This window comes from Pseudomonas sp. Xaverov 83 (assembly GCF_019352905.1).
Lineage (GTDB): Bacteria > Pseudomonadota > Gammaproteobacteria > Pseudomonadales > Pseudomonadaceae > Aquipseudomonas > Aquipseudomonas yamanorum.
In genome coordinates this window covers 422,336-478,626 of the sequence record NZ_JAAAFU010000075.1, presented here as the reverse complement: position 1 = coordinate 478,626, position 56,291 = coordinate 422,336, and the positions used below count along the sequence as shown (strand labels likewise).

The 56,291-nt window shown below is 61.2% G+C and carries 54 protein-coding genes and 1 other RNA gene (1 of these 55 cut by a window edge); 25 read left to right on the top strand and 30 right to left on the bottom strand.

The window, feature by feature from the left end; all coding sequences use genetic code 11:
* The 7 genes from K0H47_RS23455 to K0H47_RS23425 all read right to left on the bottom strand — a co-directional run.
* On the bottom strand, positions 1-1,498 hold the 5' portion of the coding sequence (locus K0H47_RS23455; RefSeq protein WP_063026389.1) for an iron ABC transporter permease. Its footprint begins 119 nt before the window's first position; 1,498 of the gene's 1,617 nt are visible here — the first part of the coding sequence; it begins with the start codon at positions 1,496-1,498; its stop codon lies off the left edge, out of view.
* A gap of 197 nt (positions 1,499-1,695) precedes the next feature.
* Positions 1,696-2,700, bottom strand: a complete 1,005-nt coding sequence (locus K0H47_RS23450) for an extracellular solute-binding protein (protein WP_177025634.1) — start codon at positions 2,698-2,700, stop codon at positions 1,696-1,698.
* A 96-nt stretch (positions 2,701-2,796) separates the two neighbouring features.
* Positions 2,797-4,014, bottom strand: a complete 1,218-nt coding sequence (locus K0H47_RS23445) for a 2-octaprenyl-3-methyl-6-methoxy-1,4-benzoquinol hydroxylase (protein WP_177025655.1) — start codon at positions 4,012-4,014, stop codon at positions 2,797-2,799.
* 9 nt (positions 4,015-4,023) lie between these two features.
* A complete protein-coding gene (locus K0H47_RS23440; protein WP_063026385.1) occupies positions 4,024-4,509 on the bottom strand; it encodes a DUF4442 domain-containing protein in 486 nt (161 codons plus the stop codon).
* A complete protein-coding gene (gene ubiH / locus K0H47_RS23435) occupies positions 4,502-5,689 on the bottom strand; it encodes a 2-octaprenyl-6-methoxyphenyl hydroxylase (protein ID WP_219273729.1) in 1,188 nt (395 codons plus the stop codon). Before ubiH ends, K0H47_RS23440 begins: the two co-directional genes overlap by 8 nt.
* The gene (gene pepP / locus K0H47_RS23430) at positions 5,686-7,008 is read right to left on the bottom strand and encodes a Xaa-Pro aminopeptidase (RefSeq protein WP_219273728.1); all 1,323 of its coding nucleotides are present in this window, start codon (positions 7,006-7,008) and stop codon (positions 5,686-5,688) included. Before pepP ends, ubiH begins: the two co-directional genes overlap by 4 nt.
* 20 nt (positions 7,009-7,028) lie before the next feature.
* A complete protein-coding gene (locus K0H47_RS23425; RefSeq protein WP_003213952.1) occupies positions 7,029-7,586 on the bottom strand; it encodes a YecA family protein in 558 nt (185 codons plus the stop codon).
* Between the two features lie 138 nt (positions 7,587-7,724).
* On the opposite strand from K0H47_RS23425, the gene K0H47_RS23420 reads away from it, so the two are divergent.
* From K0H47_RS23420 to K0H47_RS23405, 4 genes are all read left to right on the top strand, one after another.
* A complete protein-coding gene (locus tag K0H47_RS23420) occupies positions 7,725-7,934 on the top strand; it encodes a TIGR02449 family protein (protein WP_003213954.1) in 210 nt (69 codons plus the stop codon).
* Positions 7,931-8,248, top strand: coding sequence for a cell division protein ZapA (locus K0H47_RS23415; RefSeq protein WP_003213956.1), 318 nt, complete (start codon positions 7,931-7,933; stop codon positions 8,246-8,248). Before K0H47_RS23420 ends, K0H47_RS23415 begins: the two co-directional genes overlap by 4 nt.
* 30 nt (positions 8,249-8,278) lie before the next feature.
* A non-coding RNA gene (ssrS, locus tag K0H47_RS23410) (6S RNA) lies at positions 8,279-8,457 on the top strand.
* Between the two features lie 56 nt (positions 8,458-8,513).
* Complete coding sequence (locus K0H47_RS23405; RefSeq protein ID WP_218263065.1) at positions 8,514-9,143, top strand: 5-formyltetrahydrofolate cyclo-ligase; 630 nt, start codon at positions 8,514-8,516, stop codon at positions 9,141-9,143.
* Positions 9,144-9,150: 7 nt separating this feature from the next.
* Here K0H47_RS23405 and K0H47_RS23400 read toward each other — a convergent pair whose 3' ends face one another.
* Positions 9,151-9,300: a hypothetical protein gene (locus K0H47_RS23400; protein WP_003213959.1), complete on the bottom strand. Its 150-nt coding sequence runs from the start codon at positions 9,298-9,300 to the stop codon at positions 9,151-9,153.
* A gap of 196 nt (positions 9,301-9,496) precedes the next feature.
* Between K0H47_RS23400 and K0H47_RS23395 the strand changes: the two genes are divergently transcribed.
* The 4 genes from K0H47_RS23395 (at position 9,497) to K0H47_RS23380 (ending at position 14,888) form a co-directional block, all read left to right on the top strand.
* A complete protein-coding gene (locus K0H47_RS23395) occupies positions 9,497-9,946 on the top strand; it encodes an EVE domain-containing protein (RefSeq protein ID WP_063026375.1) in 450 nt (149 codons plus the stop codon).
* A 139-nt stretch (positions 9,947-10,085) separates the two neighbouring features.
* Entirely contained in the window at positions 10,086-11,051 is a 966-nt protein-coding gene (locus tag K0H47_RS23390) for an HlyD family secretion protein (RefSeq protein ID WP_063026373.1), read from the top strand.
* Positions 11,048-13,768, top strand: coding sequence for a ribosome-associated ATPase/putative transporter RbbA (gene rbbA / locus K0H47_RS23385; protein ID WP_219273726.1), 2,721 nt, complete (start codon positions 11,048-11,050; stop codon positions 13,766-13,768). The genes K0H47_RS23390 and rbbA overlap by 4 nt, the downstream gene beginning before the upstream one ends.
* A gap of 1 nt (position 13,769) precedes the next feature.
* Positions 13,770-14,888, top strand: a complete 1,119-nt coding sequence (locus K0H47_RS23380) for an ABC transporter permease (protein ID WP_063026369.1) — start codon at positions 13,770-13,772, stop codon at positions 14,886-14,888.
* A 118-nt stretch (positions 14,889-15,006) separates the two neighbouring features.
* Here K0H47_RS23380 and K0H47_RS23375 read toward each other — a convergent pair whose 3' ends face one another.
* Positions 15,007-15,414, bottom strand: coding sequence for a flagellar basal body-associated protein FliL (locus K0H47_RS23375; RefSeq protein WP_063026367.1), 408 nt, complete (start codon positions 15,412-15,414; stop codon positions 15,007-15,009).
* A 149-nt stretch (positions 15,415-15,563) separates the two neighbouring features.
* Between K0H47_RS23375 and K0H47_RS23370 the strand changes: the two genes are divergently transcribed.
* The 3 genes from K0H47_RS23370 (at position 15,564) to glpT (ending at position 18,764) form a co-directional block, all read left to right on the top strand.
* Positions 15,564-16,541: an NADPH:quinone oxidoreductase family protein gene (locus tag K0H47_RS23370; RefSeq protein WP_063026365.1), complete on the top strand. Its 978-nt coding sequence runs from the start codon at positions 15,564-15,566 to the stop codon at positions 16,539-16,541.
* A 74-nt stretch (positions 16,542-16,615) separates the two neighbouring features.
* On the top strand, positions 16,616-17,230 hold the full coding sequence (locus tag K0H47_RS23365) for a hypothetical protein (RefSeq protein WP_063026363.1): 615 nt from the start codon (positions 16,616-16,618) through the stop codon (positions 17,228-17,230).
* Positions 17,231-17,426: 196 nt separating this feature from the next.
* Positions 17,427-18,764 carry a glycerol-3-phosphate transporter gene (gene glpT / locus K0H47_RS23360; RefSeq protein WP_093203852.1) on the top strand — a complete coding sequence of 446 codons (1,338 nt, stop codon included), beginning with the start codon at positions 17,427-17,429 and terminating at the stop codon, positions 18,762-18,764.
* Here glpT and K0H47_RS23355 read toward each other — a convergent pair.
* Positions 18,761-19,414: a gamma-glutamylcyclotransferase gene (locus tag K0H47_RS23355; RefSeq protein ID WP_219273724.1), complete on the bottom strand. Its 654-nt coding sequence runs from the start codon at positions 19,412-19,414 to the stop codon at positions 18,761-18,763. The two genes, glpT and K0H47_RS23355, sit on opposite strands and share 4 nt — an antisense overlap.
* Positions 19,415-19,454: 40 nt before the next feature.
* Positions 19,455-21,848 (bottom strand): TonB-dependent siderophore receptor, encoded by a 2,394-nt coding sequence (locus tag K0H47_RS23350; RefSeq protein WP_219273723.1) that lies wholly within the window; start codon positions 21,846-21,848, stop codon positions 19,455-19,457.
* Positions 21,849-22,176: 328 nt separating this feature from the next.
* Here K0H47_RS23350 and K0H47_RS23345 point away from each other — a divergent pair, with 328 nt between their 5' ends.
* On the top strand, positions 22,177-22,653 hold the full coding sequence (locus K0H47_RS23345; protein ID WP_257626725.1) for a sn-glycerol-3-phosphate transporter: 477 nt from the start codon (positions 22,177-22,179) through the stop codon (positions 22,651-22,653).
* A gap of 151 nt (positions 22,654-22,804) precedes the next feature.
* Here the strand turns inward: K0H47_RS23345 and K0H47_RS23340 are convergent, their stop codons facing one another.
* The 6 genes from K0H47_RS23340 to K0H47_RS23315 all read right to left on the bottom strand — a co-directional run bounded on the left by K0H47_RS23340 (position 22,805) and on the right by K0H47_RS23315 (position 30,111).
* Positions 22,805-23,773, bottom strand: a complete 969-nt coding sequence (locus K0H47_RS23340) for a CDP-6-deoxy-delta-3,4-glucoseen reductase (protein ID WP_063026353.1) — start codon at positions 23,771-23,773, stop codon at positions 22,805-22,807.
* Positions 23,773-25,239 (bottom strand): 4-hydroxy-3-polyprenylbenzoate decarboxylase, encoded by a 1,467-nt coding sequence (gene ubiD / locus K0H47_RS23335; RefSeq protein ID WP_017476626.1) that lies wholly within the window; start codon positions 25,237-25,239, stop codon positions 23,773-23,775. Before ubiD ends, K0H47_RS23340 begins: the two co-directional genes overlap by 1 nt.
* A gap of 89 nt (positions 25,240-25,328) precedes the next feature.
* Positions 25,329-27,314, bottom strand: a complete 1,986-nt coding sequence (locus K0H47_RS23330; protein ID WP_093203847.1) for an acyltransferase family protein — start codon at positions 27,312-27,314, stop codon at positions 25,329-25,331.
* 156 nt (positions 27,315-27,470) lie between these two features.
* A complete protein-coding gene (rho, locus tag K0H47_RS23325) occupies positions 27,471-28,730 on the bottom strand; it encodes a transcription termination factor Rho (RefSeq protein WP_008438874.1) in 1,260 nt (419 codons plus the stop codon).
* 234 nt (positions 28,731-28,964) lie between these two features.
* Positions 28,965-29,294 carry a thioredoxin TrxA gene (gene trxA / locus K0H47_RS23320; RefSeq protein WP_003213989.1) on the bottom strand — a complete coding sequence of 110 codons (330 nt, stop codon included), beginning with the start codon at positions 29,292-29,294 and terminating at the stop codon, positions 28,965-28,967.
* Positions 29,295-29,415: 121 nt separating this feature from the next.
* A complete protein-coding gene (locus tag K0H47_RS23315; RefSeq protein ID WP_063026349.1) occupies positions 29,416-30,111 on the bottom strand; it encodes a FadR/GntR family transcriptional regulator in 696 nt (231 codons plus the stop codon).
* A 254-nt stretch (positions 30,112-30,365) separates the two neighbouring features.
* On the opposite strand from K0H47_RS23315, the gene K0H47_RS23310 reads away from it, so the two are divergent.
* From K0H47_RS23310 to K0H47_RS23295, 4 genes are read left to right on the top strand one after another with little or no spacing between them, the layout of a single operon-like run.
* A complete protein-coding gene (locus tag K0H47_RS23310) occupies positions 30,366-31,151 on the top strand; it encodes a transporter substrate-binding domain-containing protein (RefSeq protein ID WP_177070907.1) in 786 nt (261 codons plus the stop codon).
* Between the two features lie 21 nt (positions 31,152-31,172).
* Positions 31,173-31,841, top strand: coding sequence for an amino acid ABC transporter permease (locus K0H47_RS23305; protein ID WP_003213995.1), 669 nt, complete (start codon positions 31,173-31,175; stop codon positions 31,839-31,841).
* Entirely contained in the window at positions 31,838-32,488 is a 651-nt protein-coding gene (locus K0H47_RS23300) for an amino acid ABC transporter permease (protein WP_003213996.1), read from the top strand. Before K0H47_RS23305 ends, K0H47_RS23300 begins: the two co-directional genes overlap by 4 nt.
* Positions 32,475-33,212: an amino acid ABC transporter ATP-binding protein gene (locus K0H47_RS23295; RefSeq protein ID WP_063026347.1), complete on the top strand. Its 738-nt coding sequence runs from the start codon at positions 32,475-32,477 to the stop codon at positions 33,210-33,212. The genes K0H47_RS23300 and K0H47_RS23295 overlap by 14 nt, the downstream gene beginning before the upstream one ends.
* Positions 33,213-33,216: 4 nt before the next feature.
* Here K0H47_RS23295 and K0H47_RS23290 read toward each other — a convergent pair whose 3' ends face one another.
* The 4 genes from K0H47_RS23290 to K0H47_RS23275 all read right to left on the bottom strand — a co-directional run bounded on the left by K0H47_RS23290 (position 33,217) and on the right by K0H47_RS23275 (position 37,709).
* Entirely contained in the window at positions 33,217-33,765 is a 549-nt protein-coding gene (locus K0H47_RS23290; RefSeq protein WP_219273721.1) for a hypothetical protein, read from the bottom strand.
* Entirely contained in the window at positions 33,737-36,235 is a 2,499-nt protein-coding gene (locus K0H47_RS23285) for a fimbria/pilus outer membrane usher protein (protein ID WP_257626724.1), read from the bottom strand. The genes K0H47_RS23290 and K0H47_RS23285 overlap by 29 nt, the downstream gene beginning before the upstream one ends.
* Before the next feature lie 6 nt (positions 36,236-36,241).
* The gene (locus K0H47_RS23280; RefSeq protein ID WP_081253072.1) at positions 36,242-36,955 is read right to left on the bottom strand and encodes a fimbria/pilus chaperone family protein; all 714 of its coding nucleotides are present in this window, start codon (positions 36,953-36,955) and stop codon (positions 36,242-36,244) included.
* Between the two features lie 100 nt (positions 36,956-37,055).
* On the bottom strand, positions 37,056-37,709 hold the full coding sequence (locus K0H47_RS23275) for a DUF1120 domain-containing protein (RefSeq protein ID WP_063026340.1): 654 nt from the start codon (positions 37,707-37,709) through the stop codon (positions 37,056-37,058).
* Positions 37,710-38,200: 491 nt separating this feature from the next.
* Here K0H47_RS23275 and ppx point away from each other — a divergent pair, with 491 nt between their 5' ends.
* Positions 38,201-39,703, top strand: a complete 1,503-nt coding sequence (gene ppx / locus K0H47_RS23270; RefSeq protein ID WP_063026338.1) for an exopolyphosphatase — start codon at positions 38,201-38,203, stop codon at positions 39,701-39,703.
* A 186-nt stretch (positions 39,704-39,889) separates the two neighbouring features.
* Here ppx and ppk1 read toward each other — a convergent pair whose 3' ends face one another.
* Together ppk1 and hemB are read right to left on the bottom strand one after the other, a co-directional pair.
* A complete protein-coding gene (gene ppk1, locus K0H47_RS23265) occupies positions 39,890-42,118 on the bottom strand; it encodes a polyphosphate kinase 1 (protein WP_063026336.1) in 2,229 nt (742 codons plus the stop codon).
* An 18-nt stretch (positions 42,119-42,136) separates the two neighbouring features.
* A complete protein-coding gene (gene hemB / locus K0H47_RS23260; protein WP_063026334.1) occupies positions 42,137-43,150 on the bottom strand; it encodes a porphobilinogen synthase in 1,014 nt (337 codons plus the stop codon).
* Positions 43,151-43,379: 229 nt separating this feature from the next.
* On the opposite strand from hemB, the gene K0H47_RS23255 reads away from it, so the two are divergent.
* Positions 43,380-44,018, top strand: coding sequence for a DedA family protein (locus K0H47_RS23255; protein ID WP_003214015.1), 639 nt, complete (start codon positions 43,380-43,382; stop codon positions 44,016-44,018).
* Here K0H47_RS23255 and K0H47_RS23250 read toward each other — a convergent pair.
* Complete coding sequence (locus K0H47_RS23250; RefSeq protein ID WP_063026332.1) at positions 43,999-45,234, bottom strand: sterol desaturase family protein; 1,236 nt, start codon at positions 45,232-45,234, stop codon at positions 43,999-44,001. The genes K0H47_RS23255 and K0H47_RS23250 overlap by 20 nt on opposite strands.
* A 115-nt stretch (positions 45,235-45,349) precedes the next feature.
* Between K0H47_RS23250 and elbB the strand changes: the two genes are divergently transcribed.
* A complete protein-coding gene (gene elbB, locus K0H47_RS23245; RefSeq protein ID WP_017476644.1) occupies positions 45,350-46,015 on the top strand; it encodes an isoprenoid biosynthesis glyoxalase ElbB in 666 nt (221 codons plus the stop codon).
* Here the strand turns inward: elbB and K0H47_RS23240 are convergent.
* Together K0H47_RS23240 and K0H47_RS23235 are read right to left on the bottom strand one after the other, a co-directional pair.
* A complete protein-coding gene (locus tag K0H47_RS23240) occupies positions 46,012-46,464 on the bottom strand; it encodes a YaiI/YqxD family protein (RefSeq protein ID WP_017476645.1) in 453 nt (150 codons plus the stop codon). The two genes, elbB and K0H47_RS23240, sit on opposite strands and share 4 nt — an antisense overlap.
* Positions 46,465-46,466: 2 nt before the next feature.
* The gene (locus tag K0H47_RS23235) at positions 46,467-48,362 is read right to left on the bottom strand and encodes a cytochrome c/FTR1 family iron permease (RefSeq protein ID WP_063026328.1); all 1,896 of its coding nucleotides are present in this window, start codon (positions 48,360-48,362) and stop codon (positions 46,467-46,469) included.
* Positions 48,363-48,364: 2 nt separating this feature from the next.
* Between K0H47_RS23235 and K0H47_RS23230 the strand changes: the two genes are divergently transcribed.
* From K0H47_RS23230 to K0H47_RS23210, 5 genes are all read left to right on the top strand, one after another.
* Positions 48,365-48,577 carry a hypothetical protein gene (locus K0H47_RS23230; RefSeq protein WP_177025648.1) on the top strand — a complete coding sequence of 71 codons (213 nt, stop codon included), beginning with the start codon at positions 48,365-48,367 and terminating at the stop codon, positions 48,575-48,577.
* A gap of 91 nt (positions 48,578-48,668) precedes the next feature.
* The gene (locus K0H47_RS23225) at positions 48,669-50,066 is read left to right on the top strand and encodes a COG3014 family protein (RefSeq protein WP_219273719.1); all 1,398 of its coding nucleotides are present in this window, start codon (positions 48,669-48,671) and stop codon (positions 50,064-50,066) included.
* 10 nt (positions 50,067-50,076) lie between these two features.
* Positions 50,077-50,448, top strand: coding sequence for a YcfL family protein (locus K0H47_RS23220; protein WP_003214024.1), 372 nt, complete (start codon positions 50,077-50,079; stop codon positions 50,446-50,448).
* Positions 50,449-50,483: 35 nt separating this feature from the next.
* A complete protein-coding gene (gene lpoB, locus K0H47_RS23215; RefSeq protein WP_017476649.1) occupies positions 50,484-51,071 on the top strand; it encodes a penicillin-binding protein activator LpoB in 588 nt (195 codons plus the stop codon).
* Between the two features lie 3 nt (positions 51,072-51,074).
* Positions 51,075-51,818, top strand: coding sequence for a hypothetical protein (locus tag K0H47_RS23210; protein WP_063026324.1), 744 nt, complete (start codon positions 51,075-51,077; stop codon positions 51,816-51,818).
* Positions 51,819-51,956: 138 nt separating this feature from the next.
* On the opposite strand, the gene K0H47_RS23205 is transcribed toward K0H47_RS23210, so the two are convergent.
* From K0H47_RS23205 to K0H47_RS23195, 3 genes are all read right to left on the bottom strand, one after another.
* Complete coding sequence (locus K0H47_RS23205) at positions 51,957-52,589, bottom strand: LysE family transporter (protein ID WP_003208844.1); 633 nt, start codon at positions 52,587-52,589, stop codon at positions 51,957-51,959.
* A gap of 203 nt (positions 52,590-52,792) precedes the next feature.
* The gene (locus K0H47_RS23200) at positions 52,793-53,356 is read right to left on the bottom strand and encodes a mechanosensitive ion channel family protein (RefSeq protein ID WP_063026322.1); all 564 of its coding nucleotides are present in this window, start codon (positions 53,354-53,356) and stop codon (positions 52,793-52,795) included.
* Positions 53,356-55,266, bottom strand: a complete 1,911-nt coding sequence (locus K0H47_RS23195; protein ID WP_219273717.1) for an ATP-binding cassette domain-containing protein — start codon at positions 55,264-55,266, stop codon at positions 53,356-53,358. The genes K0H47_RS23200 and K0H47_RS23195 overlap by 1 nt, the downstream gene beginning before the upstream one ends.
* A gap of 50 nt (positions 55,267-55,316) precedes the next feature.
* On the opposite strand from K0H47_RS23195, the gene K0H47_RS23190 reads away from it, so the two are divergent.
* The gene (locus K0H47_RS23190; protein WP_063033882.1) at positions 55,317-55,778 is read left to right on the top strand and encodes a TIGR02444 family protein; all 462 of its coding nucleotides are present in this window, start codon (positions 55,317-55,319) and stop codon (positions 55,776-55,778) included.
* On the opposite strand, the gene K0H47_RS23185 is transcribed toward K0H47_RS23190, so the two are convergent.
* Positions 55,775-56,291, bottom strand: a 517-nt coding sequence (locus tag K0H47_RS23185; protein ID WP_219273715.1) for a hypothetical protein, incomplete at its 5' end; no start/stop codon positions are given. The two genes, K0H47_RS23190 and K0H47_RS23185, sit on opposite strands and share 4 nt — an antisense overlap.

Here is a 56,291-nt window from a genome sequence, read left to right as displayed (position 1 = left end):
AAATCCGCACCGCCAGCGTGTCCCAGCCGAACGGGCGCATCAGCAGGGTCGCCGGCATTTCCTTGAGCACATCGACAAACACCAGCAGCGCCGCGCTCAGGGTGCCCGGCAGCAAAAGCGGCAGATACACTTTGCAAAACAGTCGCGGCCCGCTGACGCCCAGGCTGCGGGCGGCTTCCGGCAAGGACGGTCGGATTCGCGCCAGGCTGTTTTCCAGCGGCCCGTAGGCCACCGCAATGAAGCGCACCAGATACGCCAGCAGTAAGGCCGACAAACTGCCCAGTAACAGCGGTTTGCCGGCCCCCCCCAGCCAGCCTGATACCGGGATCACCAATTCCCGATCCAGGTAGCTGAACGCCAACATGATCGACACCGCCAGCACCGAGCCCGGCAGCGCGTAACCCACGTTGGCCAGGCTGATGCCGGAGCGGATGGCCCGGGTGGGCGCCAAACGATGGGCGAACGCCAGCACCAGGGCCACGCTGACGGTGATCAGGGCCGCCATGCCACCCAGATAGAGGGTATGGACGATCAAGCCGGCGTAGCGCTCGTCCAGATCGAAGCGGCCACGCTGCCAGAACCAGGCCACCAGTTGCAGCATCGGAATCACAAACGCGCAGGCAAACACCAATCCGCACCAACCGCTGGCCGCCGCGGCCTTGAACCCTCGCAGGTGGTACAGCGCCTTGCCGCGAGGCCGCTCATTGCTCGGTCGGCTGGCGCCTCGGGCACGGCGCTCGCCGTACAGCACCAGCATCACCACCAGGAGCAACAGGCTGGCCAGTTGCGCCGCACTGGAGAGGCTGAAAAAGCCATACCAGGTCTTGTAGATGGCGGTGGTAAAGGTGTCGAAGTTGAACACCGAGACGGCGCCAAAATCAGCCAAAGTCTCCATCAACGCCAGGGCCACACCCGCACCGATGGCCGGGCGCGCCATGGGCAAGGCCACACGCCAGAACGCTTGCCACGGCGACTGCCCCAATACCCGCGCCGCCTCCATCAGGCCCTTGCCTTGGGCGAGAAACGCGGTGCGCGCCAGCAGGTAAACGTAGGGGTAGAACACCAGCACCAGCACGATGATCACGCCGCTGGTGGACCGTACGCGAGGCAGGCGCAGCCCCATGCCGAACCAGTCACGCAGCAGGGTTTGCACCGGACCGGAGAAGTCCAGCAAGCCAACGAAGACGAAGGCGAGCACATAGGCGGGAATCGCGAAAGGCAGCATCAACGCCCAGTCCAGCCAACGCCGGCCGGGGAATTCGCAGAGGCTGGTCAGCCAGGCCAGGCTGACGCCCAGCAGCGTGACGCCCACACCGACGCCCAGCACCAGGGTCAAGGTGTTGCCCAGCAGGCGTGGCATCTGGGTTTCCCACAGGTGGGACCAGATTTGATGGTCGATGGTCTGCCACGACAGCAACAGCACGCTCAGCGGCAACAGCACCAGGGCGGCGACGGTGAAGACCGGCAGGTACCAGCGGCGTTGGGCGGGATGGGCCAAAGGTTAATTCTCAGAAAATGAATAGCTTGAAGCCACCGCTAACCAATGTGGGAGCGGGCTTGTGTGGGAGCGGGCTTGCTCGCGAAAGCGGCGTGTCAGTCAACGCACAGGTGACTGATACACCGTCTTCGCGAGCAAGCCCGCTCCCACACAAGCCCGCTCCCACATTCAGATCGGCGGTGCCTTACAAATTGTATCTAGTTCCAGCCAGCCCGATCCATCAAGCGAATAGCCTCAGCCTGACGCTTGCCCGCCACTTCCACCGGCAACGTATCGGCCACAAACTTGCCCCAGGTCGCGACTTCAGCCGACGGCGGCACGGCCGGGTTGGCCGGGAATTCCTGGTTCACATCCGCAAAGATCTTCTGCGCTTCCGGCGTGGTCATCCACTCCACCAGCGCCTTGGCTGCTTCCGGGTGCGGCGCGTGCTTGGTCAGGCCGATGCCCGAGAGATTGACGTGCACCCCACGGTCGCCCTGGTTCGGCCAGAACAGTTTCACCGCCAGGTCCGGCTTCTGCTTGTGCAGGCGGCCGTAGTAGTAGGTGTTGACTATACCGACGTCGCACTGCCCGGCATTGATCGCCTCGAGCACGGCGATGTCATCGGAGAACACGTCGGTGGACAGGTTGTTGACCCAGCCCTTGACGATTTCTTCGGTCTTGGCCGCGCCGTGGGTTTCGATCAGGGTGGCGGTCAGCGACTGGTTGTAGACCTTCTTCGCAGTGCGCAGGCACAGGCGGCCTTCCCATTGCTTGTCGGCCAGGGCTTCGTAGGTGGTCAGGTCGCCCAGCTTTACGCGATCGGTGGAATAGGCGATGGTCCGCGCACGCAGGCTCAAGCCGGTCCAGGCATGGGCCGAAGAGCGGTATTGAAGGGGGATGTTCTTGTCGATCACCGCGGAGGTGAACGGTTGCAGGATGCCCATCTGCTCGGCCTGCCAGAGGTTGCCGGCATCGACGGTGAGCAGCAGGTCGGCGGTGGCGTTTTCACCTTCGGCCTTGATGCGCTGCATCAGCGGCGCTTCCTTGTCGGTGATGAACTTCACCTGCACGCCGGTCTTCTTGGTGTAGGCGTCGAACACCGGTTTGATCAGTTCGTCGATGCGCGAGGAGTAGACCACGACTTCGTCGGCCGCCTGCACGGTGGTGCTGCCGATCAGTGTGAGTGCCAGGGCAGTCAGGAGGCGCTTGGGTGCCAACATGGGTGCGGTCTCTCATTTGCGAAAAGAGGGCAAATGATAAGGACTCACATTTGGTAACGCTCGACGGAGCCGTTACCAAATGTTGCGCAGCCCCTCTCAGGCCTTGGCCAGTTCCGGCAAATCCCCGGACAAGCCCAAGGCCTGACGCACAAACAACGCTTTGGCCTCCGGCATCTGCTCAACCGCCTTCAGTCCGGCATTACGCAGCCAACGCAACGGCAGCTGATCGGCCTGGAACAACCGCTCAAAGCCTTCCATCGCCGCCATCAACGCCAGGTTGTGCGGCATGCGCCGGCGCTCGTAACGGCTGAGCACCTTCGCATCCGCCAGGCGCTCGCCACGCTCGTTGGCCGCCAGCAGTACTTCGGCCAGCACCGCCGCATCGAGGAAGCCCAGGTTCACGCCCTGCCCCGCCAACGGGTGAATGACGTGGGCTGCGTCGCCAATCAATGCCAGGCCTTCGGCCACGTAACGTTTGGCATGGCGCTGACGCAACGGCACGCACACCCGTGGATCAGCGCTTAATACTGTGCCCAAGCGCCCTTCGAAGGCGAGTTCCAGTTCACGGCAGAAGCTTTCATCGTCCAGTGCCATCAAGCGCTCGGACTCACTCGGGGTGGTCGACCAGACGATCGAGCACCAGTCTTCCTGCCCGTCCCGCACCAGCGGCAGGAACGCCAGCGGGCCGTTGTCGGTAAAACGCTGCCACGCCGTGCGCTGATGCGACTGACTGCTGCGCACACTGGTGACGATGGCGTTGTGCAAATAATCCCACTCACGGGTGGCGGTGCCGGTCAGGCGGCGCACGGCCGAGTTGGCACCGTCCGCCGCGACCACCAGCGGCGCGCGCAAGGTGCGGCCATCGGCCAGGGTCAGCAGCCAGTCATCGCCGGAGCGACGCATCTGCTCCAGGCGCGCATTCGCCAGCAGGCCGAGGTCGCAGTCGTGCAGCCGATCGAGCAACGCATCCTGAACCACACGGTTTTCGACGATATGCCCCAGCACCTCGGCATGCACACTGGCTGCCGAGAAGTGGATCTGCCCGGTGCCGCTGCCGTCCCATACCTGCATCTCGCCGTAAGGGCTGGCACGCCGCTCGACGATGCCGTCCCACACGCCAAGGCGCTCGAGGATACGCTGGCTGGCGGCCGACAAAGCGCTGACCCGCGGCTCGAACGCAGCATGAGGGTCGAACGGTTTGACGCTCAGCGGGCTGCCGTCCAGCAGCAGCACCTGCAGGCCACTGCCCTGCAACGCCAGCGCCAGGGCGCTTCCGACCATTCCGGCCCCGACAATCAGCACATCTGCGCGCATGTCCATGCTTTAAGCCTGTCTCGCTTGCGGCTTGCGCCGCACGTAAAGGGTTTTGTCGACCCGCGCCACCAGGGTGCCGGAGCCGTCATGAATCTGCACCTTGAGCTGCGGCAAGTATTTCTCGCCGCCGGCGGTGTGCTGGCGAATCTCGTCCAGCAACCCTTGGTCGATGGAAAATTCGGCAAACACCGGGCCTTTGCCCGGCGAGATGAAATCGATGGCCGCAGCCTTGTCCCAGACAATGTAATCGCGCCCCAGATTCTCCATCAGCATCAGCATGTAGAACGGGTCGACCATCGAATACAGGCTGCCGCCAAACTGCGTGCCGACGTAATTGCGGTTGTACCAGCCCAGGCCCATGCGCACCTTGACCTCGCGAAAATCGCTGCCGATGTGCAACACCCGGACTCCGGCCCCGAGGTACGGCGGGTACAAGGTCATGATCCAGCGCAACAGCCGCGCCTTGCCCAGGCGTTGGGTCAGCCACTCACGCATCGGGACGAGTGCCCAGGCCCATGGCCTGACGCGCGAACCAGCGCTTGGCCGGCGGCAGCAGGTCCAGACCCAACAACCCCATGTTGCGGCCCAGCGCTACCAACGGTTGCGCACTGCCAAACAGACGGGTGACTTGGTCGGAGAAGCCGACGGTGAGTTTCTGGTCCATGCGCTGACGCTCGCGGTACGCCTGCAGTGTCGCCAGGTCGCCAGGGATCGCAGGCCCGGCCAGCAGCGCCTCGGCGAGCGCGTAGGCATCCCGCAGGGACAGGTTGAAGCCCTGACCGGCAATCGGGTGCAGGCTGTGGGCGGCATTACCGAGCACCGCCAGATGGGAGCGCACTTGCTCTTCGGCTTCCACAAGGGTCAGCGGGTACAAGTGACGTGCGCCGACCTGCTTGAGGGTACCCAGGCGGTAACCGAACACGCCCTGCAATTCACTGAGGAAGCTGCGCTCGTCCAGCTCGGCCAGGCGCTTGGCGTCCATGCCGATGCGGGTCCAGACCAGCGCGCAACGGTTGTCCGGCAACGGCAGCAAGGCCATCGGCCCTTCGTCGGTGAACCGCTCGAACGCCTCGCCGTTGTGGGCTTCGCTGGGGGTGATGTTGGCGATCAGCGCACTCTGGTTGTACGGCCGCTTTTTAACGCCGATGCCCAGTTGTTCGCGCAAGCCGGAGCGGCCGCCATCGGCCAGCACCGCGAGGTCGCACTTCAGCACGGTTTCGTCATTGAGGGTCAGGCGGTAGCCATCGGCAAGCGGCTCCATGCGGGTGACTTCCGCCGGGCAGCGCCAACTGACCACCTCCTTGTCCAGGCCTTGCCACAGGCATTGGCCCAGCCAGGCGTTTTCCACCACGTAGCCGAGGGCGGGCACGCCTTCTTCCATCGCCGACAGGCGCGCAGTGGAGAAGCGGCCACGGTCCGACACATGAATCTGCTTGATCGGCTCGGCGCGACGGGAGATTTCCTGCCAGACGCCCAACCGTTGATAAATCTGCCGCGCGCCAAAAGACAGTGCCGAAGAACGCGCGTCATAGCTCGGCTGGTAACTGTCGCCGGGGGCAAACGGCTCGATCAGCACGATCTTCCAGCCACGGGCCTTGGCCCCGGCCTGCAACGCCAACGCGAGGCTGGCGCCCACCAGGCCGCCGCCGATAATCGCCAGATTGACCCGGCTCATCGGGCACCCGCCATCAGCGCTTCGATCTCGGCGACGGACTTGGGCACGCCACCGGTCAGAATTTCACAGCCTTGCTTGGTCACCACCACGTCGTCCTCGATGCGTACGCCAATGCCACGCCATTTCTTCGCCACGCTCTGGTTGTCCGGCGACACGTAAATCCCCGGCTCCACGGTCAGCGCCATGCCGACTTCCAGCACCCGCCACTCACCGCCTACCTTGTATTCGCCCACATCGTGCACATCCATCCCCAGCCAGTGGCCAGCGCGGTGCATGTAGAAGGCTTTATAGGCTTCGCTGGCGATCAGCTCGTCGACGTCACCCTGCAACAATCCCAGCTTCACCAGCCCGGCAGTGATCACTTGCACCGTCGCCTCGTGGGCCTGGTTCCAATGCTTATTCGGGGCGATTTCGGCAAAGGCGGCTTCCTGGGAAGCCAGCACGATTTCGTAAATCGCCTTTTGTTCAGCAGAGAACTTTCCGCTCACCGGCCAGGTACGGGTGATGTCGCTGGCGTAGCAGTCGATCTCGCAACCGGCGTCAATCAGTACCAGATCGCCATCCTTGAGCACCGCGTCATTCTGCTGGTAATGCAGGATGCAGCTGTTGCGCCCCGAGGCGACGATGGAGCCATAGGCCGGCATCTTCGCCCCGCCTTTGCGAAACTCGTAGTCGAGCTCCGCCTCAAGACTGAACTCATACAACCCGGCGCGACTGGCTTGCATTGCCCGCACATGGGCCGCACAGGAAATCCGCGCCGCCTCGCGCATCACCTTCACTTCTGCCGCCGATTTATACAGGCGCATGTCGTGAAGCAGATGATCCAGGGCAACAAATTCATTCGGCGGCTGGGCGCCGAGGTGCGCTTTAGAGCGGATCACGTTGATCCACTCCATCAGGTGCCGGTCGAATTCGGCATTGCTGCCCATGGCCGAATACACCCGGTCGCGGCCTTCGATCAGGCCGGGCAGGATGTCGTCGATATCGGTAATCGGAAATGCGTCATCGGCGCCAAAATCGCGGATCGCACCTTCGGTGCCCGCTCGCAGGCCGTCCCACAGTTCGCGCTCGGCATTGCGTTCGCGGCAGAACAGCACGTACTCGCCGTGCTGGCGGCCTGGCATCAGCACAATGACCGCTTCCGGTTCGGGGAAGCCGCTCAGGTACTGGAAGTCGCTGTCCTGGCGGTAGACGTGCTCGACGTCACGGTTGCGGATGGCCACCGCAGCCGCCGGCAGGATGGCGATGCTGTTGGGTTCCATCTGCGCCATGAGCGCCTTGCGGCGCCGGGTGTATTCCGCTTTGGGGATATGGATCATGGGCAGATGGGCTTCCTTTCTTAGTGCAGCGACGGCTTGGGTGCAGCGGGCTCAGCCGATTTACGGGTCTCGGTGAACAGCAGCAGCGGCGCGACGCGCAGGTATTCCATGACTTCCATGTAGTCGCTTTCGCCGTCTTCGGACTCTTCCAGGGCGTCTTGCACCTGGGAGATGGCGGCCAGGTCTTGCAGCACTTCCTGGGCATCGGTGCTCAGGTCCAGGCCGCCGGCGTTCACGCCGAAACCATGGAGGAAGCCTTGGCACCATTGGCCCAGCGCTGCGGCGCGCTCGGTGAGCGGCGCGTCATCGGTCGGCAGCAGCAACACGACGGTGACGTCATCACCGGTCAGCTCGCCTTTGACCATCTCTTGCAAGCCGATGAGGGCGTTGCGCACGTTCTCGGTGGGCTCGGTTTCCAGCAGCTCGGCGACGTCGGCCAGCCAGTTGTCGGCATCAAAGCCGACACCGGTGCAACTGCGACCCAGCAGCACGCCGTGCAACTCGGCAGGCGAGCAAGGATGACCGCTGGAGCTCAGCAGTTTGGAAAAAGCATCGTACGGGGAATTCTGAATAGGCATGGTGAGCTAGGCGCCAGGCGGCGCAATGTCTAGAATGAAGCGCTGTATCCTAGCATCGGCAGACGTACCAAGACTATCGAGGGCGTCAGATCGTTTATCCAGCAGTTGCCATTCATCAGACAAATCCAGTGGAACCCAATGGAAGACACCGACCTGCAAGCGCTGATGGCCAGACTCGAGCTGCTAATTAACCGGGTCGAGCAACTTAAGAGCCAAAACGGACTCCTATTAGCTCAGGAAAAGACCTGGCGCGAGGAACGCGCTCACCTCATTGAAAAAAACGAAATCGCCCGGCGTAAGGTCGAATCGATGATTTCGCGCCTGAAGGCCCTGGAGCAAGACTCATGAGTTCAAGCAATAGCGTCACCGTGCAGATTCTCGACAAAGAATATTCGATCATCTGCCCACAGGAAGAACGCAGCAACCTGGTGAGCGCTGCCCGCTACCTGGACGGCAAGATGCGTGAAATCCGCAGCAGCGGCAAAGTCATCGGCGCCGATCGCATCGCGGTGATGGCCGCCCTGAACATTACTCACGATTTACTGCATAAGCAGGAACGGCCTGACGTGCAGGCCAGCGGCTCGACGCGCGAGCAGGTGCGCGACCTGCTGGAGCGGGTCGATCTGGTACTTTCTACCGATCCAGAGCCACCCAAGGGCTGATTGCGGCGTCGGTTTCGGGTATACTCGCCCCACTCCCTGGCGTGCTTGCCAGTCGGCGATGTCCCTGAGCCGATTCGCACTACCCTGGAAGTTACACGTTGGGCTGGTGTGCATGTCCGCTAGACGGAAAGCCTTAAAGCCTACTGTTTCTTCCACCTTGAACTTTCGGGTTCAAGGGCTAAGTCGACAGCGGTTCTGTCGGGGAGCCTGATTCCCAAATCCAATGCCAGTCTTAGGACTGGCATTGTTTTATGAGCCGAAAACCATGACCGAACCTGCGCCGCTTTCCCGCCCGCAACTTCGACGCATGCTGCGCAAAGCCCGCCGCGCCCTGACGCCCAGCGAGCAACGCCAGGCCGCCCTGGGCCTGTATCGGCAACTGGCACAGCACCCGCTGTTTCGCCGGGCCAAACACATCTCCTTGTATCTACCGACGGACGGTGAAATCGATCCGCGCCTGCTGCTGCGCGCTGCACAGCGCCGGGGCAAGGCGACCTACCTGCCGGTGCTCAGCGCGTGGCCGCGAACCAAGATGGTGTTCCAGCGCGTACGGCCCGGCGAAAAGCTGAGCCCTAACCGTTTTCGCATCCTTGAGCCACAGGTGAATGTCAGCCGGCAACGCAAGGTCTGGGCACTGGACCTGGTGCTGTTGCCGCTGGTGGGCTTCGATGACATGGGCGGACGGCTGGGCATGGGCGGCGGTTTCTATGACCGCAGCCTGGCCTACATGGCCCGCCGGAAATCCTGGCGCAAGCCGACGCTATTGGGCCTGGCCCATGAATGCCAGAAGGTCGAACGATTGGCGCAGGCAAGCTGGGATGTACCGCTTGAGGGCACAGTCACCGATAAGGATTGGTATATAGCAGAGACGCTACTGGAATCAGCAGCGCCTTGAAGACAGGTCAGCGCTTGAACGGTTGCGGCTGTTGCTGTGCGAGTTCAATCGGTGCGTCAGTCTTGTTCGACCACAAGCTCTGCGCATAGCCGGTGGTCACGACACCAAGACCAAACAAAATGACCAATATCCATAGTAAATCCGGTTTGCGTTTCATCGATTGCCCCCCTTCAGGCATCTTGCACACGATGACAGCAACGTTCCATAAGTAGTCCGTGCCAGCTGCGTCAAGCTCAAAACCCCGGCATTCTGCGTTAACGTGAACCAACACGCAAACCTTGACGTCAACCGACCGTCGGTTTGTCATAAAATTGCCGGACAACTTTCCCAATCGACTTTTGAGGAGCGAAAACATGGCCTATTGGCTGATGAAATCCGAGCCCGATGAACTGTCCATCAAGGGCCTGGAAAAGCTCGGCGAAGCCCGTTGGGACGGGGTGCGCAACTATCAGGCGCGTAACTTCCTGCGCGCGATGGCGGTGGGTGACCAGTTCTTCTTTTATCACTCCAGCTGCCCGGAGCCGGGGATTGCCGGCATCGGTAAAATCATCGAGGCGGCGTACCCGGACCCGACCGCGCTGGAACCTGACAGCCATTACTTTGACGCCAAGGCCAGCCCTGAAAAAAACCCGTGGAGCGCGATCAATGTCGCCCACGTCGAGACCTTCCCGAAAGTCCTGGGGCTGGGCTATCTGAAACAGCAAACCGCCCTCGCCGAGTTGCCCCTGGTGCAAAAAGGCAGCCGCCTTTCGGTGATGCCTGTCACCGCGGAGCAGTGGGCCGCCGTACTCGGCCTGCGCTGAACAGCAGAACCCTGCGGTCACGCCCATGGCGCATGCATCTGTGCGCCAACCGGGTTAGGCTGGCGCTTCATTTGACCCGCATCAAGGGCCTTCGGGCAGGATCGGTCAAACTAGGACGCTAACGCCGCAGGATGCACCCATGTCGACGAACCACCGCACCTCCCATCTTTTCGCCATTCCATTGATTGTCTTGCTGCTGGCCGCCGGCGGCTTTGGCTATTGGCAATCCACCCAGGACCGCCTGCCCGAAGGCTTGAGCATGGGCAATGGCCGGCTGGAATCGACTGAAGTGCAGATCGCCGCCAAGATCCCTGGGCGCCTCGCCGAGGTACGGGTGGACGAAGGCGACAAGGTGCTCAAGGGCCAACTGCTGGCGCGCATGGACACCCGCACCCTGGAAGCCCAGCGCGCCCAGGCCGAAGCCGAAGTGTTGCGGGCCAAAGAGAATTTCGCTGCCGCCCAAGCCAATGTGCAACTGCGCCAGAGCGAACAACTGCTGGCCAGCCAGGAACTCAAGCGCACCCAGGAACTGTACAAACGCGGCTTCGCCAGCGGACAGTTGATCGACCAGCAGCAAGCCCGACAGAACACCGGCAACGCCGCCGTGGTCGCCGCCCAAGCCCAGGTCAACTCGGTAAAGGCCGCCATTGGCGCCGCCCAGGCCCAAGTCGCCCAGCTCACCAGCGAAATTGAAGACAGCAGCCTGCGGGCGCCCATCGATGGCATCATCCAGCTACGCTTGGCCGAACCCGGCGAAGTGCTCGGTGCCGGTGGCCGCGTGTTGCTGCTGATCGACCCCAACGACCAATACATGAACCTGTATCTGCCCGCTTCGGTAACCGGCGCCCTGACCGTCGGCAGTGAGGCGCGGATCGTCCTCGACGCCCTGCCGAAGCAACCGTTGCCGGCGAAAATCAGTTTTGTCGCGGCCAAGTCGCAGTTCACCCCCAAGGAAGTGGAAACCCGCGACGAGCGCCAGAAGCTGGTGTTCCGGGTCAAACTACGCCTGACCCAACCGAGCGCCGTGCCCCAAGCCAAACCGGGCATGCCTGGCGCCGGCTATGTGCGCACCGCTGACCTGGACTGGCCGGCCAACCTGCAATGAGCGGCCTGGCGCTGCACGCCACGGGGATCAACCACCGCTACGGCAAGCAACAGGCGCTGACCGACATCGCCTTCAGCCTGCCCGCCGGCACCCGCTGCGGCCTGATCGGCCCGGACGGCGCCGGCAAGTCGAGCCTGCTGGGTTTGATTGCCGGGGTAAAAAAGCTTCAACAAGGTGAGCTGGAAGTACTCGGCGGCTCCATCGAAGACCGCCGCCATCGCAACAGCCTGTACCCGCGCATCGCCTTCATGCCCCAAGGCCTGGGCGGTAACCTGTACCCCGAGCTGTCCATCAGCGAAAACATCCGGTTCTTCGCCACGCTGTTCGGCCTGTCGAAAGCCGATTGCGACCAGCGCATGCACAACCTGCTGCTGGCCACCGACCTCGCACGCTTCGCCGAGCGACCTGCCGGCAAGCTCTCCGGCGGCATGAAGCAGAAACTCGGCCTGTGCTGTGCGCTGATCCACGACCCGGATTTGTTGATCCTCGACGAACCCACCACCGGGGTCGACCCATTGTCCCGTCGGCGCTTCTGGGAGCTGGTGGAAACCGTACGCAGCGAACGCCCGCAGCTGACACTGCTGGTGGCCACCGCCTACATGGAAGAAGCCGAGCAGTTCGAACACTGCCTGATGCTCGACCGCGGCAAGCTGATCGCCGACGGCCTGAGCAGTGAACTGGCCGCCGCGACACCCAGCGGCAAACTGGACGAAGCCTTCACCCACTTCCAGGGCGACAGCGCCCATAACAACGAACCGCTGGTGATTCCGCCACGGCAAAGCGACAACACCGACATCGCCATCGAAGCCCACGACCTGACCCTGCGCTTCGGCGATTTCACGGCGGTGGACAAAGTCAGCTTCGCGATTGGACGGGGCGAGATCTTTGGTTTCCTCGGCTCCAACGGCTGCGGCAAGACCACCACCATGAAAGTCCTCACCGGCCTGATGCCGGCCACCGAGGGTACCGCGACCCTGCTCGGCAACCCGGTCAACGCCAAGGACCTGGCCACCCGCAAGCGCGTGGGTTTCATGTCGCAAAGCTTCTCGCTGTACGGCGAGCTCAGCGTGCGCCAGAACCTGGTGCTGCATGCGCAGTTGTTCGACCTGCCGAAGGCTGAAAGCGGCCAGCGCATTGATGAGTTGATCGAGCGTTTTGACCTGGGCGACGTTGCCGAGCAGCCTTCCGGCGAGTTGCCCCTGGGTTTGCGCCAGCGCTTGTCCCTGGCGGTGGCGGTGCTGCACCGCCCGGAAGTGCTGATCCTCGATGAGCCGACTTCGGGCGTCGACCCGGCCGCGCGGGATGATTTCTGGCGGTTGTTGATCGAGCTGTCCCGGGAACAGGGCGTGACGATATTCCTGTCCACGCACTTCATGAACGAGGCCCAGCGCTGCGACCGGATCTCGCTGATGCACGCGGGTAAGGTACTGGCCTGCGACACGCCAGATGCGCTGCAACAGCAATTCCACGGCGAGACCCTGGAAGCAGCGTTCGTCACCTGCCTGGAACAGGCCCAAGGTGCGCCCGAAGCAACCCCCGCGCCCACCGAAACCGTCAGCGAACCCATGACGCCGCCCGTCAGCAAACGCGGGTTCAGCCTCGCCCGCCTGTTGGCCGTGGCCAGCCGCGAAGGCAAGGAACTGCTGCGGGACAAAGTGCGCATGGCCTTCGCCCTGCTGGGCGCGATTTTCATGATGGTGATCTTCGGCTACGGCATTTCCCTGGACGTGGAAAAGCTCGCCTTCGCTGTCTACGACCAGGATCAAACGCCGCAAAGCCGCGCCTACCTGGAAGCCTTTCGCAGTTCCCGTTACTTCGCCGAACAGCCGCCGATCACCGATTCCAACGAGCTGCACAAACGCCTGCAACGCTCGGAAATCAAACTGGCGCTGGAGATTCCGCCAGGGTTCGGCCGCGATCTCTACGCCGGCCGCCAGCCCGCCGTGGCCGCCTGGCTCGATGGCGGCATGCCGTTCCGTGCGGAAACCAGCCGCAATTATGTCGAGGCCGTGCACCAAGCCAATCTCCAACAACTGGCCGAACTGAACAGCACACCACTGAATCAGCAAGCCGCCGCCAAACTGGAAACCCGTTTTCGCTACAACCAGGACGTGGTCAGCGTGAACGCCATCGGCCCGGGCGTGATGGCGCTGATCCTCGCGTTTATTCCGGCGATGCTCACGGCCCTGGGGATCGTGCGCGAAAAGGAACTGGGCTCGATCACCAACTTCTACGCCACACCGCTGACCCGCCTGGAATTTCTGCTGGGTAAGCAGGCGCCGTACCTGGCCGTGAGCCTGATCAACCTGGGGCTGCTGGTGGCGATGAACCGCTGGCTGTTCGGCGTGCCGTTCAAAGGCAGCGGTGTGACCCTGGCCTTCGGCGGCCTGTTGTATGTGCTGGCCACCACCAGCATGGGCCTGCTGATTTCCGCATTCACCCGCACCCAGATCGCGGCGATCCTCGGCACCATGATCATCACCAGCCTGCCGACCATCCAGTTCTCCGGGCTGATCGTGCCGCGCTCGTCCCTAGAAGGCGCCGCCGCGTTGATGGGCATGCTGTTCCCGGCGGGCTACTTCCTCGACATTGCCGTGGGTACCTTTACCAAGGCCCTCGACCTGCGCCAGTTGTGGCCGCAGTGCCTGGCGCTGTTCGGGTTCTTCCTGGGGTTCACCGGGCTTAGCCTGATCATGCTCAAGAAGCAGGAGGCCTGAGATGCACAAGTTCGCCCATATCCTGCGCCTCGGCATCAAGGAACTGACCAGCCTGCGCCACGACAGCGTGTTGCTGCTGTTCCTGTTCTACGCCTTCACCGTCGCCATCTATATGCCCGCCGCCGGTTCGGTGATCGGCGTGCACAACGCGAGCGTGGCCTTTGTGGATGAGGATCACAGCGCGCTGTCCCGGCAACTGGCCGAAGCCCTGCAACCGCCGGAGTTCCAGGCCGCGGTACCATTGCCCTACGACCAGTTGGACAAGGTGATGGACAGCGGCCAGTACACCTTCGTGATCAACGTGCCGGCGAACTTCCAGGCCGACCTGTTGGCCGGGCGCCAGCCGGGGGTGCAGGTCAACGTCGATGCCACGGCCATGAGCCAGGCATTCATGGGCGCCGGGTATATCGGGCGGATTTTCCAGCGGGAATTGCTGACCTATGGCGGCCAGGCTGATGCAGCCCAAAAGAGCCCTGCGCTGCTGACCACCCGGGCGCTGTTCAATACCAATCTGGAAGGTGGCTGGTTTCTCGCGGTAATCCAGATCGTCAACAACATCACCATTCTCGCCATCGTGCTGACCGGCACCGCGCTGCTGCGTGAGCGGGAACACGGCACCCTCGACCATCTGCTGGTGCTGCCACTGACGGCGCTGGAAATCATGCTGGCGAAAATCTGGAGCAACATGCTGGTGGTGGTGCTGTGCACATGGCTGTCGCTGGAGGTGGTGGTGAAAGGTTTGCTCGGTGTGCCGCTGGCCGGGTCGCTGACGTTGTTTTTGCTGGTGACGGCGTTGTACCTGTTTGCCAGCACCGCCTTGGGCATCTTCCTCGCCACCCTCGCCCGCTCGACGCCGCAGTTCGGACTGCTGGCGATCCCGGTGATTATTCCGATGCTGTTGTTGTCCGGCGGCAGCACGCCACTGGACAGCATGCCGCAGTGGTTGCAATGGGTGATGCAGGGCTCGCCGTCGACGCACTTCGTGAGTTTGAGTGCGGCGATTCTGTTCCGGGATGCCGGCGTGAGTGTGGTGTGGCCGGACTTGTTGGCGCTGACGGGGATCGGGTTGTTGTTCTTTGCGGTGGCGTTGGCGCGGTTCAGGAAGAGCCTGGCTTCCTGAGGTGCCTGTCAGGGCCTCTTCGCGAGCAAGCCCGCTCCCACATTCAACCGCATTCTCATGTTAGAACTCGGTCAAGTGTGGGAGCGGGCTTGCTCGCGAAGGGCGCGAAGCGACCGGCTTACTGGATGATCAGGTTGTTGAACAACAAATCCTCAACCTGCGGCTTGCCGGTCTCGTCGTTCATTACTTGCTGGGTCTGCTTCAGGGCTTCCTGGCGCAGTTTTTCCTTCCCATCAACGCTGCTCATAGCGTCGCTGGTTTGCTGGGTAAACAGCGCCACCAACTGGTTGCGAATCAACGCATCGTTGGCTTTGACGGCGGCCGCCGCCTCAGGGCCGGTGACACGCAGGGCGATATCCGCCTTGAATACCTTCAGCTTCGCGGTGCCATCCAGGCCGTAGTTACCGACAAACGGCGGGCTCAGGCTGATATAGCTGACCTTCGGCGCGTCGCCTTCTTTGGCTTCTTCGGCCAGGGCTGCCGTCGGCAGTGTCAGGGCCAGCATCAACAGGATCCACGCTTTCACAATTCATTCCTCAATTCGGTTGCCCAGTAGCATAACGCTAGCAGCCCTGAGCACAAGCTTATGGCGACTTATCAGGCCGGGGCATGCTCGTTGACCCGTCGCCCTGCCCACCTACACTTATCGGCCAACACGCCAAAAGGAATAGTCCGATGAAAGCTGTGCTGTGCAAAGCCTTCGGCCCCGCCGAAACCCTGGTGCTGGAAGACGTCGAAAGCCCGGCGATCAAGAAGAACGAAATCCTGTTGGACGTGCATGCCGCCGGGGTCAATTTCCCGGACACCCTGATCATCGAGGGTAAATACCAGTTCAAGCCGCCCTTCCCGTTTTCGCCGGGCGGTGAAGCGGCGGGCGTGGTCAGCGAAGTCGGGGAAAACGTCAGCCACCTGAAGGTCGGTGACCGGGTGATGGCGTTGACCGGTTGGGGCAGCTTCGCCGAGCAGGTCGCCGTGCCGGGCTACAACGTGCTGCCGATCCCGCCGAGCATGGAATTCAACACTGCCGCCGCGTTCAGCATGACCTACGGCACGTCGATGCACGCATTGAAGCAGCGGGCCAACCTGCAACCCGGGGAAACCTTGCTGGTGCTCGGTGCTTCCGGCGGTGTCGGCCTGGCCGCAGTGGAGATCGGCAAGGCCATGGGCGCCCGGGTGATCGCCGCTGCCAGCAGCGCGGACAAACTGGTGGTGGCCAAGGCGGCCGGAGCCGATGAGTTGATCAACTACAGCGAAGCCAGCCTCAAGGACGAAATCAAACGCCTGACCGGCGGCAACGGCGTGGATGTGATTTACGACCCGGTGGGCGGCGACCTGTTTGACCAGGCCGTTCGCGGCATCGCCTGGAATGGCCGGCTGCTGGTGGTGGGCTTTGCCAGCGGGCGCATTCCGGAATTGCCGGTGAACCTGGCGCTGCTCAAGGGCGCGGCGGTGGTCGGGGTGTTCTGGGGCTCGTTTGCCCAGCGCCAGCCGCAGGACAATGCCGCCAACTTCCAGCAACTGTTCGGCTGGTTTGCCGAAGGCAAGCTGAAGCCGTTGGTGTCCCAGGTGTACCCGCTGGAGCAGGCCGCGCAGGCGATTAATGACCTCGGCCAGCGAAAGGCCGTCGGCAAGGTCGTGGTGCAGCTACGCTGACGATTGTTTCATTTTGTCCACGGGGTGCCTGGGCCCATGATCGGCCGAGGCACTATTCATTGGCAGGAAGAAAAATGGTCACACGGCTGCGCGCACTGTTTCTGGGGGTCTTGATGGTGGTGTCGGCCCAAGCCCTTGCCCATAAAGAAGACAAGGATGTACGTGGGCTGAGCAATGTGACGGTGCTGATCGTGCGCCACGCGGAAAAACCCGATGAAGGCCCGTTGCTAAGCCCCAAAGGCGAACAAAGGGCGGCAGCCTATGCCAGCTATTTCGACCCGCTGCTGTTGAACGGCATCTCCGTAGTGCCCCAGCGGCTGATCGCTACCAGCGACAGCAAGGAAAGCTCCCGCCCTCGCCTGACCCTGACACCGCTGGCCCAGCGCCTGCAACTCCCACTTGAAACACCCTACTCCGACGACCAAGTCGGCAAGCTGGTGAAGTCCCTGCGCAAGTCCAACCAGGCCCAAACCGTGCTGATCGCCTGGCACCACGGGCATATCGACAAGTTGATCGAAGCCTTTGGCGGTGACGGCCCGGCGCTCACCGGCATGAAGAAATGGCCAGAAAATGTGTATGACTGGCTGATCGTGTTGCGCTTCGACGAACAGGGCCAACTGGTGGAGTCCCGCAGCCAGAAAGTCCAGGAACACCTGCTTCCGGGCGACGTGGCGGCCATCGGCCCCTGATCATTGGCCAATCTAGTTACATCCAGACACATCCAAACCTGAAAGCGCCCCTCACTTGCCTGCAAGCGACATGTTCGTAAAAGAACATGCAATTGCACTCAATTCCTATGCCCGCTGATAAGAGGCGGTGCTATTTTCGGTAACGAAACTGTAACATTCGCATCCGCAGTCAAAACAAGAAATTTGGAGCTCTTGAATGTTTGCTTTCTTCCGCCCTGCCGCACACCAGGCGCCCCTGCCTGAAGAAAAAATAGACAGCACGTACCGACGCCTGCGCTGGCAGATCTTCGCCGGTATTTTCTTCGGTTACGCCGGGTACTACCTGCTGCGCAAAAACTTCTCCCTGGCCATGCCGTACCTGATCGACGAGGGTTACACCCGTGGCCAGTTGGGCCTGGCGATGTCGGCGATTGCAATTGCCTACGGCCTGTCCAAGTTCCTCATGGGCCTGGTGTCCGACCGCTCCAACCCGCGCTACTTCCTGCCCTTCGGCCTCCTGGTGTCCGCCGGGGTGATGTTCATTTTCGGTTTCGCACCTTGGGCTACGTCCAGCGTGACCATGATGTTCATTTTGCTGTTCATCAACGGTTGGGCCCAGGGCATGGGCTGGCCGCCAAGTGGGCGGACGATGGTGCACTGGTGGTCGCAGAAGGAACGCGGCGGCGTGGTTTCCGTATGGAACGTGGCGCATAACGTCGGCGGCGGCTTGATCGGCCCTCTGTTCCTGCTGGGCATGGCCTGGTTCAACGACTGGCACGCGGCGTTCTACGTCCCGGCCACCGTGGCCCTGCTGGTGGCGGCATTTGCCTTCATCACCATGCGCGACACCCCGCAATCGGTGGGCCTGCCACCGATCGAGCAATACAAGAACGATTACCCGGAAGGCTACGACGCCAGCCACGAAGACGAATTCAGCGCCAAGGAAATCTTCGTCAAGTACGTGCTGCGCAACAAAATGCTGTGGTACATCGCCTTCGCCAACGTCTTCGTCTACCTGCTGCGCTACGGCGTACTGGACTGGGCCCCGACGTACCTCAAGGAAGCCAAGCACTTCGACGTGGATAAAACCTCGTGGGCGTACTTCTTCTACGAATGGGCAGGCATTCCGGGCACACTGCTGTGCGGCTGGATGTCGGACAAGATCTTCCGTGGCAACCGTGGCCTGACGGGCATTGTGTTCATGGGCTTGGTGACCGTCGCGACCCTGGTTTACTGGCTCAACCCGCCGGGCAACCCGATGGTCGACATGATCGCGCTGTTCTCCATCGGCTTCCTGATCTACGGCCCGGTGATGCTGATCGGCCTGCAGGCGCTGGAGCTGGCACCGAAGAAAGCCGCCGGTACTGCAGCGGGCTTCACGGGCCTGTTCGGTTACCTGGGTGGTTCGGTGGCAGCGAGTGCAGCCATGGGCTACACCGTTGACCATTTCGGCTGGGACGGTGGTTTTGTGCTGCTGATCGGCGCGTGCCTGTTGGCGATTGCGTTCCTGATCCCCACCTTGTGGCACACCAATAGCGTCAGTACCGCACGTTAATCGTCGGAACAGCCTTTGGAACACCGCTTGAGCCGCGCCTCCAGATTCTTGTCTGGCATGGCGTGGCTACGCAGGGCGTTGACGGTCTGCTCGACATAATCGCGAGTGGTCCCGTAACGCCCGCAAGCGCTTTGCAACACGTGATTCAGCACAATGTCGGGCAAATTCCCGGCGTAGCTGGGCAGGTGCCGCTCCAGTACAAATCCCAATGCCTGCACCTGGCTGCCATCTTCAAGACGGCAGGTGAGCCAGTGTGGCCGGTAGGACGGGTAAGGCATCTCGCGCTGCCACAAGGCATAAAGCGAAGCCTCCAGCTGATCTTCCGGCAAGCGGTAGGCAAACCCACTGCACGAGCCACCGCGATCCAGGCCAAACACCAACCCCGGTGTTTCCGGCGTGCCCCGGTGCTCATGGGACCACAGGTACAAGCCGCGGTGATAACCGTGGACCCGTGCCCGCATCCGTTGTGTCGACGAACATTCAGGCCGCCAGATCAGCGAACCATAAGCGAATAGCCAGACCGGCCCACCCTTATGCAAAGCCATGGTGGCTTGCATCGAGCTGATCAACTGTTCGTGAGTGAGTTGCGGCCCCAGATCGAGCCGCGGAGGGTAAGCCAATTGCAAAAGATCAGATTCAATGGCGGTCATGGCAAATCGCTTAGGTCTCCTTTGTCGTTACGAGAAGCTGTTACCAGTTGTAAGCAACTTTACCGTAATAGAACGCGCCGCTGTAACCGTACGGCGAAAAAGTGCTATAGGCCAAATTGCCACCACTGCTGGCGTAGGCATTGAGTTTTTCCGGGTACTTGTCGGTGACGTTGTCGCCGCCAACGGTGAAGGTCCAGTTTTTCAGCTTGTAGTCGGCTGACAGGTCCAACAGCCAAGCGGCCTTGAAGCTCTGGTCGTTGGCCGGGTCCGCCTGGTAGCTGGTAAATGAACCATAGCGCACCAAATTACTGTGCAGCGCCCAATTGCCGAAGCTCAGGTCGTTACCCAGGCTCAACTTGTGCTGGGGTGTGGTGTCGCCCAACAGGCCGATGCGTTCGCGACGATCCACCCGGACCAGGCTCGCACCCAGGCTATCCAGTACAGACGGGTTGGCTTTTACGTCGGTGACCTTGGTGTGGTTGTAGTTGTAGCCCACGGTGCTGTTCCAGCGCACACCGTTATCCAGCTGGTAGCGATAGTTGGCCACCAGGTCGACGCCATTGGTGGTGGTGTCGGTGGCGTTGGTGAAGTAACGCACGGTGGTGTAGTTGATGTTGCCGACGCCGTTGGCCTGCAGGTACGCCAGCGCAGCCGGGTTTTTGCTCAGGTCCAGGTTGGAGGACAGGCTGATGCGGTCGCTGATGTCGATACGGTAGACGTCGGCGGTCACGGTCAGGTTGTCGGTCGGCTCCAGCACCAGGCCGAGGCTGTAGTTGCGGGACTTCTCGGCTTTCAGGTCCTCCGCACCGAGCAGGCGCGCCACCCGGCTGTTGGCCGGGAACGTACCGGCTTCCTGGATGGTGTTGCCGATCAGCTGCGACGAGGTGTAGGCGAAGTTCTGCTGCGCCAGGGACGGCGCGCGGAAGCCGTTGGAAACACTGCCGCGCAACGCCACTTGCGGGGTGAAGTCGTAGCGCGCCGAGAGCGAGCCGCTGACGTTGGAACCAAAATCACTGTAGTCCTCATGACGCACGGCAGCCGAGGCGCTGAGTTTTTCGGTGAAGTTGGTTTCCAGGTCCAGGTACTGCGCCCAGTTATGGCGCGTGCTGGTGCCTGCGTCGGAATCACGGAAGCCGCCCAGGCCCGAACTGCCGGTCTGGTAGTAGGACGCCGGGTCACCCGCCTTGATCTGATAACCCTGGTCCAGGTATTCGCCACCAAACGCTACCGACACCGGATACGGCAACCAGCCCAGGCTGAATTCCCGCGACAGGTCCAGGCTGAGTTGCTTCTGGTCATTGACCAGGGTGCCGTTGTCGAACTTGCGCGGCGTCGCCAGGCCCAGCGAAGTGTTGATGGTTTCGGTGCCGATCTGGTACTGGTTCTTGCCGTAGTTCACCGACACGTCGTAGTGCCAGTCATAGGCCAACAGGCCGCGCAGACCGACCGCCAGGGACGTGTCTTCCACGTCGCCGCGAATCAGCGGCAAGTAGCCGTTGGGGTTAAGCGCTGGAATGTTGTTGCTCGCGTTGCTGGCCCGGTAGAACGCCGCCGTCTCGCCGCGAGTCTTGCTGTAGCCGCCAAACGCATAGAACTCGGCCGCATCACTGAAGGAATATTCCGAGTTGAGAAACAGCTTGCCCTGGTCGGTGGCCGGCTCGCCCTGGCGGAACACCCGCTGGCCGTAGGTCGTCGAACCAACGCTGCCCGGACGCAGGTCCTTGCCGGCGCGGTTGGTGTAATCGTTGTCGGCGCCTTCGGCAGAGATGTTGATAAACCCGTTATCGCCCAGCGCCACACCGGTGTTGCCGCTGAGATTGCGCTGGATACCGTCGCCCTTCTTGTACTCACCAAACTTGCTGGTGATCGAGCCGCCGTGGTCGTCATGCTTGAGGATCACGTTGATCACCCCGGCAATCGCATCGGAGCCGTAGCGGGCCGATGCGCCGTCACGCAGCACCTCGATATGGTCGACCGCCGACAACGGGATCGCATTCAAATCCGCCGGCGCCGAGCCACGCCCAACTGCACCGCCGAGATTGACGAAGGCACTGGTGTGGCGGCGCTTGCCGTTGACCAGCACCAACACCTGGTCCGGTGACAGGCCACGCAGCTGCGCCGGGCGCACCAGTTCGGCACCGTCTACCAGGCTCGGGCGTGGAAAGTTGATGGAAGGAATCAATCGGGCCAACACCGCGCCCAACTCATCAGAGCCGGTGCTGCGCAAGGTGTCGCCGGAAATCACATCGATAGGTGACAACGAGGCACTGGCGGTGCGCTCTTGGGCGCGAGTGCCGGTCACGATGACTGTATCGAGTTTGGGTACATCGGCAGTGGCCGTTTCAGCGGCTGCCACTGGACTGAATCCCACAGCGGTCAGCAAATTAGCCGACAAAATCGCCGTGTACAGCAGGTGCTGCTTGTTGCTCCCCATACCGCTCCCCTTGGAATCAAAAGCCAGAACGTCAATGCTCTGAGCTCATACGATCGATCCGTGTGGCGGACGGTGGCGGTCATTTATTGGTTATTGGCAGAAAGTCGGTAGTCCGTTGTCATATAGCTTAATGATATTTATGTAACAAATTAAATACCTTTAAAGAATAAGCGAATGCATAAGCCCGGCCGCTCCGCTCATCAGGATTGGCCGCCTCAATCCCTGTAGTTTCAGCGCAGGTTCAGCCTGGAGGCACGCTGAGCCTTCAAACTAGGCGCCTGTCACGACCCACTTAGCCGCCAACCGAACCGACTATCGAGGTCACACCATGAAATACCGACTTCCCAGCCTGTTGTTCCTTGCACAGGCCACCACCGCCCTGGCGGTGGAAGCGCCGCCCCAAGACGAAAAAGGCTTCTGGTACGCCCAGACGAGCGTCTACACCCGGCATTTTTCGCCGGACAAGGACCACAACAACAATCAGGACCTGATCGGCCTGGAGCGCAATGAAGCGTCAGGCCTGGTGTATGGCGGGGCGACGTTTCGCAACTCGTTCAGCCAGCGTTCGTACTACGCCTATGCCGGCAAACGCTACGACATGAACGCTTACCCGGTGTACTTGAAGCTGACGGGCGGCGTGATCCAGGGCTATCGCGGCAAGTACCGCGACAAGATTCCACTGAATGGGCTCGGGGTGGCGCCAGTGATCATACCCTCGGTGGGCACTCACTATGGGCCGGTCGCCGCCGAGTTGGTGTTGCTGGGGTTCAATGCGGCGATGGTGACGACGGGCGTTCGTTTCTGATTGAGCCGCTGAAGGGCTTTTGTGGCGAGGGAGCTTGCTCCCGCTGGGTCGCGAAACGGCCCCTGAAGTTCATGCGGTCTTTCAGGTAGAACACAGCGACTGTTTTGGGGCTGCTGCGCAGCCCAGCGGGAGCAAGCCCCCTCGCCACACGTTACGGGCGGGGCGCGTAGGCAAATACGTCAGCACGCATCTGGTGTGCATCCATGCCGGCTTCGACCAGCGCATCCAGGGTGCCGTAGATCATCGCCGGTGAACCGCTGGCGTAGACGTGCACGGCCTTGAGGTCGCTGATGTCTTCGCACACGGCTTCATGCAATAACCCGCAGCGCCCTTCCCACCCGCACAGGTCGCTGACCACTTTGTGCAGGAACAGGTTGGGCAGTTGCAGCCACTGGTCCCAGTGCTCGATGTCGTAGAAGTCTTCCGGTCGACGTACACCCCAATACAGGTGCACCGGGTACTTGAAACCACTGGCGCGGCAGTGTTCGATCAAGCTGTGCATCTGCGCCATACCGGTACCGGCGGCGATCAGCACCAGCGGCCCGTCGGGCAGTTCGGCCAAGTGGGTGTCGCCAAACGGCATCTCGATGCGAGCCATCTGGTTACGCTGCAACTGCTCAAGCAGGCTGCGAGCACTGTCTTCCCGGGCCAGTACGTGCAGTTCCAGCTCGCGCCCGGCGTGGGGTGCGGAGGCCAGGGAGAACGCCGACTTCTCGCCGTTTTCCCGTTCGATCATCAGGTATTGCCCGGCGTGGTAACGCACAGCCTTGCCGGCCGGAGCCCGCAGGCGCACGCGCCACACGTCACCGCCCACTTCAACGCATTCACTCAGTTGGCAAGACAATTTGCGCACCGGCAACTCTCCCGGCGCCAGCACGCCATCCCACAACACAATGCAATCTTCCAGCGGTTCGGCAATGCAGGTATAGAACTCGCCATGGTCACGCACCTCACCGGCTTGTTGCACCCGGCCCTCTACCAGCAGCGCTGCACATACGTGGCACACACCATTGCGGCACGCCTGAGGGCAATCGTAGCCCAGGCGGCGCGCGCCTTCGAGAATCCGCTCGCCAGGCGTCAGTTCAAGTACCGCACCGGAAGGCTGCAGGGTTACACGCATCAATCTATTCCTAATTCTTTCCAGAGCGCATCCACACGGGCAGTTACCGCTTCGTCCTTGACGATCACACGGCCCCATTCGCGGGTGGTTTCACCCGGCCATTTATGGGTGGCATCCAGGCCCATTTTCGAGCCGAGGCCCGATACCGGCGAGGCAAAGTCGAGGTAGTCGATCGGCGTGTTATCGATCATCACCGTGTCGCGCTTGGGGTCCATGCGCGTGGTGATGGCCCAGATCACGTCGTTCCAGTCGCGGGCGTTGATGTCGTCGTCGGTGACAATAACGAACTTGGTGTACATGAACTGTCGCAAAAACGACCACACACCCAGCATTACCCGCTTGGCGTGGCCGGGGTACGACTTCTTCATCGTCACGATGGCCATGCGGTACGAGCAGCCTTCGGGCGGCAGGTAGAAGTCGGTGATTTCCGGAAACTGCTTTTGCAGGATCGGTACAAACACTTCGTTCAACGCCACGCCGAGGATCGCCGGCTCATCCGGCGGGCGGCCGGTGTAGGTGCTGTGGTAGATCGGCTTGATCCGGTGGGTGATGCGCTCGACGGTGAACACCGGGAAACTGTCGACTTCGTTGTAGTAGCCGGTATGGTCGCCGTAGGGGCCTTCATCGGCCATCTCGCCGGGGTGAATCACGCCTTCGAGGATGATTTCGGCGGTGGCCGGCACTTGCAGGTCATTACCACGGCATTTCACCAACTCGGTGCGGTTACCGCGCAACAAGCCCGCGAAAGCGTACTCGGAAAGGCTGTCGGGCACTGGCGTGACGGCGCCGAGGATGGTCGCCGGGTCGGCGCCCAGGGCCACCGAAACAGGGAATGGCTTGCCGGGATGTTTTTCGCACCATTCACGGAAATCCAGCGCGCCGCCACGGTGGCTCAGCCAGCGCATGATGACCTTGTTACGGCCGATCACTTGCTGACGGTAGATGCCGAGGTTCTGGCGGTCTTTGTTCGGACCTTTGGTGACGGTCAGGCCCCAGGTGATCAGCGGGCCGACGTCCCCAGGCCAACAGGTCTGCACGGGGAGCATGCCGAGGTCGACGTCATCGCCTTCGATGACCACTTCCTGGCAGACCGCGTCCTTTACGACCTTGGGGGCCATGGCGATGATCTTGCGGAAGATGGGCAGCTTCGACCAGGCGTCCTTCAGACCCTTGGGTGGCTCGGGCTCCTTGAGGAAGGCCAGCAGCTTGCCGATCTCCCGCAGTTCGCTGACGGACTCGGCGCCCATGCCGAACGCAACGCGGTCGGGGGTGCCGAACAGGTTGCCGAGCACCGGAATATCAAAGCCCACCGGGTTTTCGAACAGCAGCGCCGGGCCCTTGTTACGCAAGGTGCGGTCGCAAATCTCAGTCATCTCCAGGACCGGGGAAATCGGCACCTGGATACGTTTCAACTCTCCGCGCTGCTCAAGTTGCTGCACGAAATCCCGAAGATCCTTGAATTTCATTAACCATGCCACCCGTAAAATAGGCGTACATCCTACCTGCTCTTACGGTCGCTGGCAGCTTATTGAGCAGCATTGCCGACGACAATGACTCAAAGAGCCGAGGCCTGGGTTTCATTGCGCAAGGCCTTGAACAACGGTTCAAGGAACGCCTCGACATACCGCGAACCGACCGCCGAGAGGTGATTATCGTCGGTGTACAGCGACTGACCGTCCAGTTCCACGCGACACCAGTCATTCGCACTGCATAGCTTGGGCGCCGGATCCATTACCTTTACCCCGGGATCCGCCGCCGCGATTTGCTCGAATACCTGACTGATATAGGCCTGACGCTGAAGGTGTTCAGCCAGGGGCATGCCTTCTTTGTCGGTGGGCCGACCGAGCATCGCCAACCGGCTGAGGCGGTAAGGCGGACTGAATTCCTGCAGCGGGACTTCCTTGACCAGCCACACACGATGGCCGCTGGCGCGCAATTGCTGCACAAGGGCGCGCACGCTTTCGGCGAAGCGCTGCTCGGCGATAGCACGATCATAAGTACCGGTCGCCGGGTTGAGCAGTGAAGCCTCGGTGTCGCCATCGAGCTGCCCATAGACATAAAGGCTCCAGCGCGCTGCCAGCACTACGTCGCTAAAGGTTTCCTGACCCAGCAGTTGGGTGACTCGCTGGTTAAAGCTCAAGCAACCTGGAACGCTTTCCTTGCGATTAAACGGCAGGCAGCCGGCATACCCTGCCTGAGTGACGCTGACACCGTATTTGCTCGCGCCGTCTTGCAATGCCGGAACCAGCGCCGTGGCATGGCTATCGCCCCAGACCAGCGCGCGTGTCGGCGCGGACTGAGGTCCGAAATGACAAAATCCATGATGGCGATTTTTCCCACCATCCACCAGGCAGGCCATAAGGTCCGGGCTCCACTCGCGCGCCTGGGCAAATTGCAGCGCCTCGGGCGACAGGCGCCAAGGCAAGCCCTTCGTCAAGACCAGGCCTTTGCCGAGCAGTCCCACCCCAAGCAACGCGATACCCGCCGCCACCAGGATTTGCTTGCGTCCTGCCAACAGCCGACGCTCACGGAACGGGGCCTCGACAAACCGCCAGGACGCATAACCCAGCACCAGGCTCAACACAAACAGTGCACCAAGCTCCCACGTGCCCAGCCCGTCGACACTGGCGTACTTGCCAAACACGTACACCGGCCAGTGCCACAGGTACCAGGAGTAGGAGATCAGGCCAATCCCCACCAGCAAGCGGCTACCCAGCAGCTTGCTCGTCAGAGTAGTTTGCTGGCCGTTGGCCCAAATCAGGCAGACCACGCCCACCACTGGCAACAGCGCTGCGGCGCCGGGAAACGGCGTGCTCGGGTCATACGCGAAGACCGCCAGCAGGATCAGGCCGAGGCCGGCAAGGCTGACGGCCTGCGCCAAGGCCGGGCTCGCGCGGTACTCGCGTACCGGCATCACGGCCAGCATTGCGCCCGCCAACAGCTCCCAGGCACGCATCTGCAGCAGGAAAAAGGCTCTTTCCGGAGAGTGGGCCACCGCCCACGTACTCATGCCGAACGACACCAGTAGCAACACGAACAGCGCCGTACGCCAATATTTGAGCCGGCTCGACAGCAGTGTCAGCAGCAGTGGGAAGAGGATGTAGAACTGTTCTTCAACCGATAATGACCAGGTATGCAGCAACGGCTTGATATCGGAAGCCACATCAAAGTAACCGTCCTGGCGCATGAAAAACAGGTTGGAGATAAACACCACCTGGTTATGTATCGAGCGCCCCAACTCGCTGTAATCCTTGGGCGCCAGCAGAAACCAGCCCACCACCAGCGTGCCGAGCATCATCACGAACAGTGCCGGCAGGATGCGCCGCGCTCGACGGGCCCAGAAGCTGACAAAACTGAAACGGCCGGCCTCACGCTCGCGCCAGATGATCGAGGTGATCAAGTAGCCGGAGATCACGAAAAACACGTCGACGCCGACAAAGCCGCCGGTAAAGCCCGGTACACCAAAATGAAACAGCACAACAGCGAGCACAGCTATGGCACGCAGGCCGTCAATGTCCCTGCGATAAGCGAGAATGGTCATAAAATCTTGTAATTTGCCTGATCGGATGGACAGCGAGTGTAGTCACACACGCGAATTTGTTTCTAAACAGACACACACTAAAGCCAAACCTCCTTTTCCAGAAACAAAAAAAATGGCGCCCCATGGGGCGCCATCCTTTTTGACCGAAGCGTCGTGTTACTTACGCTTCATCGACAGGAAGAACTCGTCGTTGGTCTTGGTGGTTTTCAGCTTGTCAATCAGGAACTCGATGGCAGCCACTTCGTCCATTGGGTGCAGCAGCTTGCGCAGGATCCACATGCGCTGCAGTTCGTCATCGGCGGTCAGCAACTCTTCGCGACGTGTGCCGGAACGGTTGATGTTGATAGCCGGGAACACACGCTTTTCAGCGATACGGCGGTCCAAAGGCAGTTCCATGTTGCCGGTACCCTTGAACTCTTCGTAGATCACTTCATCCATCTTCGAGCCGGTTTCAACCAGCGCGGTGGCGATGATGGTCAGCGAGCCGCCTTCTTCGATGTTCCGCGCGGCGCCGAAGAAACGTTTCGGTTTCTCCAGGGCGTGGGCATCGACACCACCGGTGAGCACCTTGCCGGAGCTTGGGATCACGGTGTTGTAGGCACGGGCCAGACGGGTGATGGAGTCGAGCAGGATCACCACGTCTTTCTTGTGTTCGACCAGGCGCTTGGCCTTCTCGATCACCATTTCGGCAACCTGCACGTGGCGGGTTGGTGGCTCATCGAACGTCGAGGCAACCACTTCGCCGCGCACGGTGCGCTGCATTTCGGTTACTTCTTCCGGACGCTCATCGATCAGCAACACGATCAGGTGAACTTCAGGATTGTTACGGGCGATGTTCGCTGCGATGTTCTGCAGCATGATGGTCTTACCGGCTTTCGGCGGGGCCACGATCAGGCCGCGCTGGCCTTTGCCGATCGGGGCGCACAGGTCGATGACACGACCGGTCAAGTCTTCGGTGGAACCGTTACCGGCTTCCATCTTCATGCGCACGGTCGGGAACAGCGGGGTCAGGTTCTCGAAGAGAATCTTGTTTTTCGCGTTCTCGGGACGATCGTAGTTGATCGTGTCGACCTTGAGCAGGGCGAAATAACGCTCGCCTTCCTTTGGAGGGCGGATCTTGCCAACGATGGTGTCACCGGTGCGCAAGTTGAAGCGACGGATCTGGCTCGGCGAGACGTAGATATCGTCTGGGCCGGCGAGATAGGAAGCGTCTGCAGAGCGGAGGAAGCCGAAGCCGTCCTGGAGAATCTCCAGCACGCCATCACCGGAGATTTCCTCGCCGCTTTTCGCGTGCTTTTTCAGCAGGGAGAAAATCACGTCCTGCTTGCGCGAACGGGCCATATTTTCTATGCCCATCTGTTCGGCCAATTCGAGCAGTTCGGTAATCGGCTTTTGCTTGAGTTCAGTCAGATTCATATAGGAATGACGTAATCATTTATGGAGGGGGGGAAATTAAGCTTTTGGCTTAATGAGGCCGCGCCGCAGAGAAGGCGACAGGATCGCGTACTAATCGAAAAGGAGAGCGTCGGCGACGGCTTGCAGGGGGCAGTGGAGAAACCAGTGCGGGGCCGAATGTACCACCTGAATTTCAGAGCGTCTAGCCCTGTTTCACGAAAAAGCCCCGCAATTTGCGGGGCTTTTTAAGGACGCTTAGATGTTGGCGTCGAGGAAAGCTTGCAGCTGGGACTTCGACAGCGCGCCGACCTTGGTGGCCTCGACATTGCCGTTCTTGAACAGCATCAGCGTAGGAATACCACGCACGCCGTGCTTGGCCGGGGTTTCCTGGTTGTCGTCGATGTTCAGCTTGGCAATGGTCAACTTGCCTTCGTAAGTGGTGGCAATGTCGTCCAGGACCGGAGCGATCATTTTGCAAGGACCGCACCACTCAGCCCAGTAGTCAACCAGCACCGGGCCCTGGGCCTTCAGTACTTCGGCCTCAAAGGTCGCGTCGGTGACGTGCTTGATAAGATCGTTGCTCATGGATGTCTCCGGGTTGTAAGCAAAAAAAACGTTGCCCATCATAGCCGCCCTTCCCGCGTTCAGGAAGCCGCAGCTGATTGACTCTTGCTATGGCGCCGCATGAGTTTGGGTATAGCCCAACTCATGGCGTTACCGGAGTGATGAAGGCGATGCCTGTACGCAACGCCGCGTTACGCACATGTTCCTGCATGCTTTTCTGCGCAGCCCCGCTGGCGCGCCGGGCCAGTGCACGGAGGATCTTGCGGTGCTCCTGCCAGGTCTCCATGGCCCGCTCCGGCCGGATGAACGGTAGCTTCTGACTCTCCAGAAACACCTCGGCACTGGCACTGAGGATGCTCACCATCGCCTGATTACCGCTGGCCAGCAGGATGCGCTGGTGGAATTCGAAGTCCAGCCGGGCCGCTGCCTCAAAGTCACCGGCCTTGAGCTCCTTGCGCATCGCCTCGACGTTATCTTCCAGGAGGTCCAGCTCATCGGTGGTCAACGTCACCGCCGCCAGCCCCGCCGCAAAGCCTTCCAGGGCGTAGCGCAGTTGAAAGATATCCAGTGGCGTCGCCTGCGCCGTAAACGGCCAGGCCAACCCAGGGAGTTCTTCCGCCGCTTGCACGAACACGCCCTTGCCCGGCTGCACACTCACCACGCCCAACGCACTGAGGGACGACAAGGCTTCGCGCAATGAGGCCCGGCTCACGCCCAATTGCAGCGCCAAATCGCGCTGGGAGGGCAACGCATCGCCCGGCCCGAAGCCCCCGTCAGCGATCAGTTTGCGGATGGCCTGTAGCGCCACTTCCGGTACACCTTGGGCGATGGAATTCATAAAAACTCGAGTTTCCAGTCAACTGAACGGCTAGTTGTAAAGCTATTCGTGACGCCCGGCAAGCCACGCCCCAAAGGGGCTCGCAAGGTTTTGGAGGCGCTCGAAAAAGGTGCAAAAAGCCCTTTAACTGTTCAGACCAGTAAGACCGCCAGAACTCAACGGCCACCGGCCTCCCAGCTGATTAATGCGCTACTGGCATGGGCTGTGCACTGGCAAAACTCAGAAAATCCTTTCGTCCTTTTCGGAGAGTTGCCATGACCAAGCGTTGCAGCGCCCTGCTCACTGCCCTGTTTGCCAGCCTGATGCTGAGCCAGGCGCCCGCCCAGGCCAACGGTCTGGACGATATCGTCGCCCGTGGCACCCTCAAGGTGGCCGTGCCTCAGGATTTCCCGCCGTTCGGCTCGGTCGGCCCGGACATGAAGCCCCGCGGGTTGGACATCGACACCGCAAAACTGCTGGCCGACCAGCTCAAGGTCAAGCTTGAACTGACCCCGGTCAACAGCACCAACCGCATCCCGTTCCTCACCACCGGCAAGGTCGACCTGGTGATTTCCAGCCTGGGCAAGAACCCCGAGCGCGAGAAGGTCATCGACTTCTCCAAGGCCTACGCGCCGTTCTACCTCGCCGTGTTCGGCCCGCCAGATGCGCCAATCAGTACCGTTGACGACCTCAAGGGCAAAACCATCAGCGTGACCCGCGGCGCCATCGAAGACATCGAGCTGACCGCCGTTGCGCCTAAAGAGGCGACGATCAAGCGCTTTGAAGACAACAACTCGACCATCGCCGCCTACCTCGCGGGCCAAGTGGACCTGATCGCCAGCGGCAACGTGGTGATGGTGGCCATCAGCGAACGCAACCCCAAGCGCGTGCCGGCACTGAAAGTGAAGCTCAAGGACTCGCCGGTGTACGTGGGCGTAAACAAGAACGAGCCGGCGCTGCTGGACAAGGTCAACCAGATCCTGGTCGCGGCCAAAGCCAACGGCAGCCTGGAAAAGAACGCAATGCAGTGGCTCAAAGAGCCGCTGCCGGCTGATCTCTGATCGCGGTAACGAGGGTTAGCTATGGCCTATCAATTCGACTTTGTGCCGGTTCTGGCCAATACCGATCTGTTGCTGCGCGGCGCGCTGTTCACCCTTGAGCTGACCGCCATCGGTGCAGTACTGGGCGTGGCGCTGGGAATCGTCGGCGCCGTGGTGCGGGCGTGGAAGATCCAGCCGTTCAGCTGGATCTTCGGGGTGTACGTCGAGTTGATCCGCAACACGCCGTTCCTGGTGCAGCTGTTTTTCATCTTCTTCGGCCTGCCGTCCCTCGGTTTGAAAATCACCGAATGGCAGGCGGCGGTGCTGGCGATGGTGATCAACCTGGGGGCGTACTCCACGGAGATCATCCGCGCCGGGATCCAGGCGATCCCGCGGGGGCAACTGGAGGCCGCGGCCGCGCTGGCCATGACGCGTTTCGAAGCGTTCCGCCACGTGGTGTTATTGCCCGCACTGGGCAAGGTCTGGCCGGCCCTGAGCAGCCAGATCATCATCGTGATGCTCGGTTCGGCGGTCTGTTCGCAAATCGCCACAGAAGAGCTGAGCTTCGCCGCCAATTTTATCCAGTCACGCAACTTCCGTGCGTTTGAAACCTATGCACTGACCACCTTGGTCTACCTGTGCATGGCGCTGATGATCCGCCAGTTGCTGAACTGGATCGGCCGTCGCTATGTCATGAGGAACGCCCGATGAGTGATTTTTCCTTCTGGGACATCGTGCGCAACCTGCTCACCGGCTTGCAATGGACCTTGCTGCTGTCGCTGGTGGCGTTTATCGGCGGCGGCGTGATCGGCTTGCTGGTGATGACCATGCGCATCAGCACCAAGGCTTTCCCGCGCAACGTCGCCCGTACCTATATCGAGCTGTTCCAGGGCACGCCGCTGTTGATGCAGCTGTTCCTGGTGTTCTTCGGCATTGCCTTGCTCGGCGTGGACATCTCGCCCTGGCTGGCGGCGGCGATTGCCTTGACCCTGTTCACAAGCGCCTATCTGGCCGAAATCTGGCGTGGCTGCGTCGACTCCATTGCCCACGGGCAATGGGAGGCGTCCGCGAGCCTGGCCCTCAACCCGCTTGAGCAATTGCGCTACGTGATCCTGCCCCAAGCCCTTCGCATTGCCGTGGCGCCGACCGTGGGCTTCTCGGTGCAAGTGGTCAAAGGCACTGCCGTGACCTCGATCATCGGCTTCACCGAGCTGACCAAAACCGGCGGCATGCTCGCCAACGCAACCTTCGAGCCCTTCATGGTCTACGGCCTGGTGGCGCTCGGTTACTTCCTGCTTTGCTACCCCTTGTCCCTCAGTGCGCGCTACCTGGAAAGGAGACTGCATGCCTCTGCTTAGAATTTCTGCCCTGCATAAGTATTACGGCGATCACCATGTACTCAAGGGCATCGACCTGACGGTCGAAGAAGGCCAGGTGGTGGCGATCATCGGCCGCAGCGGCTCGGGTAAATCCACCTTGCTGCGCACCCTCAATGGCCTGGAGTCGATCAATGACGGGGTGATTGAAGTCGACGGTGAATACCTCGACGCCGCCCGTGCCGACCTACGCACCTTGCGGCAGAAAGTCGGCATGGTGTTCCAGCAGTTCAACCTGTTCCCGCATCTGACGGTGGGCGAAAACGTCATGCTCGCGCCACAAGTGGTGCAGAAAGTGCCGAAGGCCAAGGCTGCGCAACTGGCGCGGCAGATGCTGGAACGGGTCGGGCTGGGGGAGAAGTTCGACGCTTTCCCCGATCGGTTATCCGGCGGCCAGCAGCAGCGCGTGGCCATCGCCCGGGCGCTGGCCATGTCACCCAAGGTGTTGCTGTGCGATGAAATCACCTCGGCCCTGGACCCGGAACTGGTCAACGAAGTGCTCAGCGTGGTGCGCCAACTGGCCAAGGATGGCATGACGCTGATCATGGTCACCCATGAGATGCGTTTTGCCCGGGAAGTGGGCGACAAGCTGGTGTTCATGCATCAGGGCAAGGTGCATGAAGTGGGTGATCCAAAAGTGCTGTTTGCCAACCCGCAGACCGCCGAGCTGGCCAACTTTATTGGCTCGACAGAGGCCCCGGACTGAGTCGTCAACCAGCAGGCACCAGCTCAAAACGCCCTCTGCCCTCCAACACGGTCTTATCGCGAACGGCGGTGGCCGTGTTGAAGAGATAAGTGTCGACCTGCACCTGAGCTGAAAACACGCGACCCACGGCGGGCAGCCCGGCAGCCAGCACCACCATGGCCTGGTCCGGCAACAATTGGCTGTTCCGCTCGGCCCGATGATGCAAAGGGGCCAACTCGACAGGCCTGCCGTCCAGCACTGGCTGCTGGAGGCTCAGGGTGAAATACCCCTGGTGGCCAAACCTGAAGCCTTGGCCCACAGCGGGCACGCCTCGAAAACGCACGGCGATGACCGTGTCTTGTTGGCACACCACATTCAAATGCACCGTGCGCTTACCAAAAAGTACGCCTTGGGCAGCAACCTGCCCACCTTGGCGTAACGCGCCAAGATCAACTTCTGGCCGGCTCAACGAGAGACGACATTCTGCGGCATGGACCTCCCCCACCATCAACAGGCCGGATAACAGCGCGCCCGCAGCGCCTACCTTAACGGCAGGTCGCGGAAGCGGTTTCATAGGGTCGTTCATCATAGGATTGCTCCGCCAGGTCGAGTTGGAGTGTGCACGAGGCCCCGCTCGGCGATGACACCGTGAGGGTTTGCGCGCTATCGATATTGCTCAGGAAAATCATGCCGTCTGCCACCACGTTGGTCAGGAACGCATTACCTGCGCCAAGCACCGATGCCCCCTGAGGCAGAGGCTCGCCCGTCGTATCCGTGGCCCTCAGTAGCACGCGTCGAACTTTAACCACCTCGAAGTCGACCTTGCTGAATGAACCTCGCCCGGCCTCCAGCACTTTCGTACCGTTCTTGATATCCACCTGCCGCGGCAGGGACTTGCCTTCGATTTCAAGCTGACTGACTTGATAGGCGGGCAGCCCGGGAAGCACCGCCATGCCCCAGCGATCAGTCCACACAGGCCCTTGGGGAGTACTGATACGAGCCCCCGTAATATCCCCGGCCGAGGCAACGCCGAACGTATCCTCGACCCGGTACGGCGTAAAGGTCACGCCCCGATCATGGGCCACCACGGCGCCCTGCAATTGCCCGCTGTAGCGTGTACTCGATCCATCCCGGTCAATGCCCGCACCGACCTGGGTATAACGCGACAACGTATTAACCCAGCCGCCCACGGCCTGCTCATGATCGCCCCTCAAGTCTCTCTCGCCACGAAGCTCATAGTTCAGGGTCTCATCCACACGTTCGGTATACGTGGTACCAATACTGGATCGACGACCTTGGTGTCGTGCAACAGAGGTGAGGGACCGCTCGCGGCCCAGCGGAACGGCGACCTGCAAGCGAAACCCGACGCCATCCTTATCGCCGCGGGTAGCACCCGACGTACCCACCTGCGAGTCCACCGTCACACCCACGTTCGCGTACCTGAAGTCCTTGCTCCAAGAGCCGTAGATGTTTTGGGTGGTCCTGCTATTGAAATGAGCCGCCCGGGAATAGCCCAACGAAAACTCGCCAAACTCCCGTGCAGCCCAACTGAAGCCCGCGGTGTACTGATTTTTAAACCGTGCGTCCCGAGCGTCGCCGGCGGCAGTACGCAGGGTTTCGAGCACCTCACGATAGCCTGGGGTTTGAGTAGTGGCGCTCAGCGAAACCTGTACGTTGCCAGGCAACGTGCTTCCCACGGAAATGCTATTGCGCGCGCCCTGGCGCTTTTTTTTACGGTCCCGCGCAAGGTTGTTACGCAGCCCCAGGGAAAAACGTTCGCCAAAGCCGGTGTCCAGCGCAAAGCCCACCGAATTGTAGTTGTCGGTGCCCTGCACCCCGGAGCTGAAGGCGCTGCTCTTGCCAAACGCCCAGGTTCCGCTGGCCATTCCTAGCACAGGCTCTTTGGCGCCACTGCGGTCCACATCACGCACCTTGCCCAGCCCAGCCGTATAACCCGCCCTGACCGGTACCGCCGCGCGAAAAGACGCCGCCGGTACCACGAAACTACGTTGTGCCCCTCGTGTATCGATGACGCTGACCTGAAGGTCACTTGTGCCATTGAGCAACGGTAAATTGCTCAATGAAAAGGGGCCTTCGGGCACCACCGTGGTGTAAATCAGGGCGCCTGATTGACGCACTTCAACCCGTGATTGGCTGACGGCTACGCCCTCGACCACCACGCCACCGCCGCTCGAACTGCTCGCGATCCCGTCGGGAAACAACTGTGCGCCCAACAGTTGCACACCGCCAAATACCGGGCTGATGCCGGATATCTGCCCCAATTGGAACGTAGAAGCCAACGGCACTAAATCACGTTGCGCATAGGCAAACAGATGCTCGGCGGTGGAGCGCCCGTTGCTGGAGACGTACAGCTGGCGACTACGTGCAATCCAGTCTCCGAAGTTGAACCCTGCTTCTGTCGAAGCGGAGAAATAACGGCTGGTATCCTCTCGCGAATGGCTATTACTGCCCTGCAGGTCATAGTTGAGCATCCCTGCGGTACCGCCCCGGGAATAGTGGCCAGACCCGCGTTGCAGTTCGCGCAATGCCTGGGTAGGCACCACCAGGAATACTTCCTCGCTTCCCGGGCGTAACGTTGCGACCGTCTTGGGATACTCAGAGAGGAAGTCATGGCAAGCCTGGTCACCCGCTGCGTCTTTGTTCAGTACCCGGGAAGGCACCTGCAAGCCCGCTCGGTCGAGCAAACCACGGGTGAAACACAACTCGCCTTCATGATTGAAACGCACATCCGCCAGCCCCACCCGGTCACCATTCACCGTGAGCCCGACAACGCGCACGCCTTCGGTGAAACGCGCAGCGCTACGGAAATAACGAGCGACGCCGGGGTCAATACCGCGAGCCTGTAAGGTCGCCAGGTCGAACCCCAGCAACTGGGTGCCGGGCTGGGCAGCGTAAGCCTGCTCAGTCATCCCCGACAGGATCGCCACACACACCAGGCCATTACGCCTGAATCGCTCATCGTCACGCTTGGTTTTAGATAGCTTTTTACTGACTGCACCGGGAACTCTTTTGACTTTTCTCATGACCGGTCAAGGCGCATTGGCTAGGAGTAATGCGTCGTAGCTGTCGACGGTAAATCCATAGATGGTGGCCGGCTCGAGGGTCACTGAAGTGGCGTCCGGTACGGCCTTCTTCAGGTCAACCCTCAACACTTCGCCCGGCAAGATGTAGGCGCGAGGAAGGTTGGCTTGAATGTTTTGCGGGTTGACCTTCACTTCAGTGCCCAGTCGGACCACATACGGACTGTCGTTGCGCACGATCAGAGTGCTGGCTTGCAGTTGCCAGGTCAGTAGCTCCCAGGGTGCTTCATTTCGAGGCAAGCCTTTGGGGTGCAGGATCAGGGGCAAATTCTGCCGAAGGCTGATACCGATCGTCGCACCCGAACCGGGTCGCGTCTGAGGAACGCCCTCGAAAGACACACGCTTCAAACGCTGAGTCTTGAGCGGCTCCTTGCCAATTGCCAGGAACCTGACCATCTGCTGCTCCCCTGCATCGACTCGCGCAACAGGCGGCGTTATAAGCACCAGCGGCTCAAGGTCCTCAGGAATATCTTCGATCGTCGAATGAAGTAAGGCGGGCCCTTTATCGGTATTGGTTACGTTGATGCTGACTTCGCCCTCCGATTCGTTCAGCACAATAACAGTTGTTTCAGGACGCATACCATCTGCCCATACATCAGCAGCAAACACCAGACTCAAACAAACATACAAAGGCGCAAGAACTTTGAATCTCAACTTAGTCATTGACCAACCTTCCCATTACCTCAAGATTACAAACCAGTCGACGCAGGTTTTGGCAATTAACTTCCAGCCCTAACCTGCATCGACCCAATTCAAATGGTTCTTAGAGGTAACGCAGTTCCAAAGTCGCCTGACCATCAAGAGCGATTTGACTCGTCATATCAAGCTCAGAAGTTCTATTGATAACTGCCTGAACTTCCAGATTCCCGGCCAGTGTATTCAGTTGGAGTGGCGTATTGGTTCCAATGTGCCATGCCGCAATATTCGCGCCTTGCCCCAAAGCCGGCCCGCCCTGCACCCAACTGGTGCCATTGTTGCTACTGGTAAGAACGTTTACCGCCCGGCCATCAGCGACAGAATTACGCAGATGCACAACGTAACCGCCTATTTTCTGCGCTCTCGCGGTAGTGCCCAAACCGTAGTTATAGGTATCGGTGTAAGGCGCACCGAACTGGCTGACCATCAGGTTCGGGATACGGCTGCTGGCCCGGTTATCCACGGCCTTGATACCCACCTTGGTCTTTACACTGCTGGCACACCTGATTGCGTAAGGCGTGGTCTTGGCGGCCAACTTGGTATAGTTGGTGGGGCTCAAGGTACTCGGATTGATAGCGCCGTAATCAATAACAGAGTTGGTGATTGTGAAACTGCAGCTGCTGGGCGCAATGGTGCCCTTGACACGAAGATCGGCGGCTTGTGCACTCAGACCTGCAACAGCTAGAAACATGCCCACCCATACAGCAATATTTTTCTTCATCAGATAGTTACCTTTCAATGAGAGATACGGCTAATTACAGATGGACAGAAACGATCATTGCCCCGTCCGCACGGACAAGTTCATGCCACATGACGTTCTGATCCATAAATAAATACCGCCACGGCACAAATGCCGAACCGAAGTATCGGCATATCGACTCCACAATAAAGCCGGAAAAAATTGCAATCCTCGTATGAACCACCAACGCTATTGCCTTGAAGCTTCCGGCGCCGCCGTGCGAGTGAGTACAAAATCGCTCAGGATGAATACGAAAACGTGTAGGACCTATCAGTTACCCCAGTAAGTGCTGGGTTGCATAAATATGGATTACATCAACTATTAACTTGGTAATACGAGACGAGCGAACATTTCCCACAATGGCAAGTCAACGGTCCCATGGCGGTGCTGGAAAAATTACTCTGGCACTACGCGTTGGCGTCAGCGGTTGATCGTGGCACGATGGCGAGGTTATCGACCGAGACCCCTTAACCATGCCGCAATCCCAAGCCAAGAATCTGTCCCTGATCGCCGCCATCGACCTGGGCTCCAACAGCTTTCACATGGTCGTGGCCAAGGCCCAGAACGGCGAAATCCGCATCCTTGAGCGGCTCGGCGAGAAAGTGCAACTGGCTGCCGGGATCGACGACGAGCGTCAGCTCAATGAAGAATCCATGCAGCGCGGGCTCGATTGCCTGAAGCGCTTTGCCCAACTGATCAACGGCATGCCCCCTGGCGCCGTGCGGATCGTCGGCACCAACGCCCTGCGCGAAGCCCGCAACCGCGGCGAATTCATCCGCCGTGCCGAGGAGATTCTCGGCCACCCCGTAGAGGTCATCTCCGGCCGTGAGGAAGCGCGCCTGATCTACCTCGGCGTGTCGCACACCCTGGCAGACACCCCGGGCAAGCGCCTGGTGGCCGACATCGGCGGTGGCAGTACCGAATTCATCATTGGCCAGCGCTTCGAACCGCTGCTGCGCGAAAGCCTGCAGATGGGTTGCGTCAGCTACACCCAACGCTATTTCAAGGACGGCAAGATCACCCCGGCCCGCTACGCCCAGGCGTATACGGCGGCGCGGCTGGAGATCATGAGCATCGAGCACGCCCTGCACCGCCTGACGTGGGATGAGGCCATCGGCTCGTCCGGCACCATCCGCGCCATCGGCCTGGCCCTCAAGGCCGGCGGCCACGGCACTGGCGAGGTCAATGCCGAAGGCCTGGCCTGGCTCAAGCGCAAGCTGTTCAAGCTGGGGGATGCCGAGAAGATCGACTTCGATGGCATCAAGCCTGACCGCCGCACGATTTTCCCGGCGGGCCTGGCAATCCTCGAAGCGATTTTCGATGCCCTCGAACTGCAACGCATGGACCACTGCGACGGTGCCCTGCGTGAAGGCGTGCTGTACGACCTGCTGGGCCGCCATCACCACGAAGACGTGCGTGAACGCACCCTCAGCTCGCTGATGGAGCGTTACCACGTCGACCTGGAGCAAGCCGCTCGGGTTGAACGCAAGGCGCTGCATGCTTTCGATCAGGTCGCGGCGGATTGGGACCTGGAAGACGGCGTCTGGCGTGAACTGCTGGGCTGGGCGGCCAAGGTCCATGAAGTGGGGCTGGACATCGCCCACTACCATTACCACAAGCACGGCGCCTACTTGATCGAGCACTCGGACCTGGCGGGTTTCTCCCGGGAAGACCAACAGATGCTCGCCCTGCTGGTACGCGGCCACCGGCGCAACATTCCGAAGGACAAGTTTGCCGAGTTCGGTGACGAAGGCATCAAGCTGATTCGCCTGTGCGCGCTGCTGCGTTTTGCGATCCTGTTCCACCACATCCGTGGTACCCAGGAAATGCCACAAGTGGTGCTGCGGGCCAATGCCGACAGCCTGGACGTGGTATTCCCGAAAAACTGGCTGGATGAAAACCAGCTGACCCAGGCGGATTTCGCCCAGGAAGCCGAGTGGCTGACGCGGGTTGGGTTCACGCTGAACGTGCGCTGATAGGGGTGAGTGACGCGGAGCGTCACAGGATGTATTCCCACGCAGAGCGTGGGAACAATCTAACGCCACAAAACAAATGTGGGAGCGGGCTTGCTCGCGAAGGCGGAGTGTCAGTCAACAGATTCATCGACTGGTCCACCGCCTTCGCGAGCAAGCCCGCTCCCACATTTTTGACCGCGTCGGCTTTTAGTTCACCGTCAGAATCGGGCTGCCCAGCTTCTCCAGCAACGTCGCCTGGGCGCTGCGCGGGTTCTGGTTGCCGGTCGGAGTATTGCGCACATAGCGCCCGTCCGACTGCAGGCTCCAGCTGTGGGTGTTGTCGGTGAGGTAACTCTCCAGCTCCTTCTTCACCCGCATGATCAGTTTCTTGCCTTCCACCGGGAAGCAAGTCTCCACACGCTTGTCGAGGTTGCGCTCCATCCAGTCGGCACTGGAGAGGAACATCTGCTCCTCGCCGCCATTGAGGAAGTAGAACACCCGCGTGTGCTCCAGGAAGCGCCCGATGATCGAACGCACGTGGATGTTATGGGAGACCCCTGCGATGCCCGGACGCAGGCAGCACATGCCACGCACCACCAGGTCGATACGTACGCCCGACTGGCTGGCCTTGTACAACGCACGGATGATCTTCGGATCGGTCAGCGAGTTGAACTTGGCGATGATGTGCGCCGGCTTGCCTTCGAGGGCGAACTGGGTCTCGCGGGCAATCATGTCGAGCATGCCCTTCTTCAGGGTGAACGGCGCGTGCAGCAGCTTCTTCATGCGCAAGGTTTTGCCCATGCCGATCAACTGGCTGAACAGCTTGCCGACGTCTTCACACAAAGCGTCATCGGAGGTCAGCAGGCTGTAGTCGGTGTAGAGCTTGGCGTTGCCGGCGTGGTAGTTGCCGGTGCCCAAGTGGGCGTAACGCACGATCTCGCCGGCTTCACGGCGCAGGATCAGCATCATCTTGGCGTGGGTCTTGAAGCCGACCACGCCATAGATCACCACCGCACCGGCCGCTTGCAGGCGGCTGGCCAGTTGCAGGTTGGATTCTTCGTCGAACCGCGCCCGCAGTTCGATCACCGCCGTCACTTCCTTGCCGTTACGCGCGGCATCTACCAGCGCATCGACGATTTCGGAGTTGGCGCCGGAGCGGTACAGGGTTTGACGTACAGCCAATACATGCGGGTCCTTGGCGGCCTGACGCAGCAGGTCGACCACCGGCGTGAAGGACTCGAACGGGTGCAGCAGCAAGATGTCCTGCTTGCTCACCACGCTGAAAATGTTCTCGCTGTTTTGCAGGAGTTTCGGGATCTGCGGGGTAAACGGCGTGTATTGCAGCTCCGGGTGGCTGTCCAGGCCGGTGATGCTGAACAGGCGCGTCAGGTTCACCGGGCCATTGACCTGGTACAGCTCGGTCTCGCTCAGGTTGAACTGCTTGAGCAGGTAGTCGGACAGGTGTTTCGGGCAGGTGTCTGCCACTTCCAGACGTACCGCATCACCGTAGCGACGGGAGAACAGCTCGCCGCGCAGGGCGCGGGCCAAGTCTTCGACGTCTTCGGAGTCCAGCGCCAGGTCAGCGTTACGGGTCAGGCGGAACTGGTAGCAGCCCTTGACCTTCATGCCCTGGAACAAGTCATCGGCATGGGCGTGGATCATCGACGAAAGGAATACATAGTTATCGCCAGCGCCCCCCACCTCTTCCGGTACCTTGATGATCCGTGGCAGCAAGCGCGGTGCCGGGATGATCGCAAGGCCGGAATCGCGACCGAAGGCGTCGATACCTTCCAGCTCGACGATGAAGTTCAGGCTCTTGTTCACCAGCAACGGGAACGGGTGCGTCGGGTCGAGACCGATAGGGGTGATGATCGGCGAGATTTCGTCGCGGAAGTAGCGGCGTACCCAGGTCTTGATCTTGGCGGTCCAGTGACGGCGCCGGATGAAGCGGACCTGATGCTTTTCCAGTTCCGGCAGCAGGATGTCGTTGAGGATCGCGTATTGGCGGTCCACATGGCCGTGCACCAGCTCGCTGATACGGGCCAGGGCCTGGTGCGGTTGCAGGCCGTCGGCGCCGGCTTGTTCACGGGCAAAGGTGATCTGCTTCTTTAGGCCGGCGACGCGAATCTCGAAGAACTCGTCCAGGTTGCTGGAGAAGATCAGCAGGAACTTCAGCCGCTCCAGCAACGGGTAGGACTCATCCAGTGCCTGTTCCAGCACGCGGATGTTGAATTGCAGTTGTGACAGCTCGCGATGGATGTACAGGCTGCTGTCATCCAGGTTGGTAATCGCAACCACCGGCGCCGGTGCGGCAGCGGGCGTTTCGACCACCACGGCAGGCGGTGCCGGCTCCAGCTCCGGCGGGGTCTCGGTGACTTGTTCGACCACCGGGTGAGCGTCTTTTACGGCAACTTCTGTGAGTCCTTCGGTATTCATCGAGTGTTCCTGTGAGGGCTAGTGTTGCTCTCTAAGCAATTGGGCGGCGCGGGCGGCGAAGTAAGTCAGGATGCCATCAGCACCCGCGCGTTTAAAGGCAGTCAGGGATTCAAGGATCACCCCTTCACTCAACCAACCATTCTGGATCGCGGCCATGTGCATGGCGTATTCACCACTGACCTGATAGACAAAGGTCGGCACCTTGAATTCATCTTTGACCCGATAAAGGATGTCGAGGTAGGGCATCCCGGGCTTGACCATGACCATGTCGGCACCTTCAGCCAGGTCCGCCGCAACTTCGTGCAGGGCTTCGTGGCTGTTGGCCGGGTCCATCTGGTACGAGGCCTTGTTGGCCTTGCCCAGGTTCAGCGCCGAACCCACCGCATCGCGGAACGGCCCGTAATAGGCGCTGGCGTACTTGGCCGAGTAAGCCATGATGCGCACGTTGACGTGGCCGGCCAGCTCGAGGGCTTCGCGAATCGCCTGGATGCGACCGTCCATCATGTCCGACGGCGCCACCACCTGGGCACCCGCTGCGGCGTGGGACAAGGCCTGCTTGACCAGCGCATCAACGGTGATGTCGTTCTGAACATAGCCTTCGTCGTCGAGAATGCCATCCTGCCCGTGGGTGGTGAACGGGTCCAGCGCCACGTCGGTGATCACTCCCAGTTCCGGAAAACGCTCACGCAAGGCACGGGTGGCGCGCTGAGCAATACCGTCCGGGTTCCAGGCTTCGGCGGCGTCCAGGGACTTGAGTTCAGACGGCGTGACCGGGAACAGCGCCAGTGCCGGAATCCCCAGTTCAACCCAGTTCGCCGCCTCTTCGAGCAGCAAATCAATGGTCAAGCGCTCCACACCCGGCATCGACGCCACCGCTTCCCGACGATTTTCACCGTCCAGCACAAACACCGGCAGGATCAGATCATTCACCGTCAGGACGTTTTCACGCACCAGGCGACGGGAAAAATCATCGCGACGGTTGCGACGCAAACGGGTGGCGGGAAACAGGCGGTTGGCGGGGGTAAAGCTCACGGCAGACTCCTGAGCCCGGGTTGACGGGCGAGCGTGACAGTTATAAGCGGCCATTATGACGAAGGAATTACAGTTGTGGTTACCTCATGCACCGTAAGCCAACCGGCATGTGACCTGTAGTCGCATTCGTCGTTTATGTAGGAATTGTTCACTTCGTGACACATCTCGATACTTTCATGAATGTTCACGAAGGCGTAGGCTGCGCGTTCATTTCGCCAGCACCCAGACCATGCTTCAACAATTTCTGCATGACTTCGGCTACTTTGCGCTGTTCCTCGGCACCTTCTTCGAAGGCGAAACCATCTTGGTTCTCGCAGGCTTCCTGGCGTTCCGTGGATACATGGATATCAACCTGGTGGTGGTCGTTGCCTTTTTCGGCAGCTACGCCGGCGACCAGCTGTGGTACTTCCTGGGGCGCAAGCACGGCCGCAAACTGCTGGCGCGCAAGCCGCGCTGGCAACTGCTGGGCGACAAGGCCCTGGAGCATATCCGCAAGCACCCGGACATCTGGGTGCTGAGCTTCCGCTTTGTCTACGGTTTGCGCACGGTGATGCCGGTGGCCATTGGTTTGTCGGGCTACCCGCCGGGCCGCTACCTGTTGCTGAACGGGATCGGCGCCGCCGTGTGGGCCGCGGCGCTGGGGGCTGCGGCTTACCATTTCGGCGCGGTACTGGAAGGCATGCTGGGCAGCGTCAAGAAATATGAGCTGTGGGTACTGGGCGCACTGCTGGTGCTGGGCCTGGGCTTGTGGATCCGCCGGCGCGTCAAGAACGCCCGCCTGACCCGCGAAGCCTGTGCCGCCGAGAAGGTTCGCCTGGCGGCCGGCGAACCTGAAAAAGCCGAAAAGCCTACGACGCCAGTCGAGTAAGCCGGTCTCTGCAACAGTAGAGGCCGATGCCGCTGAGCAAGCTGTAACTGACCAGGCCCAGCCAGCCCAACGAGCTGGCCGGCCACAGCCCCACCAGCGGCGCCAGCCATACCAAAGGCACATTCAGTGCCAGGCGCACCAGCTCAGCCTTCAACGCCCACGGGCGATTCTCAAGCGCCACCCCCAGGGTGAACAACCCCAATGCCATCGCGCTCCAGCCCAACACCAGGGCGGCGGTCGGCAAGCCCTCGCCGAAATTCATCAAATAGCTGCCAAAACCTACGTACACGGCAAACTGCAGGGCGATGTAAATTTGTTGGCGCCCATCCAACGGCACCTCGAATTTGCGGAACTGGCTCAAGTCCGGCTTGGCCATCGGGTACTTCGCCGCCACGTCCGCCGGGCGCCAGCCGGTGCGCATGAACCAGATCCGCAGCTTGTCCCACCCACTTTCGGTACGCCGTGCATCACTCCACAACTGCGCATAAAACTGCAGGTTGGCCCACAGCGGGTTCCAACTGGCCAAGGGTGTGGTCACGCCAAAGATCACCGGTTCGTTATCGTCTTCTTCCTGGAAGGAGCCAAACAGGCGGTCCCAAATAATGAACACCCCGCCGTAGTTGCGATCCATGTAGAGAGCGTTCTGTGCATGGTGGGCCCGATGATTGGACGGCGTGACGAAGAACCACTCGTACCAGCCGAGCTTCGGCACATGGCGCGTGTGCACCCAGAATTGATACAGCAGGTTGAGAGATGCCACGCTGATAAACACCACCAGCGGCACGCCGAGTACGGCCAGCGGCAAGTAGAAAATCCAGCTCAGCAGAAAGCCGGTGCTGGTCTGGCGCAAGGCGGTGCTGAGGTTGTAGTCCTCGCTCTGGTGATGCACCGAGTGGGCCGCCCAGAGGATGTTGCGCTCATGGCCCATGCGGTGCAGCCAGTAATAGCAGAAATCGTAGAAGACAAAAGCGAACACCCAGGTCCAGACGCTCTGGGCCGACAGCTCGATGATCGCCAGGTGCTTGAGGGCGAAGGCATAGGTGAGGATGCCCACGCCTTTGGTCAAAAGCCCGGTGGTGGTGGACAACACGCCGGTGCTGAGGCTGTTGATGGCATCGGCCACCCGGTAGTTGCGTTGGCCGCGCCGGTAGTCGGCCAGCAGCTCCACCACGATCAAGGCAATGAAAAACGGTACCGCGTAAGGGACGAAGTCCATGGGCAAGTCCGGTCAATTATTGTTACATCTAGAGTAGGTGTAGCGGCTGGATATCCCATTGGCAATGAGTGACAAATGAGTAGACATTTAACGCCATGAATCAGGAGAAATGCCCATGAGCAAAAAGATTGCAGTGATCCTTTCAGGCTGTGGCGTGTACGACGGGGCTGAGGTTCATGAGAGCGTGATCACCCTGCTGCGCCTGGACCAGCGCGGCGCCGAGGTGCAGTGTTTTGCGCCGAACATTGCCCAACTGCACGTGATCAATCACCTCACGGGCGAGGAAATGCCTGAGTCGCGCAATGTGCTGGTGGAGTCGGCGCGTATTGCCCGTGGCGAGGTGAAGGACATTCGTGAGGCCAACGCCGAGGATTTCGACGCACTGATCGTGCCCGGCGGGTTTGGCGCGGCGAAGAACCTGTCGAACTTTGCCGTGGAAGGCGCCGGGTGCAGCGTCAACCCGCAGGTGCTGGAACTGGCCGAGGCGTTTGCCGAAGCAGGCAAGCCCGTCGGCCTGATCTGCATCTCGCCGGCCCTGGCGGCGAAGATCTATGGCCCCGGCGTGACGTGCACCATCGGTAACGATGCCGACACCGCAGCCGCCATGGACAAGATGGGCGCCACTCACCAGGAATGCGCGGTAGACGACATCGTCGAAGACAAGGCGCGCAAGCTGGTGAGCACCCCGGCCTACATGCTGGGCAAGCGCATCAGTGAAGTGGCTTCAGGCATCAACAAGCTGGTGGACCGAGTGCTGGAACTGACCCACCAAAACGATTAAGCCTTCATCAATCGGGTCAGGATCCGATCCAGTGAGTTGGCAAACGCCTGTTTGTCCTTGTCCCCATGGGGTGGCGGGCCACCGCCCATCTGCCCCTGCTCCCGCAGATCGGTGAAGAGGTTACGCACCGCCAGCCGCTCGCTCATGTTCTGCGGGCTGAACTCCTTGCCTCGCGGGTCCAGCGCCGCCACGCCGTTTTTTACCAAGCGGTCGGCCAGCGGCACATCGCTGCAGATCACCAGCTCGCCAGGCACCGCGTGTTCCACCAGGTAGTCATCGGCCGCGTCCGGGCCGCTGGGCACCACAATCAGCTTCACACACGAGAAGCTCGGTTTGATCTGGCTCTGCCCGGCCACCAGCACCACTTCGAACTGGCGTTTGAGGGCGAACTTCACCACCTGGTCCTTGGCCGCCCGCGGGCAGGCGTCTGCATCGATCCACACGCGCATGGTTACGCCACCACCCGGCGCTTTTCAGCCAGCCGGCTGCGGCCGTACAGCACCACAATTGCCAGGATGGCCACGGCCTGGGCACTCAGGGAATAAGCGTCGGCGTGAATGCCCAGCCAGTCGAAGTCAAAGAACGCCACCGGCCGGGTGCCGAAGATCCCGGCTTCCTGCAACGCCTTGACGCCATGCCCGGCAAACACCACCGACAGCGCACACAGCAACGCCGCGTTGATGCCGAAGAACAGCGCCAGCGGCAGTTTCGCCGAGCCCCGCAGAATCACCCAGGCCAGGCCCACCAACAGCACCAGCGCCGTGGCACCACCGGCCAATACCGCGTTGTGCCCGGCGGGGCCTGCCTGCAACCACAGGGTTTCGTAGAACAGGATCACTTCGAACAGTTCGCGGTACACCGAGAAGAACGCCAGCATCGCAAAGCCAAAACGCCCGCCACCGCCCACCAGGCTGCTCTTGATGTAGTCCTGCCAGGCGGCCGCGTGGCGGCGGTCGTGCATCCAGACCCCGAGCCACAGCACCATCACACTGGCAAACAGCGCCGTGCAGCCTTCCAGCAACTCGCGCTGGGCGCCGCTGACGTCAATCACATAAGCCGCCAACGCCCAGGTGGCCAAGCCGGCCAATAGCGCCAGGCCCCAGCCGACGTTGACGCTGCGCACCGCCGATTGCTGGCCGGTGTTACGCAGGAACGCGAGGATCGCCGCCAACACCAGGATCGCCTCCAGGCCCTCGCGCAGCAGGATCAGCAAACCGGAGATGTAACTCAGGGACCAGCTCAAGCCATCGCTGCCCAACAGGCCGGCCGACTCGGTGAGCTTGCCTTTGGCCACGTCCAGGCGCTGCTGCACCTGCTCGATCGGCAACCCGTCCTGCAAGGACTGCCGGTAGGCCATCAGGGCTTTTTCGGTGTCCTTGCGCACGCTGGCGTCGACGTTGTCGAGGGAGCTTTCAACCAGCTCGAAACCTTCCAGGTACGCCGCTACCGACAGGTCGTAGGCCTGCTCATGTTCGCCATTGCGGAAGGCGGCGAGGCTTTTGTCGAGGGTGGCGGCGGTGTAATCGAGCAACTGCGCCGGGCCACGCTTGACCTGCGGCGGCTGGGCGCGCTGGGCACGGAACGTCGCGACTGCGTCCGGGCCTTCGGCGGCCAGCACTTCGTTGGGGGTCTGGCGCGCAAGGTCGGCGAGGTTGAAGGACTTTTCGCTTTTCGCTGCAGCCGGGTCGGCGGTGAAGCCCGCAATATAGGTGGCCAGGTCCCAGCGCTGGCGGTCGTCCAGCTGATCGGCAAACGACGGCATGTCGGTGCCTTCCACGCCCAGCCCAAGGGTGTTGTAGATCGCGTAGAGGCTCAAGCGGTCGAGGCGTGCAGCATCCCGAAGGTTGGCGGGCGGTGGGGTCATGCCAACGCCTGCGGGGCCATCGCCGGCACCCGTGGCGCCGTGGCAGACCGAACAGTTCTGGGCGTACAGCGGCGCACCACGTGTTGGGTCGGGCGTAATGGCTGGTGCCTGGCTGACTTCATAGGCCACCGCCAGCTTGGCGCCCAACTGCCGGGCTTGGTGCGCAACCACCGCGCCGTCCTGATGAGCCGTTACGGCGGCCAGCAGTTCATCCACGCCTTTTATCAACTCGGCGCGCTCGGGCTTTTCCGGCAGTTCAGCCACCAAGCCTTGCAGGACCCCGAGAAACTCCACCTGCTCGCGGTATTCCGAATCATCGATAACCTTGCCCGCCTCCACCGTCGGGGGATAGTCCGCACCGATGTAGTCCAGTAAATGCAGGGCTTGGGGGGCGCCCTCGGCCGTTGCGGCCAGCAGGTTGAAACTGCACGACATCAACGCCGGCAGCACCAGCCAGGCAAGAAAACGGAAGGGGGCAATCATGAATGAATCTCAAATGGAAATACGAAGTAACACATTGTCAAACCTTACGGGTTTTGACTCAAGGTGTTAGTGATCTGGGTTGGGATTACCAAGGGGCGGATGCTGGCATCCTCTCTGGAAATAGGATCCAAAAGGCCATTGTTTTGCCAGCAATGCAGCTTATAATGCCGCGCTTTCGTTATTGCGAAATGGCATTTTGGCTCCTCTTTTTATGAGGAATTGGCAGGATTGCGACACCTTCCTGCCATTGGTGATTCGGCCCGACCAGCACATTCGGCCGATTACGTTCAGGGAAGAAGCTCCTCAATGGTATCTCGCGCCTTTACCTCGCTCGCGCTCGCAGCAGTCACCTTGCTGTCCGGTTGTTCGATGTTTCGCAGCTACGACACTGAGCTGCAAGCCACCAATCAGCAGTTGGCCACCGGCAATGTCGACGGCGCGCTGACCCTGCTTGAGAAGAACAACACCGGCGACGACAAGGACCTTCTCTACTACTTCGAAAAGGGCGAGTTGTTGCGGGCCAAGGGCGACCTGGCCGGCAGCCAGACCGCCTGGCGCAGTGCCGACCTGCAAGTCTACAAGTGGGAAGAGTCGGTCAAGTTCGACACCGACAAGTACCTCGCGCAGTTCGGTGCCTTCCTGGTCAATGACAAGGTCCGCCGCTACGAAGGCTACGACTACGAAAAAGTCATGCTCACCACCCAGATGGCCCTGAATCTGCTGGCGCTGAACGACTTCGACGGTGCCCGTACCGAGATCAAGAAAACCCACGAACGCGAGGCGGTGATCGCCGACCTGCGGGACAAGGAATACCTCAAGAGCGAGAACGAAGCCGAGCGCCAGGGCATCAGCACCCAGTTCAAGGACCTGCGCGGCTACCCGGTGGAAAGCCTCGACGCCCCGGAAGTGGTCGGCCTGAAAAACAGCTACCAGAGCGCGTTCAGCCATTACCTCGCCGGCTTCGTCTACGAAGCCCTGGGCGAAAAAGACCTGGCCGCACCGGGTTATCGCAAGGCTGCCGAGCTGCGCCCCAACACCCCACTGCTGGAACAGGCCCTGCTCAACCTGGACAAATCCAAGGTCGGTGCGGACGAGACTGACGTGCTGATCGTGGTGCAGAGCGGCCTGGCGCCGGCCCGCGACTCGATTCGCCTGCCGTTGCCGATCCCCATCGACGGCCACCTGGTGATCACCCCGCTGTCGTTCCCGGTGATCAAGCCCGACAACTCCACCGCGACCTTCGCCCAGATCGGTGTCGACGGTCAGCAGCAGAACCTCACGGCCCTCAACAGCACCACTGTCATGTCCCGCCGCGCCCTGCGGGATGACATGCCGGGCATCATCCTGCGCACCACCGTGCGCGCCGTCACCCGCGGCATCACCCAGAACAACCTGAACAAGACCAACCCAATGGCGGGCCTGGTACTCGGCATCGCCTCGGCCGTCACCGAAGGCGCCGACACCCGCACCTGGCGCACCCTGCCGGACATGACCCAGGTGACTCGCCTGCGCCTCAAGCACGGCGAACACCAGGTCAGCCTGCCCAACGCCCTGGGCGGCACGCTGGTGACGGTCAAGGCCGATCAGCGCTACCAGGTGATCACCCTGCGGGTGGTCGGCAACCAGGTATTCGCCGGCGGTCTTGCGGCCCATGTGGTGCAGAGCAATCCGCCCCAGGCCGTCGCCACTCTCAAACAACCTTAAGGAGCACGCTATGCGTCATTTCATCCTCGGTGCCCTGGCGCTGATCCTGCTGGCCGGTTGCGCCACCCCGCCACCGCCGGAACCCGGCAGCGCCGCGAGCAAAATCGTGGTGATGGGCAAGTTCAAGGGCATCGCAGTGGGCGCCATCCGCGTCGCCCGGGAAAACGGTTTCCTGACCGCCAAGGTGCAGTTGAGCAATATCACCAGCAGCAACCAGATGATGTATTACCGCTTCGCCTGGCTGGGTGCCGACGGCTTCCCGGTGGGCGACGAAGAGACCTGGAAAGTGCTGAACCTCTACGCCAACCAGGCGACCTTCCTGCCGGCCATCGCCAATCTGCCCCAGGCCGCCGACTTCCGCCTGGAAGTTAAAACGCCTTGATCCGCCCACTCATTCAGTTTCAGAGAGACATCCCCATGTTTGCACGCTTCTCGTTCCTCGCCGTGGTCGCCGTTCTGGCCAGCGGCTGCGCCAACACCTCGCCGGTACTGGGCGGTAAAAACATCAGCTACGGCGACACCAAAGCCGTGGAACTGGTGACCAACGAGTTCGGTTCCACCGACCTGCAGATGATCGCCGAAAGCATGACCCGCTCCCTGGCCCAGTCCGGCATCCTCCAGGGCCGCCCGGTGGTGCAGGTGTATGACGTGAAGAACAAGACCAGCGAGTACATCGATACCCGCGAGATCACCACCTCGATCAAGACCCAGCTGATGAAGACCGGCACCGCCCGCTTCGCCAGCGACAACACCGACATGCAAAGCCAGGTCGACCAGCTGAAGCTGCAGAACCAGAGCGGCCTGTACAAGAAGTCGACCGTCAGCAAGACCGGCAACATGGTCGCCGCCAAATACCGTCTGGAAGGCTCCATCAGCTCCATCGTCAAGCGCAGCTCGGACTACAAGGACGTGTTCTACAAGTTCAGCCTGCAACTGATTGACGTTGAAAGCGGCCTGGCCGAATGGATGGACGAAAAAGAAATCCGCAAGACCACGGAGCGCTAAACAATGCGTGCATGGATCGGCATGATCGGCCTGCTGTGCGCCTTTGGCGCCTCGGCCGCACCGAAGATCGCGGTGACCGACCTGGCCTACGAGGCCCGGGTGGAGGAGTACATCCACCAGGTCGCGGCTAGCAACAACTTCCAGGCCAGCGCCTACAACGCCAGCGGCGGCTCGAGCTACAGCGAGTACGAGAGCCGCAACAGCTACATCGAGCAGACCGAACTGCGCAAGTTCAGCGGCGACATCAAGGGTGAAATCCTCAAGTCGCGGCAGTTCCAACTGGTGCAGGGCACGCCTTACACCGCTGACGCCAAGGGCGATGTGTATGACGTGATCAAGCGGATCAAGGCCGGTAACTTCAAGGGCGCGGACTACGTGTTGTTCGGCACCTTGTCGGACATCGACTTCACCCAGGACGTCAACGCCCTGGACCACACTAACAGTTATTCGGCGGTGCTGGGCCTGACGCTGGTGGCGGATTTCAGCCTGATCAACACCCGCACCTTTGAGATCACCTCGGCGTTTACCGCCATGGGCGAAGGCCAGGACACCAAGCTGGTGAACAACCGTGACGTGCGCGTGAGTCTGAACCGGCCGCGTGTGGTGCGGGAAGTGTCGAAGGCGTTGGGCGAGGATGTTGCGCGGCAGTTGGCCGAGCAGCTTGGCGGTGGTTATCAGGAAGCACCCGGGCAGCCTGCATTGCGCAATAACCTGCCACGGGATGAAGCGCCGAAGATCCTGCGCTGAACGAAAATCACGCTACCGACATAAAACCAATGTGGGAGCTGGCTTGCCTGCGATGCAGACACCTCGGTGTATCAGTTACACCAGGGTGATGCTATCGCAGGCAAGCCAGCTCCCACATTTTTGATCCGGTTTCGTGAATTACGCCGTTGCGCGATGCAAGCTGGCCAGGAACCCCGCCGCACCAACAAACAGCCCGGCAAACGTGCGGTTCATGCGTTTCTGCTGTTTCGGTGTGCGCAGCAAGCGCAACACTTTCGATGCGAGCCCGGTGTAGCCAGCCATCACGATCATGTCCACGCAGATCATCGTCGCGCCCAGGATCAGGTACTGGTTCAGCAACGGCGCCTGCGGGTTCACGAACTGTGGCAACACCGCCAGCATGAACACCAGGGCCTTGGGGTTGCTGGCGTTGACCAGGAACCCACGGAACATCATCGCCATCGGTTTGCCGATCGGGCGAATCGCCGCGTCATCGCTAAGGTCGGTTGGCAGCGCGCGCCATTGCTTGATGGCCAGGTACACCAGGTACGCCACACCGAACCACTTGATCGCATAGAACGCGGTGGAAGATGCCGCGAGAATCGCACCCAGGCCGCCGGCAACCACGGCGATTTGCATCGCCAGGCCCAGTTGCAGGCCCAGGGCATTCCAGTAACCGCGCAGGAAACCGTATTGCAGGCCGCTGGACATCGAGGCAATGGCGCCAGCGCCAGGAGAAAGACTGATGATCCAACTGGCCAGGAAAAAGGCCAGCCATGTGTCGAGCGCCATTACACACCTCAGAGCTGAGTTTGCTGAATGTTTCTAAACTAACGCTGCTGGCCGAGAAATGGCTACAAAAATTTTGGGGTGCGCCTTTGTGGCGAGGGAGCTTGCTCCCGCTGGAGTGCGTAGCGCTCCCGGCTTTTTTTGGGGCTGCTACGCAGCCCAGCGGGAGCAAGCTCCCTCGCCACGGCAAGCTCTCTCGCCAAAGGTTAAGGCAGTATGTCGCTGCCGCGCCAACGGCGCACCGAGCGCTGGAAGAACAGGCTGTTGGGCACTTGCACCATGACACTGCCGGTACCGGCCTCTTCCACTTCGATCAGCGTGGTGTAGAGCAGGTTGATCGCCACCACCCGGCCTTTGACGCCGGGCTTGTCGACGGTGTCCACCAACTCGACCACGTCGCCCAAGCGGAACGGCCCGACGGTGAAGATCAGAATGGCGCACAGCAGGTTCGACAACACCGACCACATGGCGAAGAACGCCACTGCGGCCACCGCCACAAAGCCCGACAACGCCGTCCACAGCACCGTGGCGGACACGCCCAAGCGCTCCAGCACAAAGATCAGCGCACTGCCCATGATCAGCCAGCGCAGGCCGCCGCGCAGGGGCATCAGCAACTGCGGCGGGAACGGATAACGTTCCCCCAGGCGGTTCAGGCATTTGGCGACGAAACGCTGAGCGAGATAGCCGGCCAGCAGGATCAGCAGAATCTGTACGGCCACCCAGATCGGCGCGATCCATTGGGCCGGCAGTGGCAGTTGCAGCGCCTCCATCAGGACAGCGCCTCCAACTCCGCTTGCAAGGACTCCAACAGTTCGAGGGCTTCCATCCAGGTCTCCTCCAACTGTGCTTCACGTACCTTGAGCTTGGCCTGCTCGGCCAGCAGGTCGCGCAATTCATCCTTGCGGGCCGGCTCGTACACGGCGCTGTCACCGAGGCTGGTTTCGATCTTCGCCAGCTTCTCGTGGATCTTGCCCAACTCGGCCTCCAGCTTGTCGGCTTCACGCTTGTGCGGTGCCAACTGCTGTCGCAGGGCAGCAGCGGCCTGGCGCTGGGCCTTCTTGTCGGTCTTGTCCGGGTTGACCGGGGTGTTGCTGACCGGCGCGTTGCGCAGGCGGTAGTCCGACAGCCAACGGGCGTAGTCTTCCAGGTCGCCGTCGAACTCCTCGACCTTGCCGTCAGCCACCAGCAGGAAGTTATCCGTGGTGCTCTTGAGCAGGTGCCGATCGTGAGACACCACCAACACCGCGCCGCTGAATTCCTGCAGCGCCATGGTCAGCGCCAGGCGCATTTCCAGGTCCAGGTGGTTGGTCGGTTCGTCGAGCAGCAGCAGGTTTGGCCGGTCCCAGGCGATCAACGCCAGGGCCAGGCGGGCCTTTTCGCCACCGGAGAAATTCAGCACTGGCTCGTCGATGCGCGCACCGCGGAAGTCGAAACCACCGAGGAAGTCCCGCAGGGTCTGTTCGCGCTCAGTCGGCGCCAGGCGCTGCAAGTGCAGCAGCGGGCTGGCCTTGGCGTCGAGGGAGTCCAACTGGTGCTGGGCGAAATAGCCCACCACCAGGTTCTCACCGCGCACCAGGCGACCGGCCAAAGGCTGCAATTCGCCCGAGAGGTTTTTGATCAGGGTCGACTTGCCCGCACCGTTGGGGCCGAGCAGGCCGATCCGCGCGCCGGGGGTGAACTGCAACTTGACCTTCTCGAGGATGGTCTTGTCGCCATAACCCAGGCGGGCGTCGGACAGATCGAGCAGCGGGCTGGAGATTTTCACCGACTCGCGAAACACAAAGTCGAACGGTGAATCGACGTGGGCCGCCGACAGTTCTTCCATGCGCTCCAGGGCCTTGATCCGGCTCTGGGCCTGACGGGCTTTGGTGGCCTGGGCCTTGAACCGGGCGATGTAGCTTTCCATGTGCGCGCGTTGCGCCTGCTGCTTCTCGTACGCCTGCTGTTGCTGGGCCAGGCGTTCGGCGCGGGCGCGTTCGAAGGCGCTGTAGCCACCGCGGTACAGGGTGATTTTCTTCTGGTCGACGTGAGCGATGTTGTCGACCACGGCGTCGAGGAAGTCCCGGTCGTGGGAAATCAGCAGCAAGGTGCCCGGGTAGCTTTTCAGGAAGTCTTCCAGCCACAGGATCGCATCGAGGTCCAAGTGGTTGGTCGGTTCATCGAGCAGCAACAGGTCCGAGGGGCACATCAGTGCCTGGGCCAGGTTCAAGCGCATGCGCCAGCCGCCGGAGAAGTCGGCGACCGGGCGGTCCATCTGTTCGTTGGTAAAGCCAAGGCCGGCCAGCATCTTGCGGGCGCGGGCGTCGGCGGTATAGCCGTCGGCGCTGTCCAGTTCCGAGTGCAGGCGGGCCTGTGCGGCACCGTCCTGGGCTTTCTCGGCCTCGGCGAGGTCGTGTTGCACCTGGCGCAGGCGCAGGTCGCCATCGAGCACGTAGTCGATCGCAATACGATCGAGGGTGTCGATCTCCTGGCGCATATGGGCAATGCGCCAGTCGGCCGGTAGCAGACAGTCCCCGGAATCAGGCGTCAGCTCACCCAGCAGCAAGGCGAACAATGTGGATTTGCCGGCGCCATTGGCACCGATCAGGCCGGCTTTGTGACCGGCGTGCAGGGTCAGCTCGGCGTCTTCGAGAAGACGTTGCGGGCCACGCTGTAATGTTAGGCTTTGAAGTCGGATCATAATGGCGGCGGAGTCTACCAGCTTCGTTGGCCGCTGGCTTGGGTGTGAATATGTGCGCTGACCTGTGGAGCTTTGCCCTCTCGACTTACGCCCGCCCGGGCGTCGAGGACGCGTGCCTGCGCTTGCAGGCGCAAGGGGCTGATGTGTGCCTGATGTTGTGCGGGTTGTGGCTGGAGCAGCGTGGCGTGGCGCCGGAAACGTCGCGTTTGCAGGCACTGCGGCAGGTCGCTGAGCCGTGGCAGGCGGAGGTGGTCGGGCCGCTGCGGCAAGTGCGCACGCAATGGCGGGCCATGGCGCAGCAGGATGCTGAGCTGGGAGCGTTACGGGAGCGGGTCAAGGCCCTGGAGCTGGAAGCTGAGCGGCTGCTGTTATCGCGCCTGGAAGGCGTTGCGCAGGTTTGGCCGATGGCCAAGGCGGGAGCTCAAGCGTGGCTTGAAGGACTGGCGGCCGAAACCGCCAACCTTGACCACGACGCGCTGCATCAGCTGCGCGCCGCAGTCACCAACACTTAGGAAGCGCTGGTTGGGGTGACGCTTGGCGCTGCCGGTGCAGGCGTGCTGCTGGCCGGAGCGGTTGGCGCTGCGGTGCTGGCAGCCGGTGCGGCCGGTGTTGCTGGCTTTGCAGCTGGGGTAGCTGGCTTGGCCGGTGCAGGCTTGGCGGCTGCTGGTTTTGCGGCTGGTTTCGCAGCAGCAGGCTTAGCGGCCGGCTTGGCAGCTGGTTTCGCAGCAGCAGGTTTAGCGGCTGGCTTGGCAGCTGGTTTCGCAGCAGCAGGTTTAGCGGCTGGCTTGGCAGCTGGTTTCGCAGCAGCAGGCTTAGCGGCTGGCTTGGCAGCTGGTTTCGCAGCAGCAGTTTTAGCAGCTGGCTTGGCGGCTGGTTTTGCAGCAGCAGTTTTAGCAGCAGGCTTGGCGGCTGGTTTTGCAACAGCAGTTTTAGCAGCTGGCTTGGCGGCTGGTTTTGCAGCAGCGGTTTTAGCAGCAGGCTTGGCGGCTGGTTTTGCAGCAGCGGTTTTAGCTGCAGGCTTGGCA

Coding starts and splice junctions, on each gene's coding strand:
- K0H47_RS23210 (WP_063026324.1), top strand. CDS start 51,075: ATGCGTGCATGGATCGGCATGATCGGCCTGCTGTGCGCCTTTGGCGCC.
- K0H47_RS23230 (WP_177025648.1), top strand. CDS start 48,365: ATGAATCTCAAATGGAAATACGAAGTAACACATTGTCAAACCTTACGG.
- K0H47_RS23340 (WP_063026353.1), bottom strand. CDS start 23,773: ATGCGTGTAACCCTGCAGCCTTCCGGTGCGGTACTTGAACTGACGCCT.
- ubiH (WP_219273729.1), bottom strand. CDS start 5,689: ATGAGCCGGGTCAATCTGGCGATTATCGGCGGCGGCCTGGTGGGCGCC.
- elbB (WP_017476644.1), top strand. CDS start 45,350: ATGAGCAAAAAGATTGCAGTGATCCTTTCAGGCTGTGGCGTGTACGAC.
- K0H47_RS23420 (WP_003213954.1), top strand. CDS start 7,725: ATGGAAGACACCGACCTGCAAGCGCTGATGGCCAGACTCGAGCTGCTA.
- K0H47_RS23425 (WP_003213952.1), bottom strand. CDS start 7,586: ATGCCTATTCAGAATTCCCCGTACGATGCTTTTTCCAAACTGCTGAGC.
- ppk1 (WP_063026336.1), bottom strand. CDS start 42,118: ATGAATACCGAAGGACTCACAGAAGTTGCCGTAAAAGACGCTCACCCG.
- K0H47_RS23190 (WP_063033882.1), top strand. CDS start 55,317: ATGTGCGCTGACCTGTGGAGCTTTGCCCTCTCGACTTACGCCCGCCCG.
- K0H47_RS23280 (WP_081253072.1), bottom strand. CDS start 36,955: ATGACTAAGTTGAGATTCAAAGTTCTTGCGCCTTTGTATGTTTGTTTG.
- K0H47_RS23350 (WP_219273723.1), bottom strand. CDS start 21,848: ATGGGGAGCAACAAGCAGCACCTGCTGTACACGGCGATTTTGTCGGCT.
- rho (WP_008438874.1), bottom strand. CDS start 28,730: ATGAATCTGACTGAACTCAAGCAAAAGCCGATTACCGAACTGCTCGAA.
- K0H47_RS23330 (WP_093203847.1), bottom strand. CDS start 27,314: ATGACCATTCTCGCTTATCGCAGGGACATTGACGGCCTGCGTGCCATA.
- K0H47_RS23370 (WP_063026365.1), top strand. CDS start 15,564: ATGAAAGCTGTGCTGTGCAAAGCCTTCGGCCCCGCCGAAACCCTGGTG.
- pepP (WP_219273728.1), bottom strand. CDS start 7,008: ATGATCCATATCCCCAAAGCGGAATACACCCGGCGCCGCAAGGCGCTC.
- trxA (WP_003213989.1), bottom strand. CDS start 29,294: ATGAGCAACGATCTTATCAAGCACGTCACCGACGCGACCTTTGAGGCC.
- K0H47_RS23295 (WP_063026347.1), top strand. CDS start 32,475: ATGCCTCTGCTTAGAATTTCTGCCCTGCATAAGTATTACGGCGATCAC.
- K0H47_RS23235 (WP_063026328.1), bottom strand. CDS start 48,362: ATGATTGCCCCCTTCCGTTTTCTTGCCTGGCTGGTGCTGCCGGCGTTG.
- K0H47_RS23400 (WP_003213959.1), bottom strand. CDS start 9,300: ATGAAACGCAAACCGGATTTACTATGGATATTGGTCATTTTGTTTGGT.
- ubiD (WP_017476626.1), bottom strand. CDS start 25,239: ATGAAATTCAAGGATCTTCGGGATTTCGTGCAGCAACTTGAGCAGCGC.
- K0H47_RS23220 (WP_003214024.1), top strand. CDS start 50,077: ATGCGTCATTTCATCCTCGGTGCCCTGGCGCTGATCCTGCTGGCCGGT.
- K0H47_RS23200 (WP_063026322.1), bottom strand. CDS start 53,356: ATGGAGGCGCTGCAACTGCCACTGCCGGCCCAATGGATCGCGCCGATC.
- K0H47_RS23195 (WP_219273717.1), bottom strand. CDS start 55,266: ATGATCCGACTTCAAAGCCTAACATTACAGCGTGGCCCGCAACGTCTT.
- K0H47_RS23380 (WP_063026369.1), top strand. CDS start 13,770: ATGCACAAGTTCGCCCATATCCTGCGCCTCGGCATCAAGGAACTGACC.
- K0H47_RS23405 (WP_218263065.1), top strand. CDS start 8,514: ATGACCGAACCTGCGCCGCTTTCCCGCCCGCAACTTCGACGCATGCTG.
- K0H47_RS23310 (WP_177070907.1), top strand. CDS start 30,366: ATGACCAAGCGTTGCAGCGCCCTGCTCACTGCCCTGTTTGCCAGCCTG.
- K0H47_RS23450 (WP_177025634.1), bottom strand. CDS start 2,700: ATGTTGGCACCCAAGCGCCTCCTGACTGCCCTGGCACTCACACTGATC.
- lpoB (WP_017476649.1), top strand. CDS start 50,484: ATGTTTGCACGCTTCTCGTTCCTCGCCGTGGTCGCCGTTCTGGCCAGC.
- K0H47_RS23395 (WP_063026375.1), top strand. CDS start 9,497: ATGGCCTATTGGCTGATGAAATCCGAGCCCGATGAACTGTCCATCAAG.
- K0H47_RS23390 (WP_063026373.1), top strand. CDS start 10,086: ATGTCGACGAACCACCGCACCTCCCATCTTTTCGCCATTCCATTGATT.
- K0H47_RS23285 (WP_257626724.1), bottom strand. CDS start 36,235: ATGAGAAAAGTCAAAAGAGTTCCCGGTGCAGTCAGTAAAAAGCTATCT.
- K0H47_RS23300 (WP_003213996.1), top strand. CDS start 31,838: ATGAGTGATTTTTCCTTCTGGGACATCGTGCGCAACCTGCTCACCGGC.
- K0H47_RS23355 (WP_219273724.1), bottom strand. CDS start 19,414: ATGACCGCCATTGAATCTGATCTTTTGCAATTGGCTTACCCTCCGCGG.
- ppx (WP_063026338.1), top strand. CDS start 38,201: ATGCCGCAATCCCAAGCCAAGAATCTGTCCCTGATCGCCGCCATCGAC.
- rbbA (WP_219273726.1), top strand. CDS start 11,048: ATGAGCGGCCTGGCGCTGCACGCCACGGGGATCAACCACCGCTACGGC.
- K0H47_RS23345 (WP_257626725.1), top strand. CDS start 22,177: ATGAAATACCGACTTCCCAGCCTGTTGTTCCTTGCACAGGCCACCACC.
- K0H47_RS23415 (WP_003213956.1), top strand. CDS start 7,931: ATGAGTTCAAGCAATAGCGTCACCGTGCAGATTCTCGACAAAGAATAT.
- K0H47_RS23240 (WP_017476645.1), bottom strand. CDS start 46,464: ATGCGCGTGTGGATCGATGCAGACGCCTGCCCGCGGGCGGCCAAGGAC.
- glpT (WP_093203852.1), top strand. CDS start 17,427: ATGTTTGCTTTCTTCCGCCCTGCCGCACACCAGGCGCCCCTGCCTGAA.
- K0H47_RS23290 (WP_219273721.1), bottom strand. CDS start 33,765: ATGAAACCGCTTCCGCGACCTGCCGTTAAGGTAGGCGCTGCGGGCGCG.
- K0H47_RS23440 (WP_063026385.1), bottom strand. CDS start 4,509: ATGCGTGAGTGGCTGACCCAACGCCTGGGCAAGGCGCGGCTGTTGCGC.
- K0H47_RS23255 (WP_003214015.1), top strand. CDS start 43,380: ATGCTTCAACAATTTCTGCATGACTTCGGCTACTTTGCGCTGTTCCTC.
- K0H47_RS23315 (WP_063026349.1), bottom strand. CDS start 30,111: ATGAATTCCATCGCCCAAGGTGTACCGGAAGTGGCGCTACAGGCCATC.
- K0H47_RS23250 (WP_063026332.1), bottom strand. CDS start 45,234: ATGGACTTCGTCCCTTACGCGGTACCGTTTTTCATTGCCTTGATCGTG.
- K0H47_RS23445 (WP_177025655.1), bottom strand. CDS start 4,014: ATGCGCGCAGATGTGCTGATTGTCGGGGCCGGAATGGTCGGAAGCGCC.
- K0H47_RS23275 (WP_063026340.1), bottom strand. CDS start 37,709: ATGAAGAAAAATATTGCTGTATGGGTGGGCATGTTTCTAGCTGTTGCA.
- K0H47_RS23305 (WP_003213995.1), top strand. CDS start 31,173: ATGGCCTATCAATTCGACTTTGTGCCGGTTCTGGCCAATACCGATCTG.
- K0H47_RS23365 (WP_063026363.1), top strand. CDS start 16,616: ATGGTCACACGGCTGCGCGCACTGTTTCTGGGGGTCTTGATGGTGGTG.
- K0H47_RS23225 (WP_219273719.1), top strand. CDS start 48,669: ATGGTATCTCGCGCCTTTACCTCGCTCGCGCTCGCAGCAGTCACCTTG.
- K0H47_RS23205 (WP_003208844.1), bottom strand. CDS start 52,589: ATGGCGCTCGACACATGGCTGGCCTTTTTCCTGGCCAGTTGGATCATC.